This is a genomic window from Sphingomonas sp. UYP23 (assembly GCF_054059235.1).
The window spans coordinates 785,011-841,331 of record NZ_JBSSBX010000001.1; the positions used below are offsets into that span (position 1 = coordinate 785,011).

Annotated in this window: 51 protein-coding genes, 1 other RNA gene and 1 pseudogene (2 of these 53 only partly in view); 23 read left to right on the forward strand and 30 right to left on the reverse strand. The window is 66.8% G+C overall.

The window, feature by feature from the left end; genetic code table 11:
* A protein-coding gene (locus tag ACVWYO_RS04050; RefSeq protein WP_457348896.1) for a CpaF family protein crosses the window boundary here: on the forward strand, positions 1-956 show its 3' portion. 571 nt of this gene lie to the left of the window's left edge; only the last 956 of its 1,527 coding nucleotides appear in the window; its start codon lies beyond the left edge, outside the window; it ends in the stop codon at positions 954-956.
* A gap of 586 nt (positions 957-1,542) precedes the next feature.
* On the forward strand, positions 1,543-1,791 hold the full coding sequence (locus ACVWYO_RS04055) for a hypothetical protein (RefSeq protein WP_457348897.1): 249 nt from the start codon (positions 1,543-1,545) through the stop codon (positions 1,789-1,791).
* Positions 1,792-2,307: 516 nt separating this feature from the next.
* Here ACVWYO_RS04055 and ACVWYO_RS04060 read toward each other — a convergent pair.
* Together ACVWYO_RS04060 and phaR are read right to left on the reverse strand one after the other, a co-directional pair.
* A complete protein-coding gene (locus ACVWYO_RS04060) occupies positions 2,308-2,487 on the reverse strand; it encodes a hypothetical protein (protein ID WP_457348898.1) in 180 nt (59 codons plus the stop codon).
* A gap of 3 nt (positions 2,488-2,490) precedes the next feature.
* Complete coding sequence (gene phaR / locus ACVWYO_RS04065) at positions 2,491-3,072, reverse strand: polyhydroxyalkanoate synthesis repressor PhaR (RefSeq protein ID WP_133186349.1); 582 nt, start codon at positions 3,070-3,072, stop codon at positions 2,491-2,493.
* Between the two features lie 20 nt (positions 3,073-3,092).
* Here phaR and ACVWYO_RS04070 point away from each other — a divergent pair, with 20 nt between their 5' ends.
* The 3 genes from ACVWYO_RS04070 to ACVWYO_RS04080 all read left to right on the forward strand — a co-directional run bounded on the left by ACVWYO_RS04070 (position 3,093) and on the right by ACVWYO_RS04080 (position 8,825).
* Positions 3,093-4,172, forward strand: a complete 1,080-nt coding sequence (locus tag ACVWYO_RS04070) for an alpha/beta fold hydrolase (protein WP_457348899.1) — start codon at positions 3,093-3,095, stop codon at positions 4,170-4,172.
* A gap of 29 nt (positions 4,173-4,201) precedes the next feature.
* Positions 4,202-5,374 carry an acetyl-CoA C-acetyltransferase gene (locus tag ACVWYO_RS04075; protein WP_457348900.1) on the forward strand — a complete coding sequence of 391 codons (1,173 nt, stop codon included), beginning with the start codon at positions 4,202-4,204 and terminating at the stop codon, positions 5,372-5,374.
* A gap of 439 nt (positions 5,375-5,813) precedes the next feature.
* The gene (locus ACVWYO_RS04080) at positions 5,814-8,825 is read left to right on the forward strand and encodes a TonB-dependent receptor domain-containing protein (protein ID WP_457348901.1); all 3,012 of its coding nucleotides are present in this window, start codon (positions 5,814-5,816) and stop codon (positions 8,823-8,825) included.
* Between the two features lie 49 nt (positions 8,826-8,874).
* Here the strand turns inward: ACVWYO_RS04080 and ACVWYO_RS04085 are convergent, their stop codons facing one another.
* The 3 genes from ACVWYO_RS04085 to ACVWYO_RS04095 all read right to left on the reverse strand — a co-directional run bounded on the left by ACVWYO_RS04085 (position 8,875) and on the right by ACVWYO_RS04095 (position 11,951).
* Positions 8,875-9,909, reverse strand: coding sequence for an alanine racemase (locus tag ACVWYO_RS04085; RefSeq protein ID WP_457348902.1), 1,035 nt, complete (start codon positions 9,907-9,909; stop codon positions 8,875-8,877).
* A 45-nt stretch (positions 9,910-9,954) separates the two neighbouring features.
* Positions 9,955-11,568, reverse strand: a complete 1,614-nt coding sequence (locus ACVWYO_RS04090; RefSeq protein WP_457348903.1) for an MFS transporter — start codon at positions 11,566-11,568, stop codon at positions 9,955-9,957.
* A 98-nt stretch (positions 11,569-11,666) separates the two neighbouring features.
* On the reverse strand, positions 11,667-11,951 hold the full coding sequence (locus tag ACVWYO_RS04095; protein WP_457348904.1) for a chorismate mutase: 285 nt from the start codon (positions 11,949-11,951) through the stop codon (positions 11,667-11,669).
* Positions 11,952-12,058: 107 nt separating this feature from the next.
* Between ACVWYO_RS04095 and ACVWYO_RS04100 the strand changes: the two genes are divergently transcribed.
* Both ACVWYO_RS04100 and ACVWYO_RS04105 read left to right on the forward strand, forming a co-directional pair.
* A complete protein-coding gene (locus ACVWYO_RS04100) occupies positions 12,059-13,075 on the forward strand; it encodes a polyprenyl synthetase family protein (RefSeq protein WP_457348905.1) in 1,017 nt (338 codons plus the stop codon).
* A gap of 92 nt (positions 13,076-13,167) precedes the next feature.
* Positions 13,168-13,356, forward strand: a complete 189-nt coding sequence (locus tag ACVWYO_RS04105; protein WP_457348906.1) for a hypothetical protein — start codon at positions 13,168-13,170, stop codon at positions 13,354-13,356.
* Here ACVWYO_RS04105 and ACVWYO_RS04110 read toward each other — a convergent pair.
* Positions 13,346-14,326, reverse strand: coding sequence for a cation diffusion facilitator family transporter (locus ACVWYO_RS04110; RefSeq protein WP_457348907.1), 981 nt, complete (start codon positions 14,324-14,326; stop codon positions 13,346-13,348). The two genes, ACVWYO_RS04105 and ACVWYO_RS04110, sit on opposite strands and share 11 nt — an antisense overlap.
* A gap of 196 nt (positions 14,327-14,522) precedes the next feature.
* Between ACVWYO_RS04110 and hrpB the strand changes: the two genes are divergently transcribed.
* Both hrpB and ACVWYO_RS04120 read left to right on the forward strand, forming a co-directional pair.
* The gene (gene hrpB / locus ACVWYO_RS04115) at positions 14,523-17,123 is read left to right on the forward strand and encodes an ATP-dependent helicase HrpB (protein ID WP_457348908.1); all 2,601 of its coding nucleotides are present in this window, start codon (positions 14,523-14,525) and stop codon (positions 17,121-17,123) included.
* A gap of 9 nt (positions 17,124-17,132) precedes the next feature.
* The gene (locus ACVWYO_RS04120) at positions 17,133-17,414 is read left to right on the forward strand and encodes an ETC complex I subunit (protein WP_457348909.1); all 282 of its coding nucleotides are present in this window, start codon (positions 17,133-17,135) and stop codon (positions 17,412-17,414) included.
* A gap of 75 nt (positions 17,415-17,489) precedes the next feature.
* Here ACVWYO_RS04120 and ACVWYO_RS04125 read toward each other — a convergent pair whose 3' ends face one another.
* Genes ACVWYO_RS04125 through ACVWYO_RS04140 form a run of 4 tightly spaced genes read right to left on the reverse strand, consistent with a single transcriptional unit; the run spans position 17,490 to position 20,169 of the window.
* The gene (locus ACVWYO_RS04125; protein ID WP_457348910.1) at positions 17,490-18,002 is read right to left on the reverse strand and encodes an NUDIX hydrolase; all 513 of its coding nucleotides are present in this window, start codon (positions 18,000-18,002) and stop codon (positions 17,490-17,492) included.
* A complete protein-coding gene (locus ACVWYO_RS04130) occupies positions 17,999-18,682 on the reverse strand; it encodes a TPM domain-containing protein (protein WP_457348911.1) in 684 nt (227 codons plus the stop codon). Before ACVWYO_RS04130 ends, ACVWYO_RS04125 begins: the two co-directional genes overlap by 4 nt.
* On the reverse strand, positions 18,682-19,551 hold the full coding sequence (locus ACVWYO_RS04135) for a TPM domain-containing protein (RefSeq protein WP_457348912.1): 870 nt from the start codon (positions 19,549-19,551) through the stop codon (positions 18,682-18,684). The genes ACVWYO_RS04130 and ACVWYO_RS04135 overlap by 1 nt, the downstream gene beginning before the upstream one ends.
* 33 nt (positions 19,552-19,584) lie before the next feature.
* Positions 19,585-20,169 (reverse strand): LemA family protein, encoded by a 585-nt coding sequence (locus ACVWYO_RS04140; protein WP_457348913.1) that lies wholly within the window; start codon positions 20,167-20,169, stop codon positions 19,585-19,587.
* 84 nt (positions 20,170-20,253) lie between these two features.
* Here ACVWYO_RS04140 and mscL point away from each other — a divergent pair, with 84 nt between their 5' ends.
* Positions 20,254-20,685 carry a large conductance mechanosensitive channel protein MscL gene (gene mscL, locus ACVWYO_RS04145; RefSeq protein WP_457348914.1) on the forward strand — a complete coding sequence of 144 codons (432 nt, stop codon included), beginning with the start codon at positions 20,254-20,256 and terminating at the stop codon, positions 20,683-20,685.
* 120 nt (positions 20,686-20,805) lie between these two features.
* On the opposite strand, the gene ACVWYO_RS04150 is transcribed toward mscL, so the two are convergent.
* The gene (locus tag ACVWYO_RS04150; RefSeq protein WP_457348915.1) at positions 20,806-21,237 is read right to left on the reverse strand and encodes an RrF2 family transcriptional regulator; all 432 of its coding nucleotides are present in this window, start codon (positions 21,235-21,237) and stop codon (positions 20,806-20,808) included.
* Positions 21,238-21,331: 94 nt separating this feature from the next.
* Here ACVWYO_RS04150 and ssrA point away from each other — a divergent pair.
* Together ssrA and dinB are read left to right on the forward strand one after the other, a co-directional pair.
* Positions 21,332-21,676: a transfer-messenger RNA gene (gene ssrA, locus ACVWYO_RS04155) on the forward strand.
* Positions 21,677-21,747: 71 nt separating this feature from the next.
* Positions 21,748-22,842, forward strand: coding sequence for a DNA polymerase IV (gene dinB, locus ACVWYO_RS04160; protein WP_457348916.1), 1,095 nt, complete (start codon positions 21,748-21,750; stop codon positions 22,840-22,842).
* A 9-nt stretch (positions 22,843-22,851) separates the two neighbouring features.
* On the opposite strand, the gene ACVWYO_RS04165 is transcribed toward dinB, so the two are convergent.
* The 3 genes from ACVWYO_RS04165 to ACVWYO_RS04175 all read right to left on the reverse strand — a co-directional run bounded on the left by ACVWYO_RS04165 (position 22,852) and on the right by ACVWYO_RS04175 (position 25,942).
* Entirely contained in the window at positions 22,852-24,240 is a 1,389-nt protein-coding gene (locus ACVWYO_RS04165; RefSeq protein ID WP_457348917.1) for a UdgX family uracil-DNA binding protein, read from the reverse strand.
* Between the two features lie 10 nt (positions 24,241-24,250).
* Positions 24,251-25,501 (reverse strand): putative DNA modification/repair radical SAM protein, encoded by a 1,251-nt coding sequence (locus ACVWYO_RS04170; protein ID WP_457348918.1) that lies wholly within the window; start codon positions 25,499-25,501, stop codon positions 24,251-24,253.
* A 75-nt stretch (positions 25,502-25,576) separates the two neighbouring features.
* Positions 25,577-25,942 (reverse strand): hypothetical protein, encoded by a 366-nt coding sequence (locus ACVWYO_RS04175; protein WP_457348919.1) that lies wholly within the window; start codon positions 25,940-25,942, stop codon positions 25,577-25,579.
* A gap of 144 nt (positions 25,943-26,086) precedes the next feature.
* On the opposite strand from ACVWYO_RS04175, the gene ACVWYO_RS04180 reads away from it, so the two are divergent.
* The gene (locus ACVWYO_RS04180) at positions 26,087-26,392 is read left to right on the forward strand and encodes a hypothetical protein (RefSeq protein WP_140846804.1); all 306 of its coding nucleotides are present in this window, start codon (positions 26,087-26,089) and stop codon (positions 26,390-26,392) included.
* A gap of 5 nt (positions 26,393-26,397) precedes the next feature.
* Here ACVWYO_RS04180 and ACVWYO_RS04185 read toward each other — a convergent pair whose 3' ends face one another.
* The 4 genes from ACVWYO_RS04185 to ACVWYO_RS04200 all read right to left on the reverse strand — a co-directional run bounded on the left by ACVWYO_RS04185 (position 26,398) and on the right by ACVWYO_RS04200 (position 31,955).
* Positions 26,398-29,799, reverse strand: coding sequence for a chromosome segregation SMC family protein (locus tag ACVWYO_RS04185; RefSeq protein ID WP_457348920.1), 3,402 nt, complete (start codon positions 29,797-29,799; stop codon positions 26,398-26,400).
* Positions 29,800-29,935: 136 nt separating this feature from the next.
* On the reverse strand, positions 29,936-30,682 hold the full coding sequence (locus ACVWYO_RS04190; protein ID WP_457348921.1) for a thioredoxin domain-containing protein: 747 nt from the start codon (positions 30,680-30,682) through the stop codon (positions 29,936-29,938).
* 23 nt (positions 30,683-30,705) lie between these two features.
* Entirely contained in the window at positions 30,706-31,419 is a 714-nt protein-coding gene (locus ACVWYO_RS04195; RefSeq protein ID WP_457348922.1) for a thioredoxin domain-containing protein, read from the reverse strand.
* Positions 31,419-31,955 carry a DUF721 domain-containing protein gene (locus tag ACVWYO_RS04200; RefSeq protein ID WP_140846811.1) on the reverse strand — a complete coding sequence of 179 codons (537 nt, stop codon included), beginning with the start codon at positions 31,953-31,955 and terminating at the stop codon, positions 31,419-31,421. The genes ACVWYO_RS04195 and ACVWYO_RS04200 overlap by 1 nt, the downstream gene beginning before the upstream one ends.
* A gap of 14 nt (positions 31,956-31,969) precedes the next feature.
* On the opposite strand from ACVWYO_RS04200, the gene ACVWYO_RS04205 reads away from it, so the two are divergent.
* Genes ACVWYO_RS04205 through nudC form a run of 3 tightly spaced genes read left to right on the forward strand, consistent with a single transcriptional unit; the run spans position 31,970 to position 35,245 of the window.
* Entirely contained in the window at positions 31,970-33,013 is a 1,044-nt protein-coding gene (locus tag ACVWYO_RS04205; RefSeq protein ID WP_457348923.1) for an A/G-specific adenine glycosylase, read from the forward strand.
* Entirely contained in the window at positions 33,007-34,365 is a 1,359-nt protein-coding gene (locus tag ACVWYO_RS04210) for a serine hydrolase domain-containing protein (protein ID WP_457348924.1), read from the forward strand. The genes ACVWYO_RS04205 and ACVWYO_RS04210 overlap by 7 nt, the downstream gene beginning before the upstream one ends.
* Before the next feature lie 13 nt (positions 34,366-34,378).
* The gene (nudC, locus tag ACVWYO_RS04215) at positions 34,379-35,245 is read left to right on the forward strand and encodes an NAD(+) diphosphatase (RefSeq protein ID WP_457348925.1); all 867 of its coding nucleotides are present in this window, start codon (positions 34,379-34,381) and stop codon (positions 35,243-35,245) included.
* A gap of 162 nt (positions 35,246-35,407) precedes the next feature.
* Here the strand turns inward: nudC and ACVWYO_RS04220 are convergent, their stop codons facing one another.
* Complete coding sequence (locus ACVWYO_RS04220; protein ID WP_457348926.1) at positions 35,408-35,845, reverse strand: winged helix-turn-helix transcriptional regulator; 438 nt, start codon at positions 35,843-35,845, stop codon at positions 35,408-35,410.
* 71 nt (positions 35,846-35,916) lie between these two features.
* Between ACVWYO_RS04220 and ACVWYO_RS04225 the strand changes: the two genes are divergently transcribed.
* Positions 35,917-36,870, forward strand: coding sequence for an aromatic alcohol reductase (locus ACVWYO_RS04225; protein ID WP_457348927.1), 954 nt, complete (start codon positions 35,917-35,919; stop codon positions 36,868-36,870).
* A 148-nt stretch (positions 36,871-37,018) separates the two neighbouring features.
* On the opposite strand, the gene ACVWYO_RS04230 is transcribed toward ACVWYO_RS04225, so the two are convergent.
* Together ACVWYO_RS04230 and ACVWYO_RS04235 are read right to left on the reverse strand one after the other, a co-directional pair.
* Positions 37,019-37,366 (reverse strand): hypothetical protein, encoded by a 348-nt coding sequence (locus ACVWYO_RS04230; protein ID WP_457348928.1) that lies wholly within the window; start codon positions 37,364-37,366, stop codon positions 37,019-37,021.
* A gap of 124 nt (positions 37,367-37,490) precedes the next feature.
* Entirely contained in the window at positions 37,491-38,381 is an 891-nt protein-coding gene (locus ACVWYO_RS04235) for a prephenate dehydratase (protein WP_457348929.1), read from the reverse strand.
* A gap of 134 nt (positions 38,382-38,515) precedes the next feature.
* On the opposite strand from ACVWYO_RS04235, the gene ACVWYO_RS04240 reads away from it, so the two are divergent.
* Positions 38,516-39,232: a c-type cytochrome gene (locus tag ACVWYO_RS04240; RefSeq protein ID WP_457348930.1), complete on the forward strand. Its 717-nt coding sequence runs from the start codon at positions 38,516-38,518 to the stop codon at positions 39,230-39,232.
* Between the two features lie 136 nt (positions 39,233-39,368).
* Here the strand turns inward: ACVWYO_RS04240 and ACVWYO_RS04245 are convergent, their stop codons facing one another.
* On the reverse strand, positions 39,369-40,307 hold the full coding sequence (locus tag ACVWYO_RS04245; protein WP_457348931.1) for an LOG family protein: 939 nt from the start codon (positions 40,305-40,307) through the stop codon (positions 39,369-39,371).
* Between the two features lie 37 nt (positions 40,308-40,344).
* On the reverse strand, positions 40,345-41,010 hold the full coding sequence (locus ACVWYO_RS04250; RefSeq protein WP_457348932.1) for an extensin family protein: 666 nt from the start codon (positions 41,008-41,010) through the stop codon (positions 40,345-40,347).
* A gap of 146 nt (positions 41,011-41,156) precedes the next feature.
* Between ACVWYO_RS04250 and ACVWYO_RS04255 the strand changes: the two genes are divergently transcribed.
* From ACVWYO_RS04255 to ACVWYO_RS04270, 4 genes and pseudogenes are all read left to right on the forward strand, one after another.
* The gene (locus ACVWYO_RS04255; RefSeq protein ID WP_457348933.1) at positions 41,157-42,287 is read left to right on the forward strand and encodes a phosphoserine transaminase; all 1,131 of its coding nucleotides are present in this window, start codon (positions 41,157-41,159) and stop codon (positions 42,285-42,287) included.
* Between the two features lie 138 nt (positions 42,288-42,425).
* Positions 42,426-44,003: a phosphoglycerate dehydrogenase gene (gene serA, locus ACVWYO_RS04260; RefSeq protein WP_457348934.1), complete on the forward strand. Its 1,578-nt coding sequence runs from the start codon at positions 42,426-42,428 to the stop codon at positions 44,001-44,003.
* 59 nt (positions 44,004-44,062) lie between these two features.
* Positions 44,063-45,171: pseudogene (locus tag ACVWYO_RS04265) on the forward strand (ATP phosphoribosyltransferase regulatory subunit).
* 334 nt (positions 45,172-45,505) lie between these two features.
* Complete coding sequence (locus ACVWYO_RS04270; RefSeq protein ID WP_457348935.1) at positions 45,506-47,797, forward strand: TonB-dependent receptor; 2,292 nt, start codon at positions 45,506-45,508, stop codon at positions 47,795-47,797.
* 63 nt (positions 47,798-47,860) lie between these two features.
* On the opposite strand, the gene ACVWYO_RS04275 is transcribed toward ACVWYO_RS04270, so the two are convergent.
* From ACVWYO_RS04275 to ACVWYO_RS04305, 7 genes are all read right to left on the reverse strand, one after another.
* Positions 47,861-48,271, reverse strand: a complete 411-nt coding sequence (locus ACVWYO_RS04275; protein WP_457348936.1) for a VOC family protein — start codon at positions 48,269-48,271, stop codon at positions 47,861-47,863.
* 29 nt (positions 48,272-48,300) lie between these two features.
* The gene (locus ACVWYO_RS04280) at positions 48,301-48,708 is read right to left on the reverse strand and encodes a VOC family protein (protein WP_457348937.1); all 408 of its coding nucleotides are present in this window, start codon (positions 48,706-48,708) and stop codon (positions 48,301-48,303) included.
* 110 nt (positions 48,709-48,818) lie between these two features.
* The gene (locus ACVWYO_RS04285) at positions 48,819-49,724 is read right to left on the reverse strand and encodes a LysR family transcriptional regulator (protein ID WP_457348938.1); all 906 of its coding nucleotides are present in this window, start codon (positions 49,722-49,724) and stop codon (positions 48,819-48,821) included.
* 104 nt (positions 49,725-49,828) lie between these two features.
* The gene (gene kduI / locus ACVWYO_RS04290) at positions 49,829-50,662 is read right to left on the reverse strand and encodes a 5-dehydro-4-deoxy-D-glucuronate isomerase (RefSeq protein WP_457348939.1); all 834 of its coding nucleotides are present in this window, start codon (positions 50,660-50,662) and stop codon (positions 49,829-49,831) included.
* A gap of 20 nt (positions 50,663-50,682) precedes the next feature.
* The gene (locus ACVWYO_RS04295; protein WP_457348940.1) at positions 50,683-51,855 is read right to left on the reverse strand and encodes a glycoside hydrolase family 88/105 protein; all 1,173 of its coding nucleotides are present in this window, start codon (positions 51,853-51,855) and stop codon (positions 50,683-50,685) included.
* Positions 51,852-53,168, reverse strand: a complete 1,317-nt coding sequence (locus ACVWYO_RS04300; RefSeq protein ID WP_457348941.1) for an MFS transporter — start codon at positions 53,166-53,168, stop codon at positions 51,852-51,854. Before ACVWYO_RS04300 ends, ACVWYO_RS04295 begins: the two co-directional genes overlap by 4 nt.
* A gap of 137 nt (positions 53,169-53,305) precedes the next feature.
* Positions 53,306-54,052, reverse strand: a complete 747-nt coding sequence (locus tag ACVWYO_RS04305) for a FadR/GntR family transcriptional regulator (RefSeq protein WP_457348942.1) — start codon at positions 54,050-54,052, stop codon at positions 53,306-53,308.
* 128 nt (positions 54,053-54,180) lie between these two features.
* Between ACVWYO_RS04305 and ACVWYO_RS04310 the strand changes: the two genes are divergently transcribed.
* Positions 54,181-56,321 carry the 5' portion of a glycoside hydrolase family 2 TIM barrel-domain containing protein gene (locus ACVWYO_RS04310; RefSeq protein ID WP_457348943.1) on the forward strand. It continues 1,108 nt past the right edge of the window, so 2,141 of the gene's 3,249 nt are visible here — the first part of the coding sequence; it begins with the start codon at positions 54,181-54,183; its stop codon lies beyond the right edge, outside the window.

A 56,321-nucleotide genomic window follows, 5' to 3' on the forward strand; every position in this document is an offset into this window, starting at 1 on the left:
AACTCGCGCAGATTCAGTTCCGCGACGAGGAGCATCTCTTCCAGATTGCGCAGCGCATCTGCAACTCGGTCGGCCGTCGCGTCGACCAGACCACCCCGCTCGCCGACGCCCGCCTCAAGGACGGATCCCGCGTCAACGTCATCGTCCCGCCGCTGTCGCTGCGCGGCACCGCGATCTCGATTCGTAAATTCTCGGCCAAGCCGATCACGCTCGACATGATGGCGGGCTTCGGTTCGATGAGCCCGAAAATGGCGACCGCGCTGAAGATAGCCGGCGCGTGCCGGTTCAACGTCGTCATCTCGGGCGGTACCGGCTCGGGCAAGACGACGATGCTCAACGCCTTGTCGAAGATGATCGACCCGGGCGAGCGCGTGCTGACGATCGAGGACGCGGCCGAACTTCGCCTGCAGCAGCCGCACTGGCTCCCGCTCGAAACGCGTCCCGCCAATCTCGAAGGCCAGGGCGAGATCAGCATCCGCGATCTCGTCAAGAACGCGCTGCGTATGCGCCCGGATCGCATCATCCTCGGCGAAATCCGCGGCAGCGAGTGTTTCGACATGTTAGCTGCCATGAACACCGGTCACGACGGCTCGATGTGTACGCTCCACGCCAACTCCCCGCGCGAGGCGCTCGCGCGTATGGAGAACATGGTGATGATGTCCGACATCAAGGTGCCCAAGGAAGCGATCTCGCGTCAGATCGCCGATTCGGTCGAGATGATCATCCAGGTGAAGCGCCTGCGCGACGGCTCGCGCCGCGTCACCAACGTCACCGAAGTGATCGGCATGGAAGGCCCGGTGATCGTCACGCAGGAGCTCTTCAAGTTCGAGTATCTCGACGAATCGGCCGACGGAAAGATCATCGGCGAATATCGCTCGATGGGCCTGCGCCCCTACACGCTCGAAAAGGCGCGGACGTTCGGGTTCGATCAGGCGTATCTCGAGGCGTGCTTGTAAGCCGCATTCGCTCGACCATGCCGGAGTGATGAAGCGCTCGGTGCCACGCCACGCCTGGGACCGGCTATAGCTGGGCCGGACCTCTACCCACGACCGAAACTACGACGACGGCCCCGGTTGGCGAACGGTCAGTCAGGGTACGATTCGTTCGCGCGCATGCGTGCCCGCATACATCTGCTGAACCGCCGCGGGCGTGGGGCGCATGGCGGGTCTACCAAGCCGGACTCATGGCAGCCGCCACCGCGCACGCGATAAAAAAAGATCCAGATTTGCCAGCGCATCGCGCCATTCGAGCGCAGCGTGTCGCGCTGGTCCGACGGGTACGCTGCGCCTGGAAAACTGCGGGATGCCGCCAGCCGGCACCCCCATCCAACCAAGCAGATCGATCGACCATCTGGCGTTCGTCATCGCTCTACGTATGTAAATTGCATGGTTCGATCATTAGATTGCGCCATATACGGCATCAATATCCTGTAATTATTGAGCTGCACGAGGATAAGGCACATACAATCAGGGCACAGAGTGCGGGTAATCTGTAAGGTCCATAGAATCCTATACTGATCCTCATCATTATCCGGAGAGTGACATGATCACGTTATACGGCGTCGGAATTCATTTCTTCCAGAACATCGAGTTCAAACCCGATCTCCCGTCCTATGTGCAGGATCCGCAAGGAAACTATATTCCGAACGGACCGATCACCTATATGAGCGGGCGCGCGATCTTGAAGCAGGCCGCCGAGAAGTTTGGCCTCCGATACAAGCTCGCGGATTCGGCGATCTATCCGCAGCCCGATCACATCCAGTTTCTCAGCTACACCCCCACCGTTGCGTAGGATCCCAAACTGCGCGTCACCCTCGGCAGCGGCATCTTTCCATTCTACGGCCTGCCGCTTTCGCTGATCGAACGCCTGGCGCCGATCGGGGAAGTATCCGAGGTGCTGCAATATACGGTGCAGTGGCCCAAGGGTACCAAAGGACCGTTCCAAACGCCGGTCCCGGTGACGCTGAACAATACCGGGCGGCCTGACCCGAGCTTCCCCGCTCCGGCCGACAGGCGATCGGACGCGGCCTTCGGCAGCAACGGATTTCCCGCAAACTGCGAAATCCGCATTCGGCTCCTGTCGATCTTCTGCACGTCGTAACCACTGTCGACGACATCAGTTGGCGCGTCCATATCGCGGCAGCCTGTGTCTGAGAGTCCCAAGCGGCGACTCTGCTCATGTCCCGCATCGCCAATCTTCCGATGAGCGGTGAATGCGGTGCGAGGTATGCGTGAAGAGGCCGGGCAGCGCACCACGCCGCCCGGCCGAAACGCGCTCCGCCCTTACCCGATGCGAACCGCGGCGCTCCTATCCGTGCTGCGCGACGATCGCGCATCCTGCGGCGGCGATCAGCGCGAACATCTGGGTCGAGCGCCAATCGACCCAACCGACCCGGTCGAGATCAGCACGCCGGTCGCGCCGCCAGTCGGCGACGCCGGCCAGCACCGCAATCCCGACCGCGACGCCCGCGGCAATCCACCACAGCATGCGTCAGTCGCCGAGCTTCTCGATCTTCTCGTTCAACCGGCCGAGTTCGGCCTTGAGCGCGGCGATCTCGTCATCCTTGCTCATCGCGGCAGCCGGGGCGGGTTTCGCCGCGCCGCCCGGCACCGCGCCCGGCTTGAACGCCGCGGTCGCCGCCTCGAACATCGCCATGTTCTGCTTGGCGATCTCGGCGAACGGCGTGTTGGCGAACGGCGACTGCGCGAACGCGCCCTCGACCGCCGACTTGAACTGCTGCTGGTTGTGGCGGAAGCTGTCCATCGACGCCTCGAGATAGCCTGGCACCATCGCCTGCATCGAATCGCCGTACATCGCGATCAGCTGGCGCAGGAAGTTGACCGGCAGCATCGTCTGGCCGCGCTGTTCCTCCTCCATGATGATCTGGGTAAGGATATTGTGCGTGATATCCTCTTCGGTCTTCGCGTCGAGCACCTTGAAGTCGCGCCCCTCGCGCGTCATCGCGGCGAGATGTTCGAGGGTGATGTAGGAAGACGTCTCGGTATTGTAGAGCCGGCGGTTCGCATACTTCTTGATCGTCACCGGGCCGTCACCCGGAATGGTCTTTTTCATGCAGAAGGGCTCCCCGACCTATGTTTGCGCAGAACCTACCACCAATTATTACCGCATCGCAACACGGCCCGCGTCCGCTGCCATTATTCCTGGAAATGCTGCTGGCCGACACCGCGACGGCACCCGAGCGCCGCGCCGCAGCACTGGCCGGACTGCGTGCCTATCAAGACGCGCCGCGCGGCCGCGCGCGCAAGCCGATGCCGGCGCGCTACCGAAAAGGCAAAGCGCGGCTACGCGATTACGGCGCGAAGGGCGCGACCGGCCGTGCGGTGCTGTTCATCCCCTCGCTGATCAATCCGCCGCATATCCTCGACCTGCTGCCCGACGTCTCGCTGCTGCGCTGGCTCGCCGCGCAAGGGCATCGCCCGTTCCTGCTCGATTGGGGGACGCAAACCCCGGCGGGGGCCACGCTCGATCTCGACGCGCATGTCACGCGCGTGCTGCTGCCGCTGATCGCCAAGTTCGACACGCCGCCGATCCTCGTCGGCTATTGCCTCGGCGGGACGCTGGCGCTCGCCGCGGCGTGTCTCACCGACGTCGCCGGGTTGGCGCTGATCGCCGCGCCGTGGCATTTTGCGGGGTTTGGCGCTGCGGCGCGGGCCGACATGGCGGGCTTGTGGGCATCGGCCAAGCCTGCATGCGAGGCGCTGGGGCTGGTCCCGATGGAGGTGTTGCAGTCGGGGTTCTGGCGACTCGATCCGGCGCGCACGATCGCCAAATATGCGGGGTTTGCCGCGATCGAGCCCGGCAGCGCGGCGGCGCAGCGCTTCGTCGCAATGGAGGATTGGGCGAATGGCGGCGCTCCCCTCCCCTATGCCGCCGGACGCCAGCTGTTCGAGGATTGCATCGCGCAGGACCGGCCCGGGAGCGGCGCCTGGCAGATTGCCGGCGTCAGGATCGACCCCACTGCGCTGCGCTGCGCGACTATCGATTTCGTCTCGCTCAACGATCGCATCGTTCCCGCCGCCACCGCCGCCAATCTCCCCGATCGCCACAATCTCGCCGCGGGGCATGTCGGGATGATCGTCGGGCGCGGCGCACGCGCGCAATTGTGGGAACCGCTGGCGGGGTGGTTAAACGCCCTGTCGCCCGCTAAATAGCCGCCACATCATATCGCCGGAGAAGAGCCATGCAGGACATCGTCATCACCGCCGCCAAGCGCACGCCCGTCGGCAGCTTCCTTGGCGCCTTCGCCGCGACGCCAGCGCACGAGCTCGGGCGGATCGCGATCGAGGCGGCGCTCGCGCAAGCCGGAGTCGCGGGCGACGAAGTGTCGGAGGTCATCCTCGGGCAGGTCCTCACTGCCGCGCAGGGGCAGAACCCAGCACGCCAGGCGGCGATGGCGGCGGGCGTGCCAAAGGAGATCCCGGCCTGGGGCGTCAATCAGGTCTGCGGATCGGGCCTGCGCGCGGTCGCGCTGGCGGCGCAGGCGATCGCGTGCGGCGACGCGCACATCATGGTCGCGGGCGGGCAGGAATCGATGTCGCTCAGCCCGCACGCGCAGAATCTGCGCGGTGGTACCAAGATGGGCAATCTTTCGCTGGTCGACACGATGATCAGCGACGGCCTGACCGACGTGTTCAACAATTATCACATGGGCATCACGGCCGAGAACCTTGCCGAGCAATATCAGATCACACGCGAGGCGCAGGACGCCTTCTCGGTCCGCTCGCAGAATCTCGCCGAGGCCGCGCGCGGCGCCGGCCGCTTCCGCGACGAGATCGTCCCCGTGACGATCAAGGGCCGCAAGGGCGACACGATCGTCGCCGATGACGAGTATATCCGCGCCGGCGCGACGATCGAAAGCGTGTCGAGCGTACGCCCGGCGTTCAAGAAGGACGGCACCGTCACCGCCGCGAACGCCAGCGGCCTCAACGACGGCGCCGCCGCCCTGGTGCTAATGACGCGCGCCGAGGCCGAGAAGCGCGGCTCGCCGATCCTCGCGCGCATTGCGAGCTGGGCGTCGGCTGGGGTCGATCCGTCGATCATGGGAATCGGCCCCGTCCCGGCAACCCGCCGCGCACTGGAAAAGGCCGGATGGAGCGTCGCCGACCTCGATCTGATCGAAGCGAACGAGGCGTTCGCCGCGCAGGCGCTGTCGGTCGGCAAGGAACTCGGCTGGAATCCCGATCGCGTCAATGTGAACGGCGGCGCAATCGCGATCGGCCATCCGATCGGTGCCTCGGGCGCGCGCGTCCTGACGACTCTGCTGTACGAGATGGCCAAGCGCGATGCGCGGAAGGGGCTGGCAACGCTTTGTATTGGCGGGGGAATGGGGATTGCGCTGTGTGTGGAGCGGTAAAACGCGAGAAAACATTGCGCCACGGCAACGATTATTTTGGCAGATATGGCGAATGTGACACTTTGGTCACATGTTAAACAAACTGTCAGCTTTGGTTCAGGTTTGTGAAATGTAGGGTTTGCGCCGGACCTACATTTCTTATTTGTTACCCCCATCGGGCAGGCGGAACCGCCGCCCGGAAATGGGGAACTATCGATGAAGCTCAGACTGTTGTCTGCGAGCGCCCTTACCGGCGTGTCGCTTGTTATTGCTTTGCCTGCTGCGGCTCAAATCACGCCCCCTCCGCCAACGCCAGCCGGCTCGACCACCGCACCGGGGTCGCAGGCTGCCGACGAGAGCGCCGGCGTCGAGAACGCACCGGATGACATTGTCGTTACCGGTTCGCGCATTCGTGTGCGCAAATTGGACCAGTCGGTTCCCGTTACGACGATCTCGGCGGTTGAACTCCTCGGCGCACGCGGCGACGTTTTCGCTCGGCGACGCGCTGAACCAGCTCCCGCAGCTTCGCTCGACCTTCAGCCAGGCAAACTCGACCGGCAGCATCGGCACCGCGGGCCTCAGCCTGCTCGATCTGCGCGGTCTCGGCACTGCGCGCACGCTGACGCTGGTCAACGGCCGTCGCGTGGTCACCGCCGTTCCCGGCAGCTACACGCCCGACGTCAGCACGATTCCCTACGATCTGGTCGAACGCGTCGATCTCGTCACCGGCGGCAATTCGGCGATCTATGGATCGGACGCGATCGCGGGCGTCGTCAACTTCGTGCTGCGCAAGAATTTTGACGGCCTGCGCATCCGCGCGCAGGGCGGCGCGACCACCTATGGCGATCGCGGCACCTATCTGATCAGCGGCATCGCCGGTCATAACTTCCTCGACGGCCGTCTCAACCTCACCGTTTCGGGCGAATATACGCGGGCGAATTCGGTATTCTATGCCGATCGCGATTATCTCGGCGCGACGACCGGAACGCCGGGGTTCATCACGACCCAGATCACGACCGCGCCGAACCGCAATTTCGACGGCATTCCGAACACCTCGTTCGTGTCCAGCCGCATCGTCTTCGGCAACCGCTCGATCGGCGGTACTGTCGTGACGTCGTGCCCTGTCACCGCGACTGCGGCCAATGCGGCACAGCGCGCCGCGATCTGCACCGGCCAAAACACCCCGACCGGCAGCCCGCTCGCCTACAATTACGTGTTCCAGCCCAACGGTTCGCTGCAGAAGGACAGCAACATCGTCGACAACCGCGCGATCGGCGGCGGGATTCTCGGCGGCTTGACCGCGACGGGCGTCGAAGACGCGATGTTGCTGCCGAGCCAGGATCGCTATGTCGCGAACCTGATGTTGAGCGGCGATTTCTCGCCCGCCTTCAAGCCGTTCCTCGAGGCGACCTATGTCAAGGTCGATGTCGAGCAGCAATCGACCCAGCCGAGCTTCACGGGCGGCACGCTGACCTCGACGTTCAGCATCAACAACCCGTTCCTCACCGCCGCATCGCGCTCGACGCTGCAGACGATCCTCGCCCCGGGCGCCACGTCGTTCACGCTCAACCGCTTCAACAACGATTTCGGGACACGTGCGGAATTCCATAAGCGGCAGACGTATCGCGCCGTTCTCGGTGTTCAGGGCGACATCAGCGAAAAGGGCAATCTCCACTACGAGATCGCCGGCAACTACGGTCGGACCGAGAACTACTACCGCACCGGCGGCAACGTTCTGGTCGCAAACTATGCCAAGGCGGTGAACGCGGTGGTCGCACCGACCGGCTATGCCGGCAGCAACTTCGTGAACAATTCGACTGGCCAGAAGGTCGTCTGCGCGGTCAACGCCGACGCCAGCACGACCAATGACGACGCGGCCTGCGTCCCGTTGAACCTGTTCGGTCAGGGTGCCTTCGACCAGCGCGCGCTCAACTACACGCTCTACACCTCGACGCGGAACCAGTGGGCCGAGGAAATCGACGCAACGGCATTCCTCTCGGGCGATTCGAGCGGGATCTTCAAGCTGCCCGGCGGCCCGGTCGGTTTCTCGATCGGTGCCGAATATCGGAGCGAGGATGCGTTCTCGGGCCAGGATCCGGTCACGGCGTCGGGCGCGACCTTCCTCAACCCAGCGGCGACGTTCGATCCGAACAAGGTCGAGATCAAGGAAGTCTATGGCGAGCTTCGTCTGCCGCTCCTCGCCAACTTGCCGCTCATCCGCGAATTGACGATCGAAGGCGCTGGCCGCGTGTCCGATTATGGCGGCACGACCGGTTCGGTCGTCGCGTGGAATGCCGGGGTGATCTACTCGCCGGTCCGCGACCTGACCTTCAACGCCACCTTGGCACGCTCGGTCCGCGCGCCGAATCTCTCCAACCTCTATGCGACCGCGGCGACCACCTTCGCCAACGGCCTGACCGATCCGTGCGACCAGGCGGGCGGCACGAACTCGGGGAACAACATCAACGCCAATCCAAACCGCGCGAAGAATTGCGCGGCGGCTGGTATTCCCACCACCATTACCTTCGTGGATCCGGCATCGGGCGCGACCTTGGTGCGGCCGTGGACCAACCAGTCGGCGTCGGGTGTTGCTGGTGTCAACCAGGGCAACCCCAACCTCACGCCTGAAGTCGGCCTGAGCTTCACGACCAGCATGAACTATGCGCCGCACTATGTGCCGGGGCTGAACTTCAAGCTGACCTATTACAACATCCGCGTGAAGAACGTGATCTCCGGCCTCACCGGCCAGGCGATCATCAACCGCTGCTATGACGATCCGGGCGGCATCAACAACACGTTCTGCGCGGCAGTCTTCCGCCGCACGACGACCGATCCAACGACCAATCTGACCTTCAACGGTCAGACCTCGCGCACGATCGACACGTCGCAGTTCACGTTCGGATTGGCGGGTAACGGCAACGGCTTCATCAACCAGCCGTTCAACGTCGCCAAGCTGGCGACGCGTGGCCTCGATTTCGACGCGGCCTATGTTCACGCGTTCCGCAGCAACCTGCAGCTCAACCTTCGCCTGCAGGTCAGCTACGTGATGGATCGCCTGTCGTATGGCTACATCACCGAGCCGACACGCTATGACCGGATCGACAGCACGCTCGGCGATCCGAAGTGGCAGGGCCAGTTCACGATCAACGGCAAATGGGGCCCGGTCGACCTGAACTACAACGCGCGCTACGTCGGCAAGCAGATCGTTTCGTCGCTCACCTATGAGACGTTCTTCGCTTCGCAGGGTCGCCCCGCGACCAACCCCGATGCGCGTCCGTTCGTGTTCTATGATCCGATCGTCTATCACAGCGTTCGTCTCGGTGTGAACGCGACCGACAAGTATCGCTTCTACGCCGGGGTCGACAACCTCACCAACAAGCTGCCGCCCTACGATCTGACGGGCACGGGCAACGACGCGATCTATCCGAACACCGGCCGCTTCTTCTATGCGGGCGCCGAGTTCAAATTCTGATCGAAACATACAATCGAAGGAAAAGGGGTCGCGCTTGCGGCCCCTTTTTTTATTCGATCCATACTCTTTCGAACCGCCGTCCCAGCCCCGTCAGCAATTCGTACTGCGACATCCCGGCCGCAGCCGCCGCGACCGGCAGTGCATAATCGAGCGCGACCCAGTCGCCCTCGCGCAGCTCGGGCGCCGCCGCGACCGAAATCGCGGTCAAGTCCATCGACACCCGCCCGATTACCGGCAGCGCAGCCGCGCCGGCCTGCGCGCACCCGGCATTGCTGAACCCGCGCCAATAGCCGTCGGCATAGCCGATATTGAGGATCGCCACTTCGAGCGGCGCCGCTGCCGTGAACAGCGCATTGTAGCCGATCGAGTCTCCCGCCGCGAGCGTACGGCGCTGGAGGATCTGCGCCTCGGGCGTCACGACCTCCCCGACCACCCCCGCCAATTCGCCGCGCGGCACCCCACCATAGAGCGCGAGCCCCGGCCGCGTCAGGTCGAAGGCATAGGCGCCGCCGAGTGCGATCCCCGCCGAATTGGCGAGGCTGAGCCGTCGCGCCGTGGTGCGTCCGCCGAGCCCGCGCAGCGCGGCGGCCTGGCGCGCGTTCATCGCGCTGTCCTCGTCGGCGCAGGCGAGATGGCTCATCAGCGTATCGATCACGAGCCCGTCGAGCAGTCCGCCTTGCACCTCGGCGACCGATACGCCGAGCCGGTTCATGCCGGTATCGACCATCACGTCGCACCGACCACCACCGCCCTCGCGCCAGCGCGCGACGTGTGCGGCGGTGTTCAGCACCGGCCGCGCGATGCCGCGCGCGGCGGCGGCCATGTCCTCGGCCCGCACCCCGTGCAGCACCGCCACGTCGAACCCGAGCCCGGCGAGGCGCTCGGCCTCTCCCCAGGTCGCGACGAAGAAGTCGCGGCATCCGGCGTCGGCTAGCCGCGCGGCGACGCCCACCGCGCCGAGCCCATAGCCATCGGCCTTGATCGCAGCACCGCACGCCGCTTGCCCGCTCAGCGCGTCAAGCGCGCGCCAGTTCGCGACGAGCGCGGCGGTGTCGAGGCGGAGGCGGAGCGGAGCGTCGGTCATGCCGCAGCGGTTAGCCGCCGCGGCGCGGCCGCGCCAGTGCGGCGTTCAGTCGGCGCTTGCCCGCCCAGGCTTGCTTTCCTCGAGCCCGTAGAGCGTGACGACCAGCGCCATCGCAACCACCGCGATCGTATACCACAGCCCGGCATAGGGGTTGCCGGTCCGCGCGACGATCACCTGACTGATCAATGGCAGGAACCCGCCGAAATAGCCGGTGCCGAAATGATAGGGGATCGACATCGAACTGTAGCGGATGCGCGGCGGAAACATCTCGGAGAGCAACGCCGCGACCGGGCCATAGGTGATCCCGGCGAGCGCGCTGAGCGCTAGGATCGCGAGCAGGATCAGCGCGATATTGCCCGGCGACGGCACGACCGGGCGCAGATCGTATCCGCCAGACGCCAGCGCGGCATCGATCCCGGCGTCGCTCAGATCGTCGACGCCAACGCCGCCGACCAGCACCAGCGTCACCGGCGTGTATGCCTTGGTATAAGGCACACCCTTTTTCGACAGATAGTCGAGCAGGCGGCGGCATTCGGTCGGCTTGGCCGGGAACAGATCGTATTGGCACGCTGGCCCCGACACGACGACCGGCGCGCGCTTGGCGGCGTGGGCGAGTTCGGGATTGGCCGCGCTGCCCATCACCCAGAAGATCGGGAAAAGCAGCAGCAGCGTCAGCGCATAGCCGATAACGATCGGCGTCTTGCGCCCGACCCGATCCGACAGCCAGCCGAACAGCACGAAGAAGCCGAGCCCGCCGAGCGCCCCGAAACCGACGATCAGTTGCGCCGCGGTCTCCTGGACGCGCATCGTGCCCTGCAGGAACGAGAGCACAGTGAACATCGCGGTATACCAGATCACCGTCAGCCCGGCGGCGATGCCGAACAGCGCGACGAACAAGCGCTTGAGATTGCCGGGATAGGTGAAGCTCTCGACGAACGGGTTCTTGGCGGTCTCGCCCGCCGCCTTCATCTGCTGGAACACCGGGCTTTCGGACAGTTTGAGCCGCATCCACAGCGACACCGCGAGCAAGACGAGCGAGAAGACGAACGGCACGCGCCAGCCCCACGCATCCCATACCCCCACCGGCATCACCGCCTTGGCCAGCAGCACGACCGCGAGGCTGAGGATGAAGCCGCCCGCGACGCTCGCCTGGATGAAGCTGGTGAAATAACCACTGCGCCCCGGCGGCGAATGCTCGGCGACATAGATCGCCGCCCCGCCATATTCGCCGCCGAGCGCAAGCCCCTGCAGGATACGCAGCCCGATCACGACGAACGGCGCGGCGAGCCCGATCGTTGCCGCACCCGGCACCAGCCCGACGCCGGCGGTCGCCAGCCCCATCAGCGTGATTGTCACGAGAAACGTATATTTGCGCCCGAGCTTGTCGCCGAGAAACCCGAACAAAATCGCGCCGAGCGGGCGAAAGCCGAATCCGACCGCGAAACCGGCCCAGGCATAAAGCGTCTGGAGCAGCTCGCTCTGCGCGGGAAAGAACGTCCGGCCGATGATCCCCGAGGCGGCGAGCGTGCCGTAGATGAAGAAATCATACCATTCGAAGATCGTGCCGAGCGACGAAGCGGTGATGATCAGCTGGATGTCCTTGCGGCTCGGCGCCACCGGTCCGTCAGGCACCTCATCGCTTGCCAAGATCGTCGCCATCGCCGCTATCCCCCCACCCACGCTTCGGGCCCCCGCACGACGATAAGCGGTTTCGCACGTGCGGCAAGACGCATCCCGTCGGCATGCTGTCGGGCGCGTTATCCGCCGTCGCGCACGCGCTCGTGGTGGCGGATCACTTCGTCGATGATGAATCGCAGGAATTTTTCGCTGAAATCGGGATCGAGATCGGCTTGCTTGGCCAAGCCCCGCAGCCGCGTGATCTGCGATTCCTCGCGCCCCGGGTCGGCCGGCGGCAGGCCCGCGGTCGCCTTGTAACGGCCGACGGCCTGCGTCGTCTTGAAGCGCTCGGCAAGCAGGAAGACCAACGCCGCATCGATATTGTCGATGCTCTGGCGGTATCCGTTCAGCGTCTCGTCGGCCACCGACTGCTCCCCATCTGATGTCCTCGCCCTATTGCGGGCACGGGGGGACCCATGCAAGCCGGGAAACGCTTGCCTTTGGGCGCGCGCGCGGCCACATCGCAGCCCACATGAGCGCCACCCTTCTCCGCCTCGATCCGAGCCGCGCCCAGCCCTCGCTGGAGCCGATGGTGCAACTCGTCACCGGTGACATGAACATGGTGAATGCCGTGATCCTGTCGCGGATGCAGTCCGAGATTCCGTTGATCCCGGAACTTGCCGGCCATCTCATCGCCGGTGGGGGCAAGCGGATGCGCCCGATGCTGACGCTCGCGAGCGCGCGGCTGCTGGGCTATACCGGCACGCGCCATCACCGCCTCGCCGCCGCGGTCGAGTTCATCCACACCGCCACGCTGCTGCATGACGATGTCGTCGACGGCTCCGACCTGCGGCGCGGGAAACGCACCGCCAACCTGATCTGGGGCAATCCGGCGAGCGTGCTGGTCGGCGATTTCCTGTTCAGCCGCTCGTTCGAGCTGATGGTCGAGGACGGTTCGCTCAAGGTCCTCGGGATCCTCGCGGGCGCGAGCGCGATCATCGCCGAGGGCGAGGTCAACCAACTTACCGCCGCGCGCCGGATCGAAACGCCCGAGGAACGCTATCTCGACATCATCGGCGCAAAGACCGCCGCACTGTTCGCCGCCGCGTGCCGCGTGTCAGCCGTGGTCGCCGAGCGACCCGAGGCCGAAGAGCTCGCGCTCGATTCGTATGGCCGTAACCTCGGCATCGCATTCCAGCTGGTCGACGACGCGATCGACTATGTCTCGGACGCGGGCACGATGGGCAAGGATGCCGGCGACGATTTCCGCGAAGGCAAGGCAACGCTGCCGGTGATTCTCGCCTACGCCCGCAGCACGGGCGACGACCGGGTCTTCTGGAAGGCCGCGATCGAGGGGCATCGCAACCGCGACGAGGATTTCGCGCGCGCGATCGAGCTGGTCCGCACGACGCGCGCGGTCGACGACACGCTCGCGCGCGCACGCCATTATGGCCAGCGCGCGATCGATGCGCTCGGCATCTTCGCCAATGGCAAGGCCAAGGACGCGATGGTCGAGGCCGTCGAATTCGCGATCGCCCGCGCATATTGATCCGCTAACGTCGCCGCTTCGGCGGTCGTTGCCACTTTCCAATTGTGCGGAATGGCGCATAGTGGCGCGGGCGCGGCACAGGAGCATCGAGCATGTTCGTCGATTTCCAGAACGAATGGACCCCGCCCGAACGGCCCGAACCCAAACCCGCCCCGCGCCAGAACAAGCGCGCCGAATCGGTGACCGCCTGGATCATCGGTTTCAACCTGCTGATGCTGCTGGTCGGGCCACTCGCCGGCGCGACCTTGTTCGATGCGGTGGTGGCGCTGTTCAGGCGCTGAGCGGCGACGTCTGACAGCCCGATTTGGCGGTCTGCGCCTCGGCACCGACCAATTCGACCTGCAACGTCGCATGACCGATCCCGAAACGCTCCTTGAGCATGGCGCGCGCGCGGTCGAGAAACGCGTCGCCCGGATGCCCGTCGGGCATGACGAGATGCGCGGTCAGCACGGTTTCGGTCGTGCTCATCGGCCAGATATGGACGTGATGGACGCGCGCGACGCCGGGCAGCTCGCGCAATTCCTCCCAGACTTCGTCCGAATCGATGCTGCGCGGCACCGCCGCCAGCGCCATCTCGACCGATTCGCGGAGCAGGCCCCAGGTCTGCAGGAAGATCAGTACGGCGATGACGATGCTGACGATCGGATCGATCCAGGTCGCGCCCGAGAGCCAGATCACCAGTCCCGAGACGACGACCCCCGCCGACACCATCGCGTCGCTCGCCATGTGGAGATAGGCGCCGCGAATGTTGAGGTCGCCCTTGCGACCGCGCATGAACAGCAGCGCCGTCGCCCCGTTGACGAGGATCCCCGCCCCCGCCACCCAGGCGACGATCGGCCCATCGACCGGCGCCGGCGTCGCGATCCGTTGCACCGCCTCGAGCACGATCGCGCCGAGCGCGACGAGCAGCAGCAGCGCGTTGAGCAATGCCGCGAGGATCGTCGATCCCTTGAGGCCATAGGTAAAGCGCTTCGACGCCGCACGCCGCCCGAGCGCGATCGCTGCCCACGCCGCACAGAGTCCGAGCACGTCGGACAGATTGTGCCCGGCATCCGCCAGCAACGCGACCGACCCCGCGATCAGCCCGAACACCACTTCGCCGACGATGAAGGCGAGGTTGAGCGTGATGCCGATCGCAAAGGCGCGGTCATGCCCCTCGGCCGGCGGGCCGTGATCGTGCCCGGCATGGCTATGCCCGCCCCCGTGCGAATGGCCGTGCGAATGTCCATGATTGTGCGAATGGCTGGCCACGACGTTCTCCGAAACTCTGGGCACCCGCCTAGCATCGCGATTGCGGGATATACTAGGACGTTGGGACGCAAGTCGCGGTTCCCGCGTACCGCTCGGATGCTCCCCCAACAACGCGCTGTTCTCGCGCTGCACGATCGGGCACAGCGCGGTGCATCGTGGTCGCTTCCGCTCCCCCTTTCCGTGTGCGTCGGTCGACATGACGCTGCCGATCCTCGCCGTCCTGCCCGGTCTGCTCGCGACGTTGCGCGACACCAGCAATGCGGTGCTCGTCGCGCCGCCCGGCGCGGGCAAGACGACCGCGGTCGCCCCTGCCCTGCTCGACCAAGCGTGGTGCAGCGGCGAGATCCTGTTGCTCTCCCCGCGCCGCCTTGCCGCGCGGGCTGCGGGCGAGCGGATGGCGGCGACCGCCGGCGAACCGGTCGGACGCACCTATGGCTATGCCACGCGGATGGATTCGAAACGCTCTGCCGCGACGCGGGTCACGGTTGTCACCGAGGGCATTTTCGTCGCCCGCATCCAGCAGGACCCTGAACTCGCGGGTGTATCCGCGGTGCTGTTTGACGAGGTGCACGAGCGCAGCCTCGACAGCGATTTCGGGCTCGCGCTGGCGCTCGACGCGCAGGCCGGGCTGCGGCCCGATCTGCGGCTGCTGGCAATGTCGGCGACGCTCGACGGCACGCGCTTTTCGGGGCTGATGGACGGCGCGCCGGTGATCGAGAGCGCGGGGCGGATGCACCCGCTGACGCTGCACCATCTCGGCCGCGCGGCCGAGGCGCGGATCGAGGATTCGGTCGCCGCCGCAGTGCGCCTCGCCTTGCGCGAGCAAAGCGGCGGGATTCTTGCGTTCCTGCCGGGCGTCGCCGAGATCGAGCGCACCGCCGAACGGCTCGACGGCTTGGGCGATGGCATCGTCCTCCATAAGCTGCATGGCAGCCTCGACCCCGCCGCCCAGCGCGCGGCGATCGCGCCCGACGCCACGGGGCGGCGCAAGATCGTGCTCGCGACCTCGATCGCCGAGACCAGCCTGACGCTCGACGGCATCTCGGTGGTGGTCGATTCGGGGCTCGCGCGCCGTCCGCGCTACGATCGCGCCGCCGGGATGACGCGGCTCGTCACTGAGCGCGCGAGCCAGGCGGCGGTGACGCAGCGCGCGGGGCGTGCCGCGCGCCAGACCCCGGGCGTCGCGTATCGGCTGTGGGAGGAAGCCGCGACCGCCGGCCTCCCGCGCTTCGACCCGCCCGAAATCCTCGAGGCCGATCTGTCCGCCCTGACGCTCGACTGCGCGCTGTGGGGAGTCGCCGATCCGCGGAGCCTGCGGTGGCTCGACGCGCCGCCCGAAGCCGCGGTTCAGGAAGCGCGCGCGCGGCTGTCGGCGCTCGACGCGCTCGACGAGGACGGGCGCCCGACGCCCCACGGCCAGGCGATTGCGCGCCTCCCGCTTGCGCCGCGGTTGGGCCATATGCTGGTGCGCGCCGGCGCGCTGGGTCTGGCCGACGTCGCTGCGGACGTCGCGGTGCTGCTCGGCGAGCGCGGGCTTGGCGGGACCGATGTCGACCTCGAGACGCGGCGCCGCCGCTGGCGCAGCGAACGGGGGCCACGTGCGGAGGCCGGGCGGAAATTGGCGAAGCGGTGGGCCACACTCTCTCCCCTCCCGCTCGCGAGCGGGGCTGGGGGTGGGCGCGCGCTTTCAACCGGCGCGAACGGCGATAGCGCGAGCCCACCCCCCACCCCCCGTGCTGGGTCGGCTGTGCCCCAGGCACAGCCTGAACAGCGCGGGGCGCTGTTCACCCAACACTCGCAAGCGGGGGGGGGAGAAGAAGCCGTCGCCATCGCGCTCGCCTTCCCCGACCGGATCGCACGGCGCCGCGACAGCTCGGGCGAAACCTGGGCGTCGGTCGGCGGGCGCGGCTTCAAGCTCGATCCGACCACCAGCCTCGCGCGCGCGGAATGGCTCGCCGTCGCCGAAACGCAGGGCATGGCCTCGGGTGCATGGATCCTCTCGGCCGCCGCGCTCGACCTCGCAACGATCGAATCGCTGTTCGGCGATCGGATCGCGACGCATCGCACGGTCACGTTCGACCCGGCGACCGGCGGCATCCGCGCGCTGCGCGAGCGTCGCCTGGGGTCGCTGCGACTGTCGAGCGGCCCCGATGCGAACGCCGACCCGGATGCAATCGCCGCCGCGCTGCTCGAAGGCGTCAACGCGACCGGGCTCGCGCGCTTGCCGTGGAGCGACGCCGCGCTCGCGCTGCGCCACCGCGCCGCCTTCGCGCAGGCGCATGGCGGCGCCGAACTCGCGCTCGACGATACCGCACTGCTGGAACGCGCCTACGAATGGCTCACCCCGCTGCTCGCCGGCAAGCGCCGCCTCGACACGATCGACTCCGGCGCGCTGACCGAAGCCTTGCGCACGCTCATCGGCTGGGACGCGCTGAAAACGATCGACCGCCTCGCCCCGACGCATTTCACCAGCCCGGCGGGATCGAGCCATCCGATCGATTATGACGCCGAGGGCGGCCCGCGCGTCGATCTGCGCCCGCAGACGCTGTTCGGGCTCGCGACGCATCCAATGATCGCGGGTGGGCGCGTGGCGCTCGTGCTGAGCCTCACCTCGCCCGGCGGGCGGCCGATCCAGACGACGCGCGATCTACCGGGCTTCTGGGCGGGAAGCTGGTCGGCGGTCGCCAAGGAAATGCGCGGCCGCTATCCGCGCCACCCTTGGCCCGACGACCCCGCCGCAGCCTCTGCGACACTGCGCACGAAAAACGCAGATGCGCGGCGTCAAGAAGCACGATAAGGAGACCCCATGTCGATCGCCAGAATCTATCAGCGCCCCAAGAACGCCATGTCGTCGGGCCGTGCCCGCACCACCAGCTGGGTGCTCGATTTCGCCCCCGCCGAGGCCAAGCAGGCCGACCCGCTGACCGGTTGGGCCGGATCTGGCGACACGCGCGACCAGGTGCGGCTGAGCTTCCCGACACAGGACGCCGCGATCGCTTATGCCGAGCGCGAAGGCCTCGCCTTCACCGTCGTGCCCGCGCCGACCCGCACGCTCAAGCTGCAGAGCTACGCCGACAATTTTCGCTGATTGCGGTTGGGCTCTGAACGCGTCGTGCCGTAGCGCTCCGTCGCTACGGCTGCGAGACAGCCACTGCGGGGCGGATCAGGCCGCCAGAATTCCGCCGCTGAGCAACAGCAGCATCTTCACGTCGATCGCGACACCCTCGCTGCGCTTGGCGGCAACGAACGCGGCGATCTCGCCGAGCGGAACGCGGTGCACGGTGATGTTTTCACCGTCGACGCCGCCGCCGGCGCTCACCTTGGTCAGCCCTGTCGCGCGGACGAGGGTAAAGCCTTCGGACACCATCCCCGGCGACGAATGGAAAAAGCCGATCGATTCGATCGCAGTCGCGGCATAACCGGTTTCTTCCTCCAGCTCGCGGGCAGCGGAGGTGTGAATGCTTTCGCCCTCGGTCTCATCGCCGACCAGTCCGGCTGGAAGCTCGATACAGCGCCGCCCGAGCGGCACGCGATATTGCTCGACCAAAATCACCGCGCCATCGTCGATTGCCAGGATGACCGCGGCGCCGATCCCGCGCGCGCGCGTCACATATTCCCAGGTACCGTCCTTGATGACCCGAATGAACTTGCCGTCCCACACCGTCTCTGCGGTCATACTTCGATCAGCCTGTCAGGAAGTTCGTTGCGGTCGTCGGCGGTCTTGGGGAAGGTTTCCGAGAGGATCAGGCCGATCTGCCCGACCGCCGCGGCCATGCCGGCGGCGGGTCGCCCGGCGCGCGATTCAGCGACCAGTGCCGCCATCGCCGCGCCCCAGCGTTCGGCCGGGACTGCCCGGTGGATCGCCTCGTCGGCAACGATTTCCGCCATGCGCTCGTCGCGCGACAAGTACAGCAGGATGCCGACGCGCGCCGCAGTGCGCCGCTCGGCGCTGACCTTGAAATACTGGATCGCGCGACGTCGGACGCGCCGCGCCCGCGTCGCCTTGGGCACCAAGGCAATCCGCCACGCGGCGTTGCCGAGCGCATACCGGACGATCAGGAAAACGATCGCCTCGACCACGAGCAACGCCGACAGCAGGAGGCGCGGATCGGCCGGCGCATCCCACTCCCCCGACAATCCCCCGAGCCAGCGTTCGATCGCCGCCGGATCGATCGCGAACAGGGCGACGACGAGCAGCATCGCTGCCACCGCATAATGCAATGCGGCATCGCGATACTCGTCCGAGCGATCGCTGACGATCGTCACGATCTCGCCGTCGGTCCCCGCCTCGGCGGCCTTCACCGCCGCGAGGACGAGCGCGTGGTCGTCCGCGGTCAGATGAGCGGTGCGCGGCATTACCAGTCTCCCGAGGCGCCACCGCCCCCAAAGGATCCGCCGCCGCCGCCGGTGAAGCCACCGCCGCCCCAGCTCCCGTCGGAACCGCCGCCGCCGCCCCCGCCGCCCCAGCCGGAGTCGCGACGTGAGTCCCCGCCGCCGAGCCCGCCGAGCATCGCGCCCCACAGTACCGCCGATCCGACTCCGTCATGATATTGCTGACCGCCGCCGCGCCGGCGCAGGCTCGACAGGATGACGAAGCCGATCACAAGGCCCCAGAAGATCAGCCCGAACGGCACGCCGCCACCACTGCGCGTGCTGCGCTTGTGGCTCGCGTCGAACGAGGCCGCTGCCTTGTCGAGATTGGCCTTCTGCTCCTCGGGCGATGCGCGCAGTTGCGCTATCACGGCATCGGTGCCCGCCTCCATCGCGCCGGGAATATCGCTCGGCTGCTTCTTGAGCAGCGGCAGCATTGTCTCGCGGATCATCACGCCCGAAAAGGCATCGGTCAGGAAGGGTTCTAGACCATAGCCCACCTCGAGCCGGGGCCCGCGATGGCCAGCCGCCTCGTTCGGCGCGATCATCAGGATCGCGCCGTTGTTCACGTCCTTCAGGCCAACGCCCCAGGCACGCCCCAGCCCAACGCCATATTCCGACAGCTCGCGCCCCTGCAGATCGGGAATCGTCGCGACGACCAGTTGTCGCTTGGTGTCCTTCTGCAGCGCCTCGAGCTTGGCCGTGAGATCGGCCTTGGTCGCCGCCGGCAACACGTTGGCGGCATCGACCACCAACCCAGTGAATTTCGGATAGGTCTGCGCCGCTGCCGGGACGAGCCCCAACAGCAGCGCGACCAACGTCGCAAGCAAGGCCTGAATCAGGCGCATCGGCATCACATCGCCTTCAGGGCCTTGGGCCCGGTTACTTTAATTGGTGTTGCCGAAATTGACCGCAGGTGCCTCTTCCGCGCCTGCGCTCGTCGCCTTGAACGGCACCAGCGGCTTCGCGCCGTAGAACATCTTGGCGCCGATCGCGTCGGGGAACGTGCGGATCGTCGTGTTATACGATTGCACCGCGTCGTTATAATCGTGGCGCGCGGTCGAGATGCGGTTCTCGGTGCCTTCGAGCTGCGTCATCAGCGTGGCATAATTGCCCTGCGACTTGAGCTCGGGATAGGCTTCCTGGAGACGCTGGAGCGACATCGTCACGCCGGCCTGCGCCTTCTCGTAACTGGCGACCTTGGCAGGATCGCTCAGATCGGCGCCCGACACCTTGACCTGCGACGCCGAGGCGCGCGCCTGGGTCACTTCGACGAGGATCGACTTCTCCTGCGCGCCGGCAGCCTTCACCGTCGAGACGAGGTTGGGGATGAGGTCGGCGCGGCGCTGATAGTAATTCTCGACGTCGGCCCATTTGGCCTTGGCATTCTCTTCCGCGGTCGGAACGCTGTTGAGCCCGCAGCCGGCCAAGGTGACGGCGCCGAGGAGAACGAGCGGAGTGCGGTACTTCATGTCGTAGGGATCCCTTCAGATCTTGCGTCACCATGATAGCTGGGTACGGTGGCCTCGCGAAATGAAATCGGAAGGGGCCGCGCGATGTTCAAGGAGTTCAAGGCATTCATCGCTCGGGGGAACGTGCTCGATCTCGCCGTCGCGGTGATCATCGGCGCGGCGTTCGGCAAGATCGTGACCTCGCTGACCGACGACGTGATCATGCCGATCATCGGCAAGATCTTCGGCGGACTCGATTTTTCGAGCTATTTCGTCGTGCTGGGCAAGGTGCCGCCGGCACTTGCGGGATCGTCCGATTATGCAGCGCTGAAAAAGGCCGGCGTGCCGCTGTTCGGCTATGGCGCGTTCGTCACCGCCGCGGTGAACTTCCTGATCGTCGCCTTTATCATCTTCTTGATCGTGCGGGCGGTGAATCGGCTGATGTCCAAGGCTCCCGAGGTGATCGCCGAACCGGTCGAGCCGACCGACGTCACGCTGCTGCGCGAGATCCGCGACGAGCTGAAGAAGCGGCCGTAAACCTCGGATAGCCCCTCCCCTTCAGGGGAGGGGTTGGGGTGGGGACGTATAAGCACGGGTCAGGTCTCGGTGAGACTCCGCCCCACCCCCAGCCCCTCCCCTAAAGGGGAGGGGAGCACGTCAGGCCGCGACCAGTTCCTCTGCAGTCGCATCCGCCAGGCTGGTGCCATCTAAAATCCGCGCGGTCTCGTCGCGTACGCGCATCATCGCGTGGCGAATCGCGCAGCTCGCCTCGTCCTTGCAGTCCTTGCACGAGCGATACGCGGTACGGCTGACGCACGGCACCAGCGCGAGCGGCCCTTCGATCACGCGGATGATCTCGCCGAGCGAGATCAGGTGCGGCGGGCGCGACAGGCAATAGCCGCCCATCTTGCCGCGATGGCTGTGCAGGAACCCGGCCTCACGCAGATCGGCGAGGATCAGTTCGAGGAACTTGCGCGGCACGTTCGCCTCGGCGGCGATGCGGTTCATCGGGATCGGGGGGCTTCCGGCGGGGGCTTCGGCCAGGAACATCATCGCGCGGAGCGCGTAGCGGGAACGTTGCGTCAACATGATACTATACCCCATGCACCCGATTTGTGGCGAGTGAAAGGCGGAAGGTGTCAAACCGGGCCTTTTGCTCACGTTGCGATGACCGCTTTCATCGCCCCTTTTCACGCGGCTGTAACATGCCTATATCGATCGTGCCGGGCTTGCCCGGCTATGGTGATAAAGTGCGGCGTAGAATAGATGCAGCGGACCCGGGGGCAGTACCCGGCGACTCCACCAAAACCCCTCTCTCCAGAGGGGCTCTGACGGGGTCGAACTAGGATCGACGTGTATTGAAAGGCGCTGTTTTTGCCCAGGCTGAGTAACCTGTTCAAGGCTCATAACCACAAGTGCAAACGATAACCATGCACTCGCAATTGCGGCGTAACACTAAGGCTTAACGGCCTAAGTTACACCTACAAGAGCGCGGTCCGGGCCGCACCGGGCAACAGAAGCGGACACCGGCGGTCCGGGGGGCACCGAGCAACAGAAGCTCCCCACCTAATCTCTTCGGCGAGTAGCGTTACGCGAAGCATGGCCGACTCCGAAGACGCCCCCCCTCCCGCACAGCGCAAGATCATCCACATCGACATGGATGCCTTTTACGCCTCGGTCGAACAGCGCGACGAGCCGTCGTTGCGCGGCCGCCCTGTCGCAGTCGGCGGATCGCGCGCGCGCGGTGTCGTCGCGGCGGCAAGCTATGAGGCGCGCGTCTTCGGTGTGCGCTCGGCAATGCCGTCGGTTACCGCGCTCCGGCGCTGCCCCGACCTCGTGTTCGTGCCGCCGCGCTTCGACGTCTACGGCGCGATCTCGCAGCAGATCCGCGCGATCTTCGCCGATTATACCGACCTGATCGAACCGCTTTCGCTCGACGAGGCGTATCTCGACGTGACCGAGGACCGCCACGGCCTCGGCTCGGCCAAGGCGATCGCCGAACAGATCCGCGCGCGGATCAAGGCCGAGACGCGCCTCACCGCGTCGGCGGGGGTGAGCTACAACAAGTTCATCGCCAAGCTCGCCTCGGACCAGAACAAGCCCGACGGCATCTGCGTCATCCCGCCCGCGCGCGGCGCGGCGTTCGTCGCGAGCCTGCCCGTCAAGCGCTTCCACGGCGTCGGCCCGGTGACCGCGACGCGGATGGCGGCACTCGGGATCGAGACCGGCGCCGATCTGCTCGAGCAGCCGCTCGCCTTCCTTCACGCGCATTTCGGCAGCTATGCCGACTATCTCTACGGCGCCGCGCGCGGGATCGACCATCGCCCGGTGCGCAGCAACCGCGCCACCAAGTCGGTCGGCGCCGAACGTACCTTCGAGACCGACATCGCGTCGCCCGCCGATCTCCACGCCGCGCTCGACCGTGTCGCCGAGGCGGCGCTGGTGCGGATCGAGCGGCACGGCGTGCGCGGCCGCACGGTCACGCTCAAGCTGCGCTTCTCGGATTTCCGCACGATCACCCGCGCGCACTCGCTGAGCCGCGGCGCGTTCGATCGCGAGAGCTTCGTCGCGGGCGGGCGCGAACTGCTCGACGCGCAGTTTCCCGTTCCGCTCGGGGTGCGCCTGCTCGGGCTGACGCTGTCCGGGATCATCGAAGGGGAAGAGACGAGCGAGCAGGCGACCTTGCCGCTGTAAACCGTGGCGCTACGCCACCCGCTCCCCTACGCGCTGCAGATCCTCGACGAAGCGCGCATATTCCGCATCCGCCGCTGCGCGATCCGGAATGCGCAGCAAATAGCTTGGATGCACGGTGATCCACGCTTCGCCCCCACCGGGCAGCGTCAGCGCGCGCCCGCGCTCCTTACCGATCGTCACGACGCGCCCGAACAGGCTGCGCGCCGCCGTCGCGCCGAGCGCCACCGTCACCTGCGGGCGCACGAGCAACTGCTCCTGCTCGACCCACCAACGGCACGCGTCGATTTCGCCGGCGTCGGGCTTGGCGTGGATGCGCCGCTTGCCGCGCGGCTCGAACTTGAAGTGCTTGACCGCGTTGGTGACGTAGACACCCGCGCGATCGATCCCCGCCGCCGCGAGCGCACGGTCGAACACTTGCCCCGCCGGCCCGACGAACGGCCGCCCCGCCAGATCCTCCTGATCGCCCGGCTGCTCGCCCACGAACATCAGGCTGGCATCGACCGGCCCTTCGCCGAACACCGTCTGCGTCGCGGGCTTGTACAGCGAGCAGCGTGTGCAACCCGCCGCCTCGTCACGCAAAGCCGCCCCCGCCGCGTCGATGTTGTCGCCGATGTCGCGCTTGGTCTGTGCCGTCGCCATCATCCCACTCTCGCGCGCCTGCGCGCCCGCGATCAGCCCCGGCACCAGCGCGGTCTCGGGCATATTCTTCCAATATTTGCGCGGCATCTCCTTCAGCATCGCGCCGATCTTCAGGCGCGCCGGGTTGAAGATCGAGGCATAATAGGTCTTCCACACCTCTTCGATCCGATCGCCGTCGGGCGCATCGCCCTTCGCTGCGCCGGGTCCCTCGGCAAGCGTCTCGCCATCCCAATGCAGCGACAGCTCGGGCGTGAGGATCGACCAGCGCATGCTGGCAAACCGGTCGAGGAAGAAGCCGGCATTGGCGCGCACGATATGATGCTCGGGCTCGAACCATGCGACGAAACGTGACTCCCCGCCCTCCTCGACTTCGCGGAACCGCAGGAACGCGCGCATCTTGTGGATGTCCTTGCGCACCTCCTGCGCGAGATGCTCGAGCCGCCGGAGCAGCGGATCGGCATGATCCTCGATCGCGCCCGGCTGCACGCGAATCCGCGCGAGCAGCGTGTAGAGCAAGGCGAAGCGATCGGGATCGCTGTGGAGCACGACTTTCTTCGCCAGATCGATAAACGCGCGCGGCACGGCAAAGGCGGGACCAGTGGGCACCGTCGTGTCAGCGGTCGCCGCGAACAGGTCGTTCGGGTTGCCCGCCCCCTGCCAGACCACGTCCTCGGGCGGCACGCCCGCGGCCGCGAGACTGCGCGCGGCATCGCGCCAGCCGTCGAAATCATCGGGTTCGGCAAGAGTTATCGCGCGCATCAGGCTCCCCTTATGCCGCGAACAACTCCAGTTGCTCGATCTTGGGTGCAACCACCGGACGCAATTCGGCACGATCGCTGAGCGCGACCGGGCGCCAGTCCTCGGCGATCAGGAACGGCCGCACCTTGGCGACCGACACCGTCAGCCGTGCGACGTCGGCGAGATGCAGCCGCCGCCAGCGCCGCGCGGCGAGGATCGCGGTGACCGCCTTCACGCCGAGCCCCGGGACGCGCAGCAACGCCTCGCGCGGCGCGCGGTTGACGTCGACCGGGAACGACCCGCGAAACTTGAGCGCCCAGGCGAGCTTGGGGTCGATATCGAGCGGCAGCATTCCGGTCGTCGCATCGGCGGCGGCGACGACATCGGCGGAGGTGTAATCGTAGAAGCGCATCAGCCAGTCGGACTGGTACAACCGATGTTCGCGCATCAGCGGCGGGCGTTGCAGCGGGAGCACCGCGCTCGCATCGGGGATCGGGCTGAACGCCGAGTAATAGACGCGGCGCAGGCCGAAACGGTCATACAACGTCGATGCCTTGGTGACGATATCGCCATCGGTCGCGGCGTCGGCACCGACGATCATCTGCGTCGATTGCCCGGCCGGCGCAAAGCGCGGTGCCGACTTGAAGCGCTTCTTCGCATCGCTCGTATCGAGAATCGCGGTCTTGGTGTCGCCCATCGCGCCCTCGATCCGCGCGGCCGACTTTTCGGGCGCGAGCCGCGTCAGCCCGGCGACAGTCGGCAGTTCGACGTTGATCGACAGCCGATCGGCGTGCAGCCCGGCCTGATGCACCAGCTCCGGATCGGCGTCGGGAATCGTCTTGAGATGGATATAACCACGGAAATCATGATCCTCGCGCAGGCTGCGCGCGACCTCGACCATTTGCTCCATCGTGTAGTTGGACGAGCCGATGATGCCCGACGAGAGGAACAGCCCCTCGATATAATTGCGCCGGTAGAAGGACAGCGTGAGCCGGACGACTTCCTCGGCGGTGAAGCGCGCGCGGCGCACGTTCGAACTCTTGCGGTTGATGCAATAATGGCAGTCGAAGATGCAGCTGTTGGTCAGCAGGATCTTCAGCAGCGAAATGCACCGCCCATCGGGCGCATAGGCATGGCAGATCCCCATCCCCTGGTCGGTCGAACCGATCCCCTTCCCATCGCGCGACGTGCGTTTGACCGACCCCGAGGAGGCGCAGGACGCATCATATTTGGCGGCATCGGCGAGGATTGCGAGCTTCTGCTGGACGTCGAGTTGAGCCATGTGTTCGATATATGTTCCGAACCCAGGCGGCGCAAGCGGTTGCGCGGAATGTTTGAGGACTCCCTCGCGGTGCGTCTACAGCCCCAACCCCAACCGCTTCTCGTGCGTCACGTCGCTCTTCGAGCCGACCAGCCGCGTCGCCTTGCCATCGACGCATTCGACTTGTGCGACGATCCGGATCCAGCGCGACCCCGTCGCGGTCTCGATTTCGGCGTCGAGCGCAAAGCCGGTCTTGTCGCGGATTGCGGCGACACGCAGGCATTCGAGCGCGACGCGCGAGGCCGGCGTATAACAGGCCGCGGCGCGCGCGCGGTCGGGCACGCTGCCGCACTTCAGGCCGAAGAGATCATAAACGCCGTTGCTCCATGTCAATTCTTCGGTCACCAGATCGCACGCCCACAGACCGACCGTGGTACTGGTCGGCAGATCCGGATCGTTCATTGTCTTCTCCTGACGACTCATCGGATGCGGTATAGTCAACCCAGGTTAAGCAGATGTAGGCGAAACCCGATTGTTCCAGAGGCAATGCAAAGTGCATGTCGCTGGAACGTTTCGCGTGCACAATCATCAAAGGGTATCTCGATCATGCGCCACCTCTTCCTCTCGCTCGCCGCTGCCTCGCTCGTCATTCCGGCGACGATGGCCCTCCCGACCGACAAGGCCGAAGCGCGCAAGCATCGCTACTACGGCAAGTCGAGCCGCCATTATAACTGCCGCCGCTCGTCGGGCACGACCGGCCTGCTCGTCGGCGGCGCCGGTGGTGCGCTCGCCGGTAACGCACTGGGCGGCGGCGTGCTCGGCACGGTTGCCGGCGGCGTTGGTGGTGCGTTGCTCGGCAAGCATCTCGACAAGCGTCACGACGCTGCGCAGAACCGTCGCAACGGCTGCTAATCTGACTACTCGGCGGCGAGGAGGGTTTCCGCGCCGCCGAGATCTACCGAGACGAGGCGGCTGACGCCTTGTTCGACCATCGTGACACCGAACAACCGATGCATCCGGCTCATCGTCACGGCATTGTGCGTAACGATCAGATAGCGCGTCTGCGTCTCGCGCGTCATCGCATCGAGCAGCCCGCAGAAGCGCTCGATATTGGCATCGTCGAGCGGCGCATCGACCTCGTCGAGCACGCAGATCGGCGCCGGGTTGGTGAGAAACAGCCCAAAGATCAGCGCGACCGCGGTCAGCGCCTGTTCTCCACCCGATAGCAACGTCAGCGACTGGAGCTTCTTGCCGGGCGGCTGCGCCATGATCTCGAGCCCGGCCTCGAGCGGATCGTCCGAATCGATCAGTTCGAGATGCGCGCTGCCGCCGTTGAACAGCGTCGTGAACAGCCGCCGGAAATGCCCGTCGACCGCCTCGAACGCTGCGAGCAGCCGCTGCCGCCCCTCGCGGTTGAGCGTGCCGATCGATCCGCGCAGCCGGTTGACCGCCAGCCCCAGTTCCTCGCGCTCGGCGGCATTGCCCGAACTGGCAGCCTCGAGTTCGGCGAGCTCGGTCTCGGCCACAAGATTCACCGGGCCGATGCGATCGCGATCGACCATCAGCTTTTCGTGGTTCCCCGATTCCTCCGCCGGGCTGCGCACGGTGCCACCATCGAACCCGACGCGCTCTGGAAGCAGCACCGACGGGCATTGGAAGCGCTCGCCCGCCAGCCGGTTCATCTCGACCCGGCGCAATTCCTGGTTTTCCGCGCGCGCTGCCGCGCCAGCACGCGCCTCGCGGGCTTGCGCGAGCGCTTCCCCCGCGGCTGCCGCACGCGCTTCGGTGTCGCGCAGCGTTGCTTCGGCGGCGCGCTCGGTCACGGCGGCGGTATCGGCTTCGGCACGCGCGGCCGCATGCGCCAGTTCGAGCGCCGCGACTTCGGCGGCGAGCGCCTCGGGTCGGCCGGTCAGAGCATCGGCTTCGACGGCGAGCTCGCCGTCGCGCTTGTCCATCTCGGCGATCCGCCGCGCCGCCTCGCCTGCGCGCGTGCGCCAGCCTTTCGCCTCCGCCGCCATGGCCGCCAGCCGCTCGCGTGCGCCGGCGATATCGCGATCGACCCCGGCGCGATCGGCGCGCGCCGTCGCGATCGCGCTGCGCCGCGCTTCGGCTTCGGCGGACAGCGTGCGGACTCGCTCGCGCGTCGCGCTGCCATCGGGGAGCGCAGCGTGTACTGCAGTCGCACGCGCGACCTCCGCACCCGCCTCGTCATGCTCGGCATCGATCCGCGCGCGGCGCGCTGCGAGATCGGCGCGCTGCGCTTCGATCCGCTCGATCGCCGCAGTCGCCCGGTCTTCCGCCCGCGCCGCCTCACGCGCACGCGCCTCGGCACCTTCCAGCGCCCGCCGCGCCGAGACCGCCGCCGCACGCGCGTTGCCGATCGTCGCGGCGATGCGCGCGAGCTCGGCGTCCGCCACCTCGACCGCCAGCGCCGCCGCCGGACGCAGCGCGGTGATCGCGCGCAAGCGATTGATCCGCTCGAGCCGTTCGGCTGCCGCCGCGCCGCCCGACTTGGCGACATAGCCGTCCCAGCGCCGCAGCACGCCCCCAAGCGTCACCAGCCGCTGGCCGACCGCGAGCGTGGCACCCTCGTCGGCTTCGGCCACCAGCACCTGTGCCAGACGCCGCGCCAGCGCGGGTGGCGCGGCGACATAGCGTGCGAGCGGCGTCGTCCCGGCCGGCGGTGGCGGGTCACCCGCCACGACGACTGCGCCCGCCCAGTGCCGCTCGCCGCCCGGATCGAGCCCGGCTTCGAGATCGTCCCCCAGCGCCGCGGCGAGCGCGCGCTCATAGCCCGGCTCGGGCTGGACCTGGTCGAGCAGCCGGTCCCGCCCGTCGCGCTTGGTCGCCTTGGTCAGCGCCGCCGCCTCGCTGTCGAGCGCGGCGAGGTCGGCGTGTGCGATAGCCCGCGCCGCCTGCGCGCCGTCGCGTTGCGCGATGCTGCCACGTTCATCGGCATCGGCGCGAGTGAGAGCAGTGCGTGCATCCTCGCTGTCGTGCAGCGCCTGCGCGCGCGCCGCCACGGCATCGGCGCGCTGGGCGATCAACGGCGCGGCATCGCCAAGGGCCGCGCCCTCGGCGCTCACCCGCGCGAGATCGCGCGCGCTGCGCTCGGCCCGGGCCCGCGCTGCTGCCAGCGCCGCGTCGGCAACACGCGCGTCCGCCGCCTCCGTCGCCTGCGCAGCCAGCGCCTGGGCGAGCGCGACCTCGGCATCGCGCCCGGCGCGTTCGGTATCGCTCAGGCGCGTCTCGAGCTCGGGCACGCGCGCGACCGCATCGGCGAGCGCCTGATCGAGCCGCTTGGTCTCATCGGCCAGCCGCGCGATCGCCTCGGCCGCGTCGCTCGCCAGCGAGCCTTCACGCGCGCGATCATCGGCAAGCCGGACCCGCGCCGCCGCGAGTTCCTGCGTCCGCCTGACCGCCGACGCCTGTTCGCCGCGCAACCCGCCGAGCCGATGCCCCGCTTCGCTCGCCGCCTCACGCAGCGCCTGCGCCGCACCGCGCGCTTGCGCCAGTGCCTCGGTCGCCGCCAACGCACGGGCCGCCGCGCCGCGCTGCGCCTCGGCGGCTGCGACGACGCTCGCCTCGCACGCCACCGCCTCGGCCTTGGCCGTATCCGCCGCCGCCTGCGCATCGCGCCACCGCGCGAAGATCATCCGCGCCTCGGCGATGCGGATCTGGTCCGAGAGCGTGCGGTAGCGTTCGGCCTGCCGCGCCTGGCGCCGCAAAGCGTTGGCGCGGCCGTCCTGCTCGGCGATCAGTTCGTCGAGCCGCGTCAGATTGGCCTCGGTCGCGCGGAGTTTCTGCTCGGCATCCTTGCGGCGAACGTGGAGCCCGGCGATGCCCGCGGCTTCCTCGAGCATCGCGCGCCGCTCCTGCGGCTTGGCGGCGATGATCGCGCCGATCCGCCCCTGGCTGACAAGCGCGGGCGAATGCGCGCCCGTCGCGGAGTCGGCGAACAGCAACGCCACGTCCTTGGCGCGCACGTCGCGCCCGTCGATCCGATAGGCCGATCCTGCCCCGCGCTCGATCCGGCGGACGACTTCGCTTTCCTCGCCTTCTGCCTCGATCAGCATCGACACTTCGGCGAAATCGCGCGCGGGCCGTGTGTTGGTGCCGGCGAAGATGACGTCGTCCATCCCCGCGCCGCGCAGCGACCGCGCGGAAGTCTCGCCCATCGTCCAGCGCAGCGCCTCGAGCAGATTGGACTTGCCGCAGCCGTTGGGGCCGACGATTCCGGTCAGCCCGGGCTCGATCCGCAGATCGGCCGCGTCGACGAAGCTCTTGAAGCCGGAAAGGCGGAGCCGCTTGATCTGCATAACTCCCCTCCCCTTCAGGGGAGGGGCTGGGGGTGGGGACGTATCAGGTCTGGGTGCCCGTTACGGCCCCACCCCAACCCCTCCCCTGAAGGGGAGGGGCTTAGATGTTCACCGAGCGCCCCCACGCCCGCCAACCTTACGCGCCAGCGCGCTTGAGCGCTGCCTCGACGTCGGGCCAGCTCACGCCGTCGACCTTCGCCCCGTTGATGATGAAGGTCGGCGTACCCGTCACCGCCGCGCCGTCGCCCTTGCTCATCATCGCGATGATCTCGTCGAGCGCCGCCTTGTCGGCGATGCACGCGCGCGCCTTGGCCTCGGGGATGCCGCGCTGCTTCACCCACTCGACATAGCCGAGATAGTCGCCCCAGGCGGCCGCCGCCTCGTTCGGCGTCTTGCCCTGCAGCTGCGTCTGGAGCGCGGTGGTCGCAGCCTGGTCGGCAAGCTTCGCCTCGAACTGCGGCTGGGCCATGTACATTGCTTCGAGCAGCGGGAAGAAGGTCGCTGTGCCGACGCAGCGGCCGAGCAGGCTCGGCGCGAAATCGGGCTGGCCGTGGACGAGATAGTCGCGGAATTCGTACGACACCTTGCCGGTGGTGACGTAGGTGTCGGTCAGCGGCTTCTGGCCGGTCTGGCCGAACGCGCCACAGGTCGGGCAGGTCCGCGAACCATATTCGACGACCTTGATCGCCGCATCGGGATTGCCCATGCGATACCCGCCCTCGGGCGTCTTCGAGACGACTTCGGTCCAGTTCTGCCCGGTCGGCGCGGGCTTGGCCGCGACCGGCGCCGCGGCGGCGACGTTGCCGCCTGAGCTCGTGCCGCTCCCGCCGCACGCGGCAAGCGAAAGTGCGGCAACCGCCGACAACAGGATACGAGGGGTCATCGATAAGCTCCTAGTCAGAAAGATCATTTGGCGACGGCGGCGCGCAAAAGCGGCTCGAGCGTCGCCCAATCATACACATTGGCTTGCGTCGCGCCGTTCAGCACGAACGTCGGCGTACCGGCAACCGCATAGGCCTTGCTCGCCGCGTCGGCACGCGCGACGAGCGCGTCGACCTTCTTGCGATCGCCGAGGCAGGCATTGGCCTTGGCGAGCGGCAGGCCGCGCTTCACCACGAAATCGGTATAGCCGTAGAACCCGGCAAGATAGGTCGCGATCGCGTTGGGCGTCGCGGTCTGCAATTCCTTCTGCTTGGCGTCGGGAATCGCGTCGCTGCGTCCGACCAGCATCTTCTGGTCGGCCATCATCGCGTCGAGGATCGGGAAGAACGCGCGCGTCGGCACGCACTGCCCGAGCAGGATCGGCCCGAGATCGAGCGCGCCATGAACCGGGAAATCGCGAAATTCGTAGGAAACCTTGCCGCTCGCGATATAGCCGCTCTTGAGCGCCGGAAGGCCCTCGACATCGAACCGCGCGCAGAGCGGGCAGGTCCGCGAGCCGAACTCGATCAGCTTGACCTTCGCCGCCGGGTTGCCCATCCGCACCCCACCCTCAGGCGTCGCGACAACCGTCTGCAGCCACGCGCTGCGCGCCGCCACCGGCGTCTTCTTCGGCGGCGCGGCCTGCGCCGTCGAAACCAGAGCGGCGCCCATTACCAGCGCCGCCAACCCAAACCGCATCATTCGTCTCCACTCACGCTCGGCGCCCCGCGCGTCGCCGCGACCCCCGCGGCCAAGGCTTCGAGCACCGCCTTCAATTCGGGATCGGCGATCGTCCTGAGGCTCGCGCCGAGATCGACCGGCACGGGCTTCAACGACGGCGGCGCGGCGCGCGGGCGCGGCACGGGAACGTCGCCCTGGCGGAACTGCACCTTGGCCACCGCGGCATAGCCGAAGAAGCGATTGACGCGCTCGATGATCTCGGGCGCGATATGCTGCATCATCGTCGCATGCGCACCGCGCACGACGAGGTTGAGCGTGCCCCCGATGCGCTCGCCATGCGGAAATTTGATCGATTCGGGCGACGACACGCCGGCATAGCGCGGGCCAACGATCTCGCTCCAGCGGCTGACGACGGCGCTCTGGACGAAGCCGAAGCGGCGGAACGCGGCGCGGCCGGCATCGGGGAGCAGCTCGGCGACCGATCGCGCACGGCCGCCGCGGGGGCGCTCGGCGGCGGGTGCTGGAGTGGCGCGCTTGCTCATTGCGTCGTCCATGCCATAGCGGGGCCGTGTCCGCCAAGCGTCCTTCCGCCGTCCCAGCAAAACTCCTGCTCGATTGGTACGATAGCCACGCGCGCGCGCTACCGTGGCGCGCCGCGTCGGGGAGCAACGCGCCCGATCCTTACCGCGTCTGGCTGTCGGAGATCATGCTCCAGCAGACGACGGTCGCCGCGGTGCGGCCGAAGTTCGAGGCATTCGTCGCGCGCTGGCCGAGCGTCGAGGCGCTCGCCGCCGCGCCCGAGGCCGATCTGATGGCGGCGTGGGCGGGGCTCGGTTACTATGCCCGTGCCCGCAACCTTCACGCCTGTGCCCGCGCGGTCGTAGCGCGGGGCGATTTCCCGACGACCGAAGACGGCTTGCGCGCACTCCCCGGTGTCGGCGCGTACACCGCCGCCGCGATCGCCGCGATCGCGTTCGGCGAGCGCGCAGTCGTCGTCGACGCAAATGTCGCGCGCGTCGTCGCGCGGTTGTTCGCGATCGAACGGACGCTCCCCGGCGGCATGCCCGAGGTGCGCGCCGCGACCGACGGGATCACGCCCGACCTGCGATCGGGCGATTTCGCGCAGGCGATGATGGACCTTGGCTCGTCGGTCTGCACGCCGCGGAGCCCGCGCTGCCTCGCCTGCCCGCTCTCGAGCGTGTGCGAGGGCTACCGGCTCGGCAACCCCGAGGGCTTCCCGATCAAGGCGGCGAAGCTCGCCAAGCCGCAGCGCCACGGCACGATCTTCTGGGCGCAGCACGACGACAAGGTTTTGCTCGTCCGCCGACCGCCGCGCGGCCTGCTCGGCGGAATGCGGGCGTTGCCGACCGGTCCGTGGGCCGATCAGGCGCCGGGGCTGACAGATCCGCCGCTCCCCGCCGACTGGCAGATCCTGCCCCAAACCGTCGCGCACGTCTTCACCCACTTCCGGCTCGAACTGTCGCTTGCGGTTGCGCGCGTGGATGGGCATGCGGGCGATGGCGAATGGTGGGAGGAGACCGGGATCGACTCGGCGGGCCTGCCGACGGTGTTCGCCAAGGCGGCGGACGCCATCAGGAGGGCAAAATGGTAGCATTGCGGTTCAAGTTCGCGGCGGCAGGATTGCTCGTCGCCGCAGGTGGCACGGCGATAGCGCAGCAGATGGCGCAGCCGCAGCCCGTCCTCCGTCCGGCCCCGGCCGCAGCACCCGCACCCGCACCCGCCCCGGCTGGCGCCCTCCCCCGCACGCAGGCGCTGTTCAGCGGCGATGTCGCGGCGAACCAGTTCCCCGGCGTGGTCGGCGTATTCGGTCGCGGCGATGCCCCTGCGATGGTCGTCGCAGCGGGCAAGATCGGCGACGAACCCGGCGCCCCCGCGACCGACCAGGACAGCCTGTGGCGCGTCTATTCGATGACCAAGCCGATCACCGCGATGGCCGCGATGATCCTGATCGAAGAAGGGAAGATGCGCCTCGACCAGCCGGTCAGCGATTTCATCCCAGCCTTCAAAAATATGCGCGTCCAGATCAGCCCCGATTCGCTCGAGACGCGTCCCGCCACCAAGCCGATCACGATCCGCAACCTGCTCACCCACACCGCCGGGCTCGGCTATACGATCATCACCAAGGGCCCGCTGCTCAAAGCGTATGAAGACGCCGGCATCACCCCCTTCACCTCCGACGCCAAGACCGAGGCGCAGCTCCGCCTCAAGCGCCTCGCGACGCTCGAGGCGTTCGCGGACAAGGTCGCGACGCTCCCGCTGATCGCCGAGCCCGGCACCAAATGGAGCTATTCGATCGGCCTCGACGTGATGGGCCGCGTGATCGAGGTCGCGTCGGGCCAGTCGTTCGACGCCTTCCTCCAGCAGCGCATCTTCGCCCCGCTCAAGATGAATTCGAGCTATTTCCAGGTCCCCGCGTCGGAAGCGCGCCGCCTGGCGACTGGCTATTTCATCGCCGGCAACACCCGCGTCCCGCTCGATCCCGGCGCGACCTCGGTCTATCTCCAGAAGCCGAGCTTCCCCTATGGCGGCGCCGGGCTCGTCACCTCGGCGGGCGATTACGATCGCTTCCTGCACATGCTCCAGAATGGCGGCAGCCTCGACGGCGTGCGCATCCTCAAGCCCGCCACCGCCAGGCTCGCCATGTCGAACCTGCTGCCGACCGGCGTGATCTATCCCGGCGCGGTCTCGGCAACGGGCGGGACGACCAACCCGCAGGGCTTCGGCGCAGGCGGCTCGGTGACGCTCAACGACACGCCCGGCGGCCCGGCCAAGGGCACCTATGGCTGGGGCGGGGCTGCCGGCACGATCGCCTGGGTCGATCCGGTCAACCAGGTCCGCGCGACGATCATGGTCAATTACCTGCCGGGCGACAAATGGCCGCTGCGCGCCGAATCGACCAAGGCGGTGTACGCCGACCTTGCCCCCCATCTCCTGCGGAAGTGATCGGCACAGCGTGATGTCTCCAGGCTTTACCGGCGGTCTGCTCGACCGCGCCGATGCGCTGCGCCACGATCCCGAGGGGCTCGCCGCCGCGCGCAGCGACTGGCGCGCACGCGTGCTCCGGCTCGACCGCTTCGAGCCCGAACTCGATGGCGAGGGCCGGATCGGCTGGTCCTCGCTCGCCGAGACGCCCGAGGACGCCGAGCTGATCCTGCTCGGTTTCGACGAGTCGCGCCGCCCGCATTTCGCGGCGTACCTGCCGGGGATGCGCGCACCGGCCGGGCGCTCCCCGCGGCTGTTCGCCTTGCTCGACCAGTTCGCGCCGGGCGAGGCGGCGACCTATGCCGCGGCGCGCTCGGTGCTCGACTGGCACAGCCGCCACCAGTTCTGCGCGAATTGCGGAACGCAGACCGCGCTGTTCCGCGCCGGCTGGGGCCGCGCCTGCCCCAATTGCAAGGCCGAGCATTTCCCGCGCGTCGACCCGGTGGTGATCATGATCGCCGAGCATGACGGCCGCGCGCTGCTCGGCCGCCAGCCGGCGTTCCCGCCCGGGCGATATTCGGCGCTGGCGGGGTTCCTCGAGCCCGGCGAATCGATCGAGGAAGCCGTCGCGCGTGAGATCATGGAGGAAGCGGGCGTTCGCGTGTCGGGCGTACGCTACATCGCCAGCCAGCCCTGGCCCTTCCCCTCCTCGCTGATGATCGCCTGTGTCGGCATCGCCGAGGACGATGCGATCACGCTCGACACCAACGAGCTCGAGGACGCGATCTGGGTGTCGCGCGACGACGTGCGCGCGGTGCTGGCGGGCGGCGAAGGGCCGTTCCTGCCGCCGCCGCCGTATGCGATCGCGTATACGCTGCTGAAGGCGTGGGCTGAGGGGTAACGGCATCCGCTACCCTCCTCGGAAAGCAGGAGAGCCGGGACGCGGCCTATAAAAGGGGGTTGCTATCGCCCCTTCCTGACCGTCGCCCCGGCCTCCCCCGGGGCGACGCGACAAGGCACGTCTGCTTTTGGCGGGAAGCGGCGTGTCCGTTTCTCGGATCAGTCAGGGTGCCGCATCGCTATTGTGTCGGTCGAATGCCTCTCTTGCCGCCCGAAAGCCGTCCACGTTCTCGACGATCCAAGTCCAGAGCGGGACCAGCCGAACCAGAAGTTCGAGTCCGGTCTCGGACAGCGCATATTCGACGCGAGGGACGACCTCCTCAAAGTCATGGCGTACCACCAATCCGTCACGCTCCAGATGGCGAAGCGTGCGTGTCAACATGCGTTGCGTGACACCATGCATGCGCCGGCCGATCTCCGCATTGCGAAGCTGACCATAGACGCCGAGCGTGTGAATGACCCCGAGCGACCAGCGATTGCCGGCATGCATCAGTACCTCTCGCCGTACCCCGTCATCGTCGTCCCTCAGGCCGTCGCAGACAGCCTGGGAGTATTGGAGAACGTCGTCCTGGCTTAGCGTCCTGACCACGGTATCACGCATGTACCCTTCTTTCGCGCTTGCAGATGGATCGCCAAATCGGGGCGGCAACCAATGATGAACGAGTTAGAACGATGAACGATGCAGTCTCCACCGTGAAGTCCCGGAACATCCTCGTGCTGGGTGCTGGCGAACTGGGTATGCCGGTCCTGCGCAATCTCGCGCGCCGCGCAAAGGATATTGACGGTGCCAGAATCAGCGTGCTGCTGCGCGCGGGCGCCGTCGAGTCCGACGCGCCAGCGAAACAGCGCGACATCGCCGAAATCCGCGATGCGGGTATCGCGATCGTCGTGGGCGATCTGGTCAACAGTTCGATTGACGAACTGGCGGCGGTGTTCTCGCGCTATGACACCGTGATCGGCTGCGCGGGCTATGCGGCGGGCATCGACACGCCGGTGAAGCTGGCCAAGGCGGCACTGCAATCGGGCATCCCGCGCTACTTCCCGTGGCAGTTTGGCGTCGATTTCGAAGCGATCGGCCGTGGCGGTCCGCAGGACATTTTCGACGCCCAGCTCGATGTGCGCGAGCTTCTGCGCGCGCAGGACAAGACCGAATGGGTCATCATCTCCACCGGCATGTTCATGAGCTATCTGTTCGAGCCTGAGTTCGGTGTCGTCGACTTCGACGATAGTGCTGTCCACGCCCTCGGCAGCCTCGACACCGCCGTGACGCTGACCACGCCTGACGATATCGGGGTACTGACCGCCGAAATCATTTTCTTCGAGCCGACGATCCGGAACGAAATCGTTTTCCTTGCCGGGGACACCGTCACCTATGGTGAGGTCGCAGACAAGCTCGAGGCGGCGCTGGGTCGTCGTTTCAGCCGGTCCGAATGGACCGTGCCGTTCCTGATGGACGAGCTGGCGAACGATGCAAAGAACATGATGCGCAAGTACCGAGCGGCCTTCGCGCAAGGGCGTGGTGTTGCGTGGGACAAGGCCGCGACATTCAACGAACGCCATGGCATCCCGGTTACCGACATATCCGCGTGGATCGGCGCAAACGTGTCGGCGAAACACCGCGGCTAGTCGCTCCCCACTGCTTCATGGAAACGATCGCCCTTCTAAAGACCACGCTTTGGGGTCAATCGAGTTCAGCACTGACGGTACCGTGATAGGCGTCATGTTTCTGCTGTCGAAGGCACGAACCAGATCGACTACCGCCGGATCTGGTGGATCAGCGGTCACCCACCACAGCACCCTGGCCTCGGCGCGCCCGCGCCGGCCCAAGCAACACGCTTGCCATGTCACCGCGTGTCGTGATGGTCAGTACCGCCAGATAGGGCAGCAAAAATCCAGCGCCCCCGACAAACGCGATGATCGCGAGAACCATCCCGACGATCGAAAAGCTGTTTCGCCACGCCGTCCACAGCGCCGACAGCAAGAGAAAGCACGAGAAGTCGAGGTTGAACTGGCCCGGCCATTGGCCTGCGGCGATGTCACCGAAGAACACCGGCAGGAAACCAAGGCCGTGCCGCGCGACAACGATCCCCGTATAGGCCACCAGCACGACCCAGGCCGCCACCAGAAATCCCCTGAATGCGACCATACCGCCCTCCCGATGCTGTCCAGCAGGGGGTAGAATGCGGCCTTTGCGGGGTGCCCGCAACCGACGTCAGCAGCGATCGCTTCCGCCGCGCAGCCGCCGCTCACCCGCGCGCGCGCGCCTTCCGATACGTCCCCAGCACGCGCACCCATTTCGAATGGAAGCCCAGTTCCTCAAGCGCATGGTCGAGCCCCGGCTCGCCCGGCCGCCCCTCGACATCGGCGTAGAATTCGGTCGCGGCGAAGCTGCCGCCACGCTGGTAGCTTTCGAGCTTGGTCATGTTGACGCCGTTGGTCGCAAAGCCGCCCATCGCCTTGTAGAGCGCGGCGGGGACGTTCTTCACCTCGAAGATCAGCGTCGTCATCCACGCACCCTCTCCAATCGGCGGGTGCCCCGCGCGCGCCAGCACGACGAAGCGCGTCGTGTTGTGATCGGCATCGGCAATGTCGCTGGCGAGCGTCTCGAGCCCGTACAGCGCTGCCGCGCCCGGCGGGGCGAGCGCCGCGAGCGTCGGGTCGCCACGCTCGGCCACCACCGCCGCCGCACCTGCGGTGTCGGGATAGGCGACCGGCGCGATCCCGCGTTCACGCAGCCAGTGGCGGCATTGGCCCAGCGCCTGCGGATGGCTCATCGCCTCGCGCACGCCCGCCAGCGGCCCCTGTCCCATCAGCGCATAGCGGATGCCGAGGAAATGCTCGCCGGTGATCACCAGCCCCGATTCGGGGAGCAGGAAATGCATGTCGGCGACGCGGCCGTGGAGCGAATTCTCGATCGGGATGATCGCGCAATCGGCGCGCCCGTCGCGCACCGCGTCGATCGCATCGGCGAAGTCGAAGCACGGCAGCGGCAGCCCCTCGCGGAACGCCTCGAGCGCGGCAATGTGCGAGTTTGCGCCGGGCGCGCCCTGAAACGCGACCGCGCGGCTCGGATCGGCGGCGGCGGCCTCGGTCATCTGGGCGACAAGCGCGCGGGCGGGTTCAGCGAAATTTTCCATGGGAGCCGGGCGGTAACGGGCCTGCCGCGTCGCGGCAAGCTTGGCTTGCGGTGTCGGACCAGCGAATCTATGGGTCAACACAACTACGTGGTCCTTCAGGGGGACCCTCCTGCGGCAGAGGCGGAAAAACGAGCATGGATAACCGGACCAACACGATTGCGGGCTGGGTTTTGGGCAGCATGGCGTCTGCGCTCGCGCTCGGTATTGCCGGCCATATGATCGTCGCGCCGATCACGTCTGAAAAGGAAGGCTATCCGATCGAGGCACCGGCGGACGACGCCGGCGGTGGCGGCCCTGCGGTTCCCGACAAGCCGATCGCCGACCTGCTCGCCACCGCCGATGCGACGCATGGCGCCGACGTCTTCAAGAAGTGCGGCGCGTGCCACACGGTTGCGCAGGGCGGCGCCAACGGCATCGGCCCGAACCTTTGGGGAACCGTCGGCGAGGCGATTGCCCAAGGCAAGGCCGGCTACGCCTTCTCGGACGCGCTCAAGACCGCGGGCGCGGGCAAGAAATGGGATTTCGAACAGCTCAACAGCTGGCTGACCAGCCCGCGTGCTTATGCCGCGGGGACCAAGATGACCTTCGCCGGCCTCACCAGCGCGAAAGACCGCGCCGACGTGATCCTCTATCTCAATACCCAAGGGTCGAACCTGCCGCTGCCCGCGCCTGCCGCGGGCGCCGCGACCGCGACCGAAGCGAAGGCACCGCCCGCAGCCGGTGCCGCCGATCCGGGCGGCAAGGCCTCGCCAAGCGCGGCCGGGCTCGGCAACGAGACCGCTCCGGCGGCGGCGGGCAAGGTCTCGTCTTCGCCGCTTGGCCGCGCGACGGCGGCACCGGTCGGGAAGTAAGGGCGAGAGAGTAAGAAAAAAGCCCCTCCCCTTCAGGGGAGGGGTTGGGGTGGGGACGTCTAATGCCTGGGACAGGTCTCTGCGAGGCACGCCCCACCCCCAACCCCTCCCCTGAAGGGGAGGGGCGAAAAAAGGCTCAGTCCTTGTCGCGATAGAATTCCTTCACCACCGCCCAGCCTTCCTCGGCGGTTTCGACGAAGGTGAAGATGCTCAGATCCTTCGCCGACACCACGCCTTCCTCGACCAGCGCCTCGAAATTGACGACGCGCTCCCAGAATTTGCGACCGTAGAGCAGCACCGGGATCGGCTTGATCTTGCCGGTCTGGATCAGCGTCAGCAGTTCGAACAGTTCGTCGAACGTCCCGAACCCGCCCGGGAACGCCGCAAGCGCGCGCGCGTGGAGCAGGAAATGCATTTTCCGCAGCGCGAAATAGTGGAACTGCATCGACAGCGCGGGCGTCACATACGGGTTCGGCGCCTGTTCGTGCGGCAGCACGATGTTGAGCCCGACCGATTCGTACCCTGCCTCGGCCGCACCGCGATTCGCCGCTTCCATGATCGACGGCCCGCCGCCCGAGCAGACGACGAACTGGCGCTTGCCTTCCTCGTCGATCGGAAAGGCGCTGACGAGTTGCGCGAGTTCATAGGCAACGTCGTAATATCTCGACTTCTCGACCAGGCTTTCGGCGATACGGATCGAAGCCGCATTGCCGTCGACCGCGTTGCGCGCGAGGTCGAGCAGCGCCTGCGCCTTGGCGGGCTCGGGGATCCGCGCCGATCCGTACATTACGAAGGTCGACCCGATCTTGGCCTCGTCGAGGATCAGTTGCGGCTTGAGCAATTCGAGCTGGAAGCGAACCGGACGCAGATCCTCACGCAGCAGGAAGTCCATATCCTGGAAGGCGAGGCGATAGGCCGGGTTTTCGGTCTGCGGCGTGCTGACGGCGGCCTTGGCGCTTTCCGCATCCTGCCGCGCGCGCGCGAAGACGCGGGACGGGACGTGCGTATGCGTGTCGGGGCTGTGGGTGTCGGGATGCGATGCGTCGGGCGTTCCCGATTTCGGTGTCTCTGTCATCCACCGCATCTAGGCGACACGCGCGCCGATTTGAAGCCTAGCGACAGAACCCCTTGTGATCGTCCTCGAAATGGAAGTGGTTGTAGTGCGCCGCGTTGTAGTTCGGGCTGAGCACCGTGCCGAAGCGGCGGCACGCCGAATCGTGGATCGTGCGCAGGAAGGCGCGCGCATTGGGGTCGCCGCCGTTCCAATCCTGCTGCACCGAGATGCGCCGTCCATTCTTGAGCACGACGCCCGAAAAATCGACCGCATTGGCGAGCGCGTGACCCGACAACCGCCCCGCCCCCGCCGCCGACCCGATCACCGTGCGACAGGCATAAGTGCCCATGCTCTCGATTCGCACGACATCGCTGCCGAGCATCTGCCGCGCCGCGGGGGCGACGGCATGCTCGATCCACCCCGTGAAGCTGCGCGCAAGCCCACAGCGCATCGCCTTCAAATTGGTCACGGGCACGCCGATGTCGATCAACTGGACCGCACCGACGATCTGGCAGCCGCCGCCATAATCGCGATCGGGCAGCGGCGAATAACGAACATCCTCGCGCGACAGATCGGCGAAGCACGCTTGCGTCTCGCGACTCGTCGGCAGGCTCAGCGTGATCGGCCGCGCGCCCCTTGGGCGAGTCGGCGGGCGCTGATCGTGACCGCTCGAACAGGCGGCAAGCAGCAGCGACACGAGGACGATGAAAGATCGGCGCGACATAGCGACTCGATAGCCGCCTGTTGGTTAACGCCGCCACAACCTTGCGACGAACGACTCATCGCTTGACGCGCGCGGCGATGGCTCTAGGACCGGCGACGGGCCACGCGGTCCCAACGCCGCGCGTGCTCTCTGTGAGGAGAGACTACATGACTGACGTACCTGCCGTGCCGGCGATCAAACCGGCGCGTCCATATTTCTCATCCGGCCCGTGTGCGAAACCGCCCGGCTGGTCCCCCGAAAAACTGGCTACCGAGTCGCTCGGCCGCTCGCACCGCTCGAAGATCGGCAAGACGCGCCTGCAGCTCTGCATCGATCTGATGCGAGAACTGCTCAAGCTCCCCGACACGCATCGCATCGGCATCGTCCCCGGCTCCGACACCGGCGCGTTCGAAATGGCGATGTGGACGATGCTGGGCGCCAGGCCCGTCACCACCCTCGCCTGGGAGAGCTTCGGCGAAGGCTGGGTCACCGATGCTGTCAAGCAGCTCAAGATCGATCCCACCGTCGTGCGCGCCGATTATGGCCAGCTGCCGGATCTGGGCGCGGTCGACTGGTCGAACGACGTGCTGTTCACCTGGAACGGCACCACCTCTGGCGTCCGCGTCCCCAACGCCGACTGGATCCCCGAGACCCGCGAGGGCCTGTCCTTCGCCGATGCGACCAGCGCGGTGTTCGCCTATGACATCGACTGGGCGAAGATCGATGTCGCGACCTTCTCGTGGCAGAAGGTGCTCGGCGGCGAAGGCGCGCACGGCGTGCTGATCCTCGGCCCGCGTGCGGTCGAGCGGCTCGAATCGTACACCCCTGCCTGGCCGCTGCCGAAGGTGTTCCGCCTCGTCTCCAAGGGCAAGCTCACCGAGGGCGTGTTCAAGGGCGAGACGATCAACACCCCGTCGATGCTCGCCGTCGAGGATTGCATCGCGGCGCTCGAATGGGCGAAGTCGGTCGGCGGCGCGGACGGGCTGATCGCCCGCTCGGACGCCAATGCCGCAGCACTCGATCAGATCGTGGCGGAGCGCTCGTGGCTCGGCCATCTTGCCGCCGACGAGGCGACGCGGTCGAAGACCAGCGTGTGCCTGACGGTCGAGGGCGCCGACGAGGCGTTCATCAAGACCTTCGCCGGCCTGCTCGAAAAGCAGGGCGCCGCCTATGACGTCGCCGGCTACCGCGACGCGCCGCCCGGCCTGCGCATCTGGTGCGGCGCGACGGTCGACACCGCCGATGTGGTCGCGCTCGGCCCGTGGCTCGATTGGGCGTATGCGACCGCGAAAGCATAGACGTCGTCATTCCCGCGAAGGCGGGAATCCATAATCCCGCCGTCCGTACCCGATCTGCGACGCCAGCCCGTATGGATCCCCGCCTGCGCGGGGATGACGCTGGTGGAGACGACGGACGCGAAATCGAAGGAATTCCAAATGCCAAAAGTCCTCATCTCCGACAAAATGGACCCCAAAGCCGCTCAGATCTTCCGCGAACGCGGCGTCGAGGTTGACGAGATCACCGGCAAGACCCCCGAAGAAGTCATCGCGATTATCGGCCAATATGACGGCCTCGCGATCCGCAGCTCGACCAAGGTGACCAAGGCGATCCTCGCCGCTGCCACCAACCTCAAGGTCATCGGCCGCGCCGGCATCGGCGTCGACAATGTCGATATCCCCGCCGCCTCGGCGCAGGGCGTCGTCGTCATGAACACCCCGTTCGGCAACTCGATCACCACCGCAGAGCATGCCATTGCCCTCATGTTCGCGCTCGCGCGCCAGCTGCCCGAGGCGGACGCCTCGACCCAGGCCGGCAAGTGGGAGAAGAACCGCTTCATGGGCGTCGAGCTGACCGCCAAGACGCTCGGCCTGATCGGCGCGGGCAATATCGGCGGCATCGTCGCCGATCGTGCGCTCGGCCTGCGGATGAAGGTCGTAGCGTACGATCCGTTCCTGTCGCCCGAGCGTGCCGTCGAACTCGGCGTCGAGAAGGTCGAGCTCGACGAACTGCTCGCGCGTGCCGACTTCATCACGCTACACACCCCGCTCACCGACCAGACGCGCAACATCCTGTCGGCCGAGAATCTTGCCAAGACGAAGAAGGGCGTGCGTATCATCAACTGCGCGCGTGGCGGCCTGATCGACGAGGCCGCGCTCAAGGCCGGGCTCGATTCGGGTCATATCGGCGGCGCGGCGCTCGACGTGTTCGTGCAGGAGCCGGCCAAGGACTCGCCGCTGTTCGGCACGCCCAACTTCGTCTCGACGCCGCATCTCGGCGCCTCGACCGACGAAGCGCAGGTCAACGTCGCGATCCAGGTCGCTGAGCAGATGTCCGATTATCTGATGTCGGGCGGCATCACCAACGCGCTCAACGTGCCGTCGCTCTCGGCCGAGGAAGCGCCGCGCCTGAAGCCGTACATGGCGCTCGCCGAAAAGCTCGGCTCGCTCGTCGGTCAGCTCACCACGGGCTCGATCGGCCGCATCTCGATCCACAGCGAGGGTGCTGCCGCCGAACTCAACCAGAAGCCGATGGTGTCGGCGGTGCTCGCCGGGTTCCTGCGGACGCAGACCGACACGGTCAACATGGTCAACGCGCCGCTGCTCGCCAAGGAGCGCGGCATGGAGGTGCGCGAGATCAAGACCGAGCGCGAGGGCGATTATCACACGCTGCTGCGCGTTTCGGTCAAGACCGATGCAGGCGAGCGTTCGGTCGCCGGCACGCTGTTCGGGGACGCCGCGCCGCGTCTGGTCGAACTGTTCGGCATCAAGATCGAGGCCGATCTCGCCGGGCACATGCTGTACGTCGTCAACGAGGACGCGCCGGGCTTCATCGGTCGCCTCGGCACCTTGCTCGGCACCGGCGGCGTCAACATCGGCACCTTCCACCTCGGTCGCCGTTCGGCGGGCGGCGAGGCGGTGTTGCTGCTGTCGATCGACGAAGCGCTGACGCCCGATCTGCTCGCGCAAGTCCGCGCGCTGGCGGGCGTGAAGACCGCGATGGGCTTGGCGTTCTGATCCGCTCCGAAGCGCGATTGCGGCTTTCGCTGCAATCGCGCTTCGGGCAAGGCGCGCGCATGACCACTTCCCTCCTCCCGACCGGCTTCCACGACCGGCTCCCGCCCTTCGCCGATGCCACCGCGCGGCTTGAGCAAGCCTTGCTCGGCGCAGCGCACGCCTATGGCTACGAACGCGCCGACCCTGCACTCGCCGAGTTCGAGGCCGGGCTCGCCGGTCGCCTCAAGGCCGCGCGCGCGCAGGATGCGGTGCGCTTCGTCGACCCCGTCAGCCAGGCGACGCTCGCGATCCGCCCCGACATGACCGCGCAGATCGGGCGCATCGCCGCGACGCGCATGGGCCACCACCCGCGTCCCGTTCGGCTGTCCTATGCCGGCCCGGTGCTCAAGTTGCGCGCCTCGCAGCTCTCCCCTGAACGCGAGATGCGCCAGATCGGCTGCGAGCTGATCGGCCTCGACACGATCGCCGCCGCGCGCGAGATCGTCGAGGTCCGCGGTCGCCGCCCTCGCCGCGGCAGGCGTGCCCAACGTCTCGATCGACTTTACGCTGCCCGATTTGATCGACGTGCTGGCGAGCGGCCCCTTCCCGGTCGAACCCGGCCAGATCGATACCCTGCGCGATCGGCTCGACGCCAAGGATGCCGGCGCGGTCGCCGCGCTCGCACCCGCCTATCTCCCGCTGATCGAGGCCGCCGGCCCGTTCGAGTCCGCGCACGACCGGCTCTGCGCGTTCGATGCGGGCGGCGCGCTGACCTCGCGGCTCGATGGACTGTGGCAGATCGCGGAGGGTCTCAAGGGCCGCGTCGCACTGACGCTCGATCCGACCGAGCGCCACGGCTTCGAATATCAGAGCTGGCTCGGTTTCTCGATCTTCGCGGGCGGCGTGCTCGGCGAGATCGGGCGCGGCGGCAGCTATACGATCGTCCACGAGAATGGCGCGGAAGAGGCCGCGGTCGGCTTCTCGCTCTATGCCGATGCGATCGTCGCGGCGGGGCCTGGCCGAGGTCGATCGGCGCCGGCTGTTCGTTCCGCTCGGTACCGATTCTGCAATCGCAGCGGCAATGCGCGCGGCCGGCTGGGTCACGGTCGCGGCGCTCGAAGCTGGGGATACGCCCGAGGCGCAGGTCTGCACCCACGTGCTCGCCGACGGTGGACCGCGCGCGCTGTAAGCGCAACGCCCGCGGCACGGCGCGACTAGTCGCGCTATTGCTTCACGTCCATCGGGTGACTGTCCGCACGACGGGCAAACGTAAGGCCGCGCGAGGAACCGCGGGCCGATCGTCTACGCACACCCCTGGAAGAGCCGGCGCCGCCGCCGCCGCGAGGTCGATAACGCCCCCAGCACCCATGCGATTTGGTGACAAGTTTCGCACAACGTCCATGTTTTCGTTTCGGACGGCGTACAACGGCCGATAATTTGTAGTACAAGCCTTGCACGCAGTCCGATCGACTGATACGCCCCCCCTCAATCGGGCAAAGCCGAAGACATTGGAGGGGAAGGACATGAGCTTGTTCACGACGACCGCACTCGGACGCATCCTGGCATGTGGCATGGCGGTCTCCGCCAGCAGCGCAGCCTTCGCGCAAGCCGCGCCGACCCAGCCCAACGATCCCGCCCCCTCGCCCACCGCGCTTGCCGAACAAGGCACGCCGGCGGAAACAGCGGCCACCGACATCATCGTCACCGCGCAGAAGCGCGCCGAACGCGTTCAGGACGTGCCGCTCGCGGTGCAGGTGCTGACCGGCGATGCGCTCCAGGCGCAGGGCGTGCGGCAGTTCGCCGACCTCACCAAGGCGGCGCCGTCGCTGATCATCCGCCCCGCGGAGCAGCCGGTCAATGCGTCGATCTCGATCCGCGGGATCGGCACCTTCGCCTTCTCGCCGAGCGTCGAGCCCAGCGTCGCGGTGCAAATCGACGACGTGCCCGTCCAGTTCCTCGCACGCGCCTTCGCCGATCTGTCGGACATCGAACGGATCGAAGTGCTGCGCGGTCCGCAGAGCACGCTGTACGGCCGCTCGGCCTCGGCCGGTCTGCTCAACATCGTGACGCAGGGCCCCAGCGCGCATCTGACCGGACGCGTCGGCGGCCTCGTCACGACCGACCGCGAATATAGCGGCAATGCCGCTCTGTCGGGGCCGCTGACCGACACGCTCGGCTTCCGCACCAGCGTCAACTACGACAATTTCGCAGGCAACGTTCGCAACCTGTTCAACGGTGAGCGCGTCAACGGCTTCCGCACGCTATCGACGCGCGGCAAGCTTGTCTGGAACCCGACGCCGACGCTCAACCTGACCGCGCAGATCGGCTATATCGACGGCCACACCACGATCGGCCGCCCGTTCGCGCGCGTTTCGCCCAATGCACGGTTGCGTGGTGTCGCCGCCTATACGCCCGCGGTGTTCGCGCCGGGCGTAACCTTCACCGACGACAATACCAATGTCGTCAACAACGTCACCTCGGGCACCGATTACAGCGACTTCTCGCAGTCGCTGCGCGCCTCGCTCGATCTCGGCTTCGCCTCGCTCGTGTCGATCACCGCCTGGGATCACTTCAAGCAGTTCGACATTCTCGACCAGGATGAATCGGCGATCGCCGCACTCGACAATCGCCAGTTCGGGACGTTCAACACGCATGCCTTCTCGCAGGAGCTGCGGCTGGTGTCGTCGGGCAAGACCCGGCTGCGCTACACGCTCGGCCTGTTCTACTCGAACCTAAATCTGACGCGCGATTTCACGCGCGGGCCGTTCTTCTCGATCGCGCGCTGGTACGCGACCAACGGCAACAAGCAGTATGCCGCCTTTGGTCAGGCCGAGTATGAGATCATCGACGGCACCTCGCTGATCGGCGGCATCCGCGCCGGGCATGGCAAGATCGACTATACCTTCCTCGATTATGCCGCGAACAACGCCAAGTTCGCCGGCAACAATTCGGAAGACTACCAGACCTACAAGGCCGGCATCCAGCAGCGCCTCGGCAGGGACGTGATGGCGTTCGCCACTTACGCCACCGGGCACAAGGGCCAGGCCTATGACATCGGCACCGGCTTCAACCTGGTTCGGCAGAATTCGAGTCCGGTCCGCCCCGAAACCTCGCAGGATTGGCAGCTCGGGGTGAAGTCGCAGTTCCTCGATCGCAAGGTCACCCTCAACGTCACGTTGTTCAACACGACGTTCGACAATTTCCAGGCGCAGGGAATCCAGACGCTTGCCGACGGGACGATCAACTTCCGCCTCGCCAATGTCGGCAAGCTGCGCACCCGCGGCGTCGAGGTCGAAGGCGGCGTCCGCTTCAACCGCGCGCTCAACCTCAGCGGCGGCGTGACCTATACCGACGCGAAGATCCTCTCCTTCCCGTTCGCGCAATGCTATCCCGGGCAGACCGCAGCGCAGGGCTGCGTCGGCAGTCCCTCGCGGCAGGATCTGGCGGGCTATCGTCCGGCACAGGCGCCCGAATGGAAACTATCGGTCAGCGCCGATTATACGCCGAGCCTGACACCGACGCTCGATGGCGTGTTCCAGGCGGCCTACAACTATCAGAGCTCGTTCAACTTCGGGATCAACCGCGATCCCGAGACGATCCAGAAGGGCTACGGCATTCTCAACCTGTCGTTCGGCATCCGCGGCGCCGATCGCAAGTGGGAGCTGGTCGGCTTCGTCAACAACGTGTTCGACAAACACTATTTCTTCAACGTCAACAATTCGTACGGCAACCAGGGCAACGCCCAGGCTACACAGAGCAACCTGCCGCGCGACTTCAACCGCTATGCGGGGGTGCGCGCGAGCCACACCTTCTAAACCCGAGGCGGGGTGGTCGTGCGCGGCGGTTGCGGCGACCACCCGTTCCCCGATCGGGGTGCGCTAGTGCGTAACGATCTCATTGAATTCGATCACGTTGAGATCGGGATCGCGGATGAAACAGACGTTGCGCCGGCCGTGGCCGAGCGTCAGCGGCCCCTCGGTGATCCGAATGCCTTCGCGATCGAGCCATTCCACCAGCGCGCCCATATTCTCGACGATCAACGCTGCGTGGGTATAACCCGGCCGGCGGACCGGGGCGTCGAGCAGGACGTTGCCGCCCTCCGCCGCGACGCCATTATAAATCAGGTGTAGGCGGAGTCCGCTTGGGTGGACCAACCCGCACGCCTTGACATCGGGTGCGAACTCGTCGGGATCGCGTGAGAAGCCGAACCTGGCGTAAAAGCGTTCGGCGGTGTCGAGATCTGTCACGCGCAGGCCGACATGGTCGAGGTGCAAGCTATCGAAATTCATTGTCCATCTCCAAGAGGCGCTCGCCTTCGTCAGACGCGCGCGGTGAATTCGAGGCGGACGCCACCGGGCATCCGGCAGATGAAATGCTTGGTCGTCGTGCCCGGCTGGATCGGCCGGGGTGCGAATTCGATCGTGACGTCGGGATGCGCAGACACGCTTGCGAAGGCGGTCGCGAGCGCCCCGTCGTCCGCCACCGCCAGCGCCAGATGATGCAGGCCGATATTCGCGCGCCGATCGAACGGGCTCGCCGTCGCGGGGTCCGCCACGCGCCACAGCGTCACCATCACCTCGCCATCGGTGACGAAGGCCGAGGGGTAGCCATCATCGCGCGCGAGGATCCGCCAGCCGAGCGTATCGCGGAAAAAATCGACCGCCGCGTCGAGATCGGGAACCGCCAGGCCGACATGGTGGACCCCACAGGTCAGTGCTTTGCGCATCATCAATCTCCTCGCTGCCCGACATAGCGGGCGCGACACGGCAGCGCCCTCAAGCAATCCAGGAAACTCTTTCCCGAAAAGCGGGAAGCGCCGCGCCGCGGCGTGCGCGGTCAGTCCGGCCGCCCCCATGCGGTAAGGTCGCGTAGCGTCCTTCGCACCCGCGGTGCCGCAAAATCGAGAAAATGCCGCATCTTGAGCGGCAGTTGCTCGCGCGGGAGATGCACCAGATGGACCGGCAAGGGGTCGAGTTCGAACTGCTCCAGGATGAGGGACAATGCGCCGTCGCGCACCGCGTCGTGCACCTGATAGGAGAGCGCGCGGACGACGCCAGCGCCCCGGATCGCCGCCTCGGCCGCCGCTTCGGCACCGGTCGTCAGCCGCGGCCGCGTCAGGGCTTCGGAGATCACCCGCGTGTCAGGGTCGCGAAAGCGCCAGGCCGCCGACACGGTCGCGCCATCGGTCGCGATACACGGCAAAGTCCCCAGCGCCGCAGGCGTCTTCGGGACGCCGTGGTGCGCGAGCAGGACGGGGCTCGCTGCGGCAACGACGCGAATCTCGCCGACTCGGGTCGCAATCATCCCGCTGTCGGGCAGGCGTCCGATCCGGACTGCGGCATCGATCTGGGCGTCGAGCAGATCAACGACGGTATCCCTGAGCACGAGATGGATATTGATCTCGGGATAGGCGGCGAGGAAGTCGGTAACGATCGGGACAACATGGAGCCGGCCGAAAAACAGCGGCGCGGTGATCACAAGGTCGCCCTTGGGAGTGACGAATTCCCCCGCCGCCTCGCGCTCGGCCTCCTCGACCGAGGCGACGATGCGCCGCGCGGCGGCGGCGAAGCCGCTGCCCGCGTCGGTCAGTGCGAGGTTGCGCGTCGTGCGCTGCAGCAGTTGTGCGCCGAGATGGCGTTCGAGATCGGCGATCTTGCGGCTGACGGTCTGAACGGGCACGTCGATGCTGCGCGCCGCCGCCGAGAAGCTGCCATGTTCGATGACCCTGAGGAAAAGGGTCATGCCTTCGATCCGGTCCAAGCGGGCTTCCCATATCGCGTGAAGGTCTGCACCGCTCGTAGATCGTTATCCCCGCTGATGGGAAGACCGGGTCTTGCCGGCAGCGCTCAGCGCAGCTGGCAGATATCCAGCACATTCATGTCGTTATAGTCGAGATTCTCGCCCGCCATCGCCCAGATGAACCCGTACGCGCGTGTCCCCGCGCCCATATGCACCGACCAGGGCGGTGAGATCACTGCTTCCTCGTTCGCCAGCACGATGTGCCGCAGCGCATCCTCCTGTCCCATGTAATGGAACACGCGATCATCGGGGCCGAGATCGAAGTAGAGATAGATTTCCGAGCGCCGCTCATGGATGTGCGGCGGCATCGTGTTCCACACGCTGCCGGGCTTGAGCAGCGTCATCCCGAGACACAGCGACGCGCTCCCGCAGGTATGCGGCAGCAGCAACTGGTAGATCGTCCGGTCGTTCGATTCCTCCAGGCTGCCGCGCTCGAGCGGCGTGACGTCGGCCATCGCCAGCTTGCGCAACGGGAAGGCGCGGTGCGCGGGGACGCTGAGCAGATAATAGCGCGCTTCCGCACCCGCGAAAGTCACGTCGACAGAGCCCATCGGGACGTACAGCGCCTCGCACCGATCGAGCGCGAACGTCTGCCCATCGACCGTAACCACGCCAGGCCCGCCGATATTGACGATCCCGAGTTCGCGCCGCTCGAGCAGCGGATGGCCGGCAGCGCTCGCCGGCTCGGTCTGATGCGGCAGTGCGAGCGTCGCCGCGCCGGGCACCGCGCCCCCGATGATGAAGCGCTCGCCATGCGAATAGGTCAGCACGATCTCGCCGGAACGGAACAGGCCGCCGACGCGGTAGCGATCGCGCAGCTCCTCGTTCGACGCGCACGCCATCATGTCGGGGTGCGTCGCGTAATAGGTCTTTTCGAACACAGGGATACTCCGGGAAAGGATCAGCGCTTGGACGGCGCGCGGTCGAGCTCGGCGACGGCGGTCGCCGCGAGCAGGAAGGCGCCGACGCCGTAGAATTGCGTGTCGTCGGCCGCGACGCGTTCGGGGCGGTCGCTGACCTGCTGCACCCAGCCGAGCCGGCCATCGGGCTGCAGACTGCGGACGAGCGCGTCCCAGCCCTTGCGCACCACCGGCGTATAGGCCGTGCGGTCGAGCAGGCCCGCTCTGACGCCCCACGCCATGCCGTAGGTGTAGAAACCCGTCCCGCTCGATTCCGGCGGCGACTCCTCGGGCGCGAGCAACGACGGCGCCCAATAGCCGTCGGGCTTCTGGAGACCTTTCAGCGTCCCCGCCATTTCGACGAACAGCTTTTCCATCCGTACGCGGTCGGGATCACCCTTGGGCAGCAGCGGGATGATCCGCGCCATCGCCGCGAACACCCAGCCATTGCCGCGGCTCCAGAACTGCTTGCGTTGCGCCTCGTCGCGGCGCTCGAAGAAGCGGCTGTCGCGGTAGAAGAGGTGTTCGGCGGGATCGAACAGGAAGTCGGTCGTCGCCCAGAATTCGCGCAGGGCATAGTCGCGGTAGCGGCGGTCGCCGGTCTGGCGCGACAGCTCGATCATCGCGGGCGGCGCCATGAACAAAGCGTCGCACCAGCAATAGCGCGTCAGGCATTCGGTGCCGTCATAGCCCGACGGCGGCTGATAGAAAGCGAGTCCGACGCGCGGCGGATTGGCGACGATATAGTCGAAGCGCGCGCGCGACGGGGCGAGTGCCGCAGCGCCCGCGCCATGTTTTGCCGCCCACAGATAGGATTGGGTGATGACGAGATCGTCGGCATGATAGGGCCGCTTCGCCGGCGTCCAGGCGTTGGCGCGCCCCATTGCGACGACCGCCTGCCCTATCGCTTGCGGCGCCCCGGCATCGGCGAGCGCGGTCATGCCGACCCAGAACACCGCTTGCTCCCACGCGCGCGGATTGCGCGTCTCGGTGGTGATCCGCGAGACATGGCCGGTGTCGGTCATGTGCGCGAGCTGCCACTGGGCAAGCTTGGTGGCGAGCGCGACGGCGTCGCGCGCCTGGGGCGCCGCAGCCGCCTGTGACGCGGGCGCGGCATAGAGCGGCGCCGACAGCAGCGCGGTGCTGGCGAGCAGGACGAGCAAGCGAGCGATCATGACGAACCTTCCGGAAGGGGCGTGCCGGCCGGATCGACAGCGACCCGCGCGAGCCTGGGACTGAGCAGGTGGAGCGCGATCAGCGCGACGAAATAGGCGCCGCCCGCCACCGCGAAGATCGGCGCATAGCTGCCTGACAGATCGAGGACGTAGCCGACGAACTTGGCGATCAGCATCCCGCCGATCGCGCCTGCCGTCCCGCCGATCCCGACGACCGAGCCCACAGCGGTGCGCGGGAAGAGATCGGACGGCAGGGTCAGCAGATTGGCGGAGAAGGCCTGATGCCCCGCGGTCGCCAGCCCGATCAGCAGCACCGCGGTCCACAGCGAATCGATATATTGCACCGTGACGATCGGCAGCACCGCAAACGCGCAGACCAGCATCGTCAGCTTCCGCGCGGCGTTGACGCTGACCCCGGCGCGGATCATTCGCGACGACGCCCAGCCGCCCGCGATGCTCCCCAGATCGGACATCACGTAGATCACGATCAGCGGTGGGCCGAAGCTCTTGAGATCGAGCCCGTAACGCTTGCCAAGAAAGTCGGGCAGCCAGAACAGGAACATCCACCAGATCGGATCGGTGAGGAATTTGGGCACCGCATAGGCCCAGGTCGCGCGGATCCCGAACAGCCGCCGCCACGGCAGCGGCGCGCTCGGCTGCACCGGATCGCTCTGGATCAAGGCGAGTTCGGCGGGCGAGACGCGCGGATGCTCGGTCGGACGGCGATAGATGGCGAGCCATGCGACCAGCCAGATGACGCTGAACGCGCCGGTCGCGACGAACGCCGCGCGCCAGCCGTAAGCCAGCGCGATCGCTGGCACGAGCAAAGGCGTCACAATCGCACCGACATTGGCGCCGGCATTGAAGATGCCGACCGCAAAGGCGCGCTCGCGTTGCGGAAACCATTCGGCGACCGCCTTCAGACCCGCCGGAAAATTGCCCGATTCCCCGAGCCCGAGCGCGAACCGCGCGATCGCAAATTGTGTAACGCCACCGACGAAGCCGTGCGCGACATGCGCAATCGTCCAGAAGGTGAAGGCGATCGCGTAGCCGACGCGCGCGCCCGCCACGTCGATCATCCGCCCGACCGCCAAGAAACCGATCGCATAGGCCGCCTGGAACCAGAAGACGATGTCGGCATATTGGCTCTCGCGCCAGCCGAGATCGGCCTGCAGCAACGGCTTGAGCACGCCGATCATCTGCCGGTCGACATAGTTGATCGCGGTGGCGGCAAACAGCAGCCCGCAAATCACCCAGCGATACGATCCGGCGCGGCGCGCGGCATCGGTGATCGTCGCGTCAGCCGCGGTCATGGCTGGGGGCGCTTCATCGCGCGGGATGGTCGATGGCCCGATCGGCATAGTCTACGCATTCAGGCCACTCACCTTCCCGGCTGCCCCGAAATCTGACGCCGGGATCCGCTTAGTTGTAGTACAACTAAAAGCGGTCGTCAATCGTTCGCGCCGCTATCCTCCACCTTCGGCCGCAGGCTGGTCGTCTCGCTCAATTGCGAGTGGCGGCTGAGGCTTTCCTGCATGTGATGCCGCGCCGCCTCTCGCGCGCGCGTCGAATCCATCCGCACGATCGCGTCGAGGATCGCCTCATGCTCGCCCTGTACCTTGGCGGCATAAGCGCGGTGCGCTTCTTCCGACTGATCGCGCAGATAGAGATTGCGCGGTGGGACGAGGCGCAACCCCAGAAATTCGATCAGCCGCTCGTAATAGTGGTTCTGCGTCGCGCGGGCGATCGCGAGGTGGAAGCCGCTGTCGGCGCGCGCGGCGGCTTCGGGATCGTCGATCACCGCCTCCATCTGCGCAAGCGCATCGCGGATCGCGCCGATGTCGGCGGTGGTGCGCCGCGCCGCCGCGAGCGCCGCCATCTCGGTCTCGAGCGCGAGCCGCATCTCGAGCAATTTGATGACGTCGGTGAGCTCGCTCATTTCGTCGCGCGTCACCTGAAACGCGCGGTATTGCGCGGTTGCGGCGACGAACACGCCCGACCCCTGGCGCGACGTCGTCAGCCCCTGCGCCGACAGCCGCGCGACCGCTTCGCGCACTACGGTGCGGCTGACATTCTCCGCCGCCGAGATTTCGAGCTGCGTCGGGAAGCGCGACCCCGGCGGCATCGCGCCGCTGCGGATGCGCTCCTCAAGCTTGGCGAACAGCCCATCGGTCAGCGAGGCTGAATGTCGTGCCACCGGCGTCTCCTCCGCAACGGCGCCGGGAAAGCGCGGCGCTCGCTGCTTGTCATACGAATTCTGCAGTTGTAGCATAACTGCTAACATCGAAGAGCGCTGAGCGCTACGGTCAACGGAGAGGCGTCATCGTGCGTTCGGCATTCCCTTTATTGCTCGCGGGCGCAGCATGCCTCGCGCCGGTCGCCGTGGCAGCGCAGAGCCAGCCGGCGCCGCCAATCCAGCCACAGGTCTCGCCGGATCGCCCCGATTGGGAAAATCCTGCCGTCTTCGCAATCGGTAAGGAGCCGCCACGCGCGACCGGCTTCCCGTTCGAAAGCCGCGCCAAGGCGATCGCCGGGCATCGCACCAAGTCCGATCGCTTCTTGCTTTTGAGCGGCCAATGGGCGTTCGCGCTCTCGCCCAATGCCGATCATCTGCCGACGGGGTTCGAAAAGCCCGGTTACGACGTCTCGCAGTGGAAGACGATCAAGGTCCCCGCCGACTGGCAGGCCGAAGGCTACGACCAGGCGCGCTACAACAACATCACCTACCCCTTCCCCGCCAACCGCCCGCTGATCCCACACGCGATCAACCCGGTCGGATCGTACCGCCGCGATGTCGAGGTGCCGGCGGGCTGGTCGGGCAGCGACGTGATCCTCCATATCGGCGCGGCGGGATCGGCTTATTACGTCTGGGTCAACGGCGCCAAGGTCGGCTATTCGGAGGACAGCAAGCTGCCGTCGGAATTCGACGTCAGCCGCTATCTGAAACCCGGCCACAACACGATCGCGATCCAGGTCTATCGCTGGTCCGACGGCAGCTATCTCGAGGACCAGGATTTCTGGCGCGTCTCGGGGATCGAGCGCGAAGTGTTCCTGATGGCCGCACCCAAGACGCGGATCCGCGACTTCTTCGTCCATGCCGGGCTCGACGAGCGCTACCGCGACGGCAAGCTCGCGGTCGATCTTGTGGTTACGCCCGCCAAGGCCGCGACGAGCGCGCGGATCGTGCTGCTCGACGGCGACCGGATCGTCACCGAGAAATCGACATCGATCGCCGCAGGCGCAGCCGAACGTACCGTCTCACTCGCAACGACGATCCCAGACGTCAAACCTTGGACCGCCGAGACGCCCAATCTCTACATGCTGCTGGTCGAGCTCTACGACGCGAAGGGCGCGATCGTGCAGTCGACCTACAGCCGTATCGGCTTGCGCACCGTCGCCATCCAGAACGGGCTCGTCACGGTCAACGGTCAGCCGATCACGATCCGCGGCGTCAACCGCCACGAGCATGATCCCGAGACCTTCCACGTCATCTCGCTCGAATCGATGGAGCGCGACATCCAGCTGATGAAGCGCGCCAACATCAACGCGATCCGCACCTCGCATTACCCCAACGAACCGCGGCTCTACGAACTCGCCGACCGCTATGGCCTCTATGTCATGGACGAGGCCGATATCGAGAGCCACGCCTATATGGACTGGTCGAACAACCATCCCACGCAGCGCGGGCAATATCAGCTCGGCTTCGATCCCGCCTGGAAGGCCGCGCACGTCACGCGCGTCACCAACATGGTCGAGCGCGACAAGAACCACCCCTCGATCCTCTTCTGGTCGCTCGGCAACGAGGCCGGAATCGGCCCGAACTTCGCCGCCGCAGCGGCAGCGGCCAAGCAGCGCGATCCGTCGCGGCTGATCAGCTATCTCGGCTGGGGCACGTGGGACGGGCGGTTCGAGCATCATCCCAACGATTTCACCGACATCTACGCGCCGATGTACGACTCCGCTGCAAAGCTCGTCGATTACGCGACCAACTGGTCGTTCCGGCAGCCTTTAATCATGTGCGAATATGCGCATATGATGGGCAATTCGGGCGGCGACCTGAAGGAATATTGGGATGCGATCTATGCACATCCCGACAAGCTCCAAGGCGGCTTCATCTGGGACTGGGTCGACCAGTCGATGTATCGCAAGACCAAGGATGGGCGGCGCTATTGGGGGATGGGCGGCGAATATGGCCCCAACCCCGGCGGCGAATTGGAATTCGGCGACGGTCTGATCCAGTCCGACCGCACCCCCAACCCGCAGCTGTTCGAGCTGACCAAGGTCTATGCGCCGATCCAGTTCGAGGGCTTCGACCCCGCCAGCGGCGCACTGCGCGTCGCGAACCATTATGATTTCGCGAGCCTCGCCGGGCTCGATCTCGGCTGGCAGATCCTCGAGGACGGTGTCGTCGTCGCGCGCGGGACGATGCCCGCGCTCGCCACAGCGGCACGCGGCCACGAAACGAC

Excerpts from the sequence above, each read along its gene's own strand:
- ACVWYO_RS04055 (WP_457348897.1), top strand. The coding sequence starts at position 1,543 with ATGATCACGTTATACGGCGTCGGAATTCATTTCTTCCAGAACATCGAG.
- ACVWYO_RS04060 (WP_457348898.1), bottom strand. The coding sequence starts at position 2,487 with ATGCTGTGGTGGATTGCCGCGGGCGTCGCGGTCGGGATTGCGGTGCTG.
- phaR (WP_133186349.1), bottom strand. The coding sequence starts at position 3,072 with ATGAAAAAGACCATTCCGGGTGACGGCCCGGTGACGATCAAGAAGTAT.
- ACVWYO_RS04070 (WP_457348899.1), top strand. The coding sequence starts at position 3,093 with ATGTTTGCGCAGAACCTACCACCAATTATTACCGCATCGCAACACGGC.
- ACVWYO_RS04075 (WP_457348900.1), top strand. The coding sequence starts at position 4,202 with ATGCAGGACATCGTCATCACCGCCGCCAAGCGCACGCCCGTCGGCAGC.
- ACVWYO_RS04085 (WP_457348902.1), bottom strand. The coding sequence starts at position 9,909 with ATGACCGACGCTCCGCTCCGCCTCCGCCTCGACACCGCCGCGCTCGTC.
- ACVWYO_RS04090 (WP_457348903.1), bottom strand. The coding sequence starts at position 11,568 with ATGGCGACGATCTTGGCAAGCGATGAGGTGCCTGACGGACCGGTGGCG.
- ACVWYO_RS04100 (WP_457348905.1), top strand. The coding sequence starts at position 12,059 with ATGAGCGCCACCCTTCTCCGCCTCGATCCGAGCCGCGCCCAGCCCTCG.
- ACVWYO_RS04105 (WP_457348906.1), top strand. The coding sequence starts at position 13,168 with ATGTTCGTCGATTTCCAGAACGAATGGACCCCGCCCGAACGGCCCGAA.
- hrpB (WP_457348908.1), top strand. The coding sequence starts at position 14,523 with ATGACGCTGCCGATCCTCGCCGTCCTGCCCGGTCTGCTCGCGACGTTG.
- ACVWYO_RS04120 (WP_457348909.1), top strand. The coding sequence starts at position 17,133 with ATGTCGATCGCCAGAATCTATCAGCGCCCCAAGAACGCCATGTCGTCG.
- ACVWYO_RS04125 (WP_457348910.1), bottom strand. The coding sequence starts at position 18,002 with ATGACCGCAGAGACGGTGTGGGACGGCAAGTTCATTCGGGTCATCAAG.
- ACVWYO_RS04130 (WP_457348911.1), bottom strand. The coding sequence starts at position 18,682 with ATGCCGCGCACCGCTCATCTGACCGCGGACGACCACGCGCTCGTCCTC.
- ACVWYO_RS04135 (WP_457348912.1), bottom strand. The coding sequence starts at position 19,551 with ATGCCGATGCGCCTGATTCAGGCCTTGCTTGCGACGTTGGTCGCGCTG.
- ACVWYO_RS04140 (WP_457348913.1), bottom strand. The coding sequence starts at position 20,169 with ATGAAGTACCGCACTCCGCTCGTTCTCCTCGGCGCCGTCACCTTGGCC.
- mscL (WP_457348914.1), top strand. The coding sequence starts at position 20,254 with ATGTTCAAGGAGTTCAAGGCATTCATCGCTCGGGGGAACGTGCTCGAT.
- ACVWYO_RS04150 (WP_457348915.1), bottom strand. The coding sequence starts at position 21,237 with ATGTTGACGCAACGTTCCCGCTACGCGCTCCGCGCGATGATGTTCCTG.
- dinB (WP_457348916.1), top strand. The coding sequence starts at position 21,748 with ATGGCCGACTCCGAAGACGCCCCCCCTCCCGCACAGCGCAAGATCATC.
- ACVWYO_RS04165 (WP_457348917.1), bottom strand. The coding sequence starts at position 24,240 with ATGCGCGCGATAACTCTTGCCGAACCCGATGATTTCGACGGCTGGCGC.
- ACVWYO_RS04170 (WP_457348918.1), bottom strand. The coding sequence starts at position 25,501 with ATGGCTCAACTCGACGTCCAGCAGAAGCTCGCAATCCTCGCCGATGCC.
- ACVWYO_RS04175 (WP_457348919.1), bottom strand. The coding sequence starts at position 25,942 with ATGAACGATCCGGATCTGCCGACCAGTACCACGGTCGGTCTGTGGGCG.
- ACVWYO_RS04180 (WP_140846804.1), top strand. The coding sequence starts at position 26,087 with ATGCGCCACCTCTTCCTCTCGCTCGCCGCTGCCTCGCTCGTCATTCCG.
- ACVWYO_RS04185 (WP_457348920.1), bottom strand. The coding sequence starts at position 29,799 with ATGCAGATCAAGCGGCTCCGCCTTTCCGGCTTCAAGAGCTTCGTCGAC.
- ACVWYO_RS04190 (WP_457348921.1), bottom strand. The coding sequence starts at position 30,682 with ATGACCCCTCGTATCCTGTTGTCGGCGGTTGCCGCACTTTCGCTTGCC.
- ACVWYO_RS04195 (WP_457348922.1), bottom strand. The coding sequence starts at position 31,419 with ATGCGGTTTGGGTTGGCGGCGCTGGTAATGGGCGCCGCTCTGGTTTCG.
- ACVWYO_RS04200 (WP_140846811.1), bottom strand. The coding sequence starts at position 31,955 with ATGGACGACGCAATGAGCAAGCGCGCCACTCCAGCACCCGCCGCCGAG.
- ACVWYO_RS04210 (WP_457348924.1), top strand. The coding sequence starts at position 33,007 with ATGGTAGCATTGCGGTTCAAGTTCGCGGCGGCAGGATTGCTCGTCGCC.
- nudC (WP_457348925.1), top strand. The coding sequence starts at position 34,379 with ATGTCTCCAGGCTTTACCGGCGGTCTGCTCGACCGCGCCGATGCGCTG.
- ACVWYO_RS04220 (WP_457348926.1), bottom strand. The coding sequence starts at position 35,845 with ATGCGTGATACCGTGGTCAGGACGCTAAGCCAGGACGACGTTCTCCAA.
- ACVWYO_RS04225 (WP_457348927.1), top strand. The coding sequence starts at position 35,917 with ATGAACGATGCAGTCTCCACCGTGAAGTCCCGGAACATCCTCGTGCTG.
- ACVWYO_RS04235 (WP_457348929.1), bottom strand. The coding sequence starts at position 38,381 with ATGGAAAATTTCGCTGAACCCGCCCGCGCGCTTGTCGCCCAGATGACC.
- ACVWYO_RS04240 (WP_457348930.1), top strand. The coding sequence starts at position 38,516 with ATGGATAACCGGACCAACACGATTGCGGGCTGGGTTTTGGGCAGCATG.
- ACVWYO_RS04245 (WP_457348931.1), bottom strand. The coding sequence starts at position 40,307 with ATGACAGAGACACCGAAATCGGGAACGCCCGACGCATCGCATCCCGAC.
- ACVWYO_RS04250 (WP_457348932.1), bottom strand. The coding sequence starts at position 41,010 with ATGTCGCGCCGATCTTTCATCGTCCTCGTGTCGCTGCTGCTTGCCGCC.
- ACVWYO_RS04255 (WP_457348933.1), top strand. The coding sequence starts at position 41,157 with ATGACTGACGTACCTGCCGTGCCGGCGATCAAACCGGCGCGTCCATAT.
- serA (WP_457348934.1), top strand. The coding sequence starts at position 42,426 with ATGCCAAAAGTCCTCATCTCCGACAAAATGGACCCCAAAGCCGCTCAG.
- ACVWYO_RS04270 (WP_457348935.1), top strand. The coding sequence starts at position 45,506 with ATGAGCTTGTTCACGACGACCGCACTCGGACGCATCCTGGCATGTGGC.
- ACVWYO_RS04275 (WP_457348936.1), bottom strand. The coding sequence starts at position 48,271 with ATGAATTTCGATAGCTTGCACCTCGACCATGTCGGCCTGCGCGTGACA.
- ACVWYO_RS04280 (WP_457348937.1), bottom strand. The coding sequence starts at position 48,708 with ATGCGCAAAGCACTGACCTGTGGGGTCCACCATGTCGGCCTGGCGGTT.
- ACVWYO_RS04285 (WP_457348938.1), bottom strand. The coding sequence starts at position 49,724 with ATGACCCTTTTCCTCAGGGTCATCGAACATGGCAGCTTCTCGGCGGCG.
- ACVWYO_RS04295 (WP_457348940.1), bottom strand. The coding sequence starts at position 51,855 with ATGATCGCTCGCTTGCTCGTCCTGCTCGCCAGCACCGCGCTGCTGTCG.
- ACVWYO_RS04300 (WP_457348941.1), bottom strand. The coding sequence starts at position 53,168 with ATGACCGCGGCTGACGCGACGATCACCGATGCCGCGCGCCGCGCCGGA.